The organism is Nonomuraea sp. B19D2 (assembly GCF_040137845.1).
GTDB lineage: Bacteria > Actinomycetota > Actinomycetes > Streptosporangiales > Streptosporangiaceae > Nonomuraea.
The window spans coordinates 113,418-157,842 of the sequence record NZ_JBEFAK010000025.1 but is presented as its reverse complement, the minus strand read 5'-3'; the positions used below and the strand labels follow the sequence as shown (position 1 = coordinate 157,842).

Here is a 44,425-nt window from a genome sequence, read left to right as displayed (position 1 = left end):
TGAGCAAGACCCACCGACGCACGTCGGGGCGGGGACTAATCTCGAACACTGATCAGGAACTACGCATCCGGCATGACCGGCCTCCAATCTGCGAGTTCACTCGATATGCGCGACTTCGTGTCGCACCCCTCAGAACGAGCTACACCCAAACCAGATCCTGCCCACCGGCATGTCGGCCGGCACGCCCCAAGAAGTCCTCGACTGCGCCTGCAATCTCTACCTCAGCCACTGACCCTCGAAGGACTTACGCGGAGGACCACTTAGGGAGAAGGCGGATCTGTGCGGCCGTGAGTTCGTGGTTCTCCCCGGAGCGGACGACGACGCGGACGGGCTTCCCATCCGGCCCGACGGCTTCGATATCCTGCTGGGTCGTGTCGAGGTGCTTACTGCCCCAGGAGAAAAGCCCCAGCACGACGGGCAGGAGTTTCTCGGTGGGTACGGATGTGCGCATGTCAACCCTAGACTTCGCTGCGTCGCGTTTCGCTTTTAGGGGGGCTCATGACGGAAGATGTGCGCATTTCGCTGCCGGACGGCAGTTCGCTAACGGCGGCGTTGGCGCTGCCTGAAGGGGTCGCGCCCGCGGGCGGATGGCCGGGGATGGTGGTGGTGCACGAAATTTACGGCATCGAACCGGACATGCTGGATGTGGTGGACCTCTTCGCCGAACGTGGCTACGCGGCGGTGCTGCCGGATCTGTACAGCCATGGCACCAGGATCGGGTGCCTGTCGCGGGCCATGCACCAGTTCGTGACCGGTAAGCCGGGCCGGCCGGCCGCCGACATCGACGCGACCCGGCAATGGCTGGCCGGCCGTGGAGACGTCGACGGCGAGCGGCTCGGGGTGATCGGATTCTGCATGGGCGGCGGGTTCGCCCTCGCGTACGCGGCGAGCGCGCCGCCCGGCGTGCGGGCCGCGTCGGTGAACTACGGCGCGGTTCCCCGTGACCGGGAAGAGCTGCGGCCGGTGTGCCCGGTCGTGGGCTCCTTCGGCGGCCGTGACCAAGGCTTCGGGCCGCACGGCAGGCGGCTGCAGGAGCATATGCGGGCACTCGGCATCGAGCACGATGTCGAGATCTATCCGGGCGCTGGGCATTCCTTCATGACCGACGGCCACCACCCCGTCGCGAAACTCGCGCTGTTCCCGCTGCGTCACGGCCTCGTCCGCACCGCGGCGGACGACGCATGGCAGCGCACGTTCGACTTCTTCGACAAGCACGTCGCGAACCACGCCTAGCGCCGGGCGGCCATCGTCGTGTCACAGACCCGCACGGCGACGCCCGCTGGCCGTCACGCCTCTCGCGCGACGCCGCCGATGACCGAGGTCACCGTCTTGTGAACGGTTTCGGCCTCCGGCGGCGGCCCCTTGCGATCGGCGAACAGCAGGTGCGCGGCCCCGATCAGCATGGGAGCGAGCATGTCGACCTCGGCGTCGGCCGCGATGCGGCCCAGCTCCTGCTCGGCGGTGAGGTAGGAGGCGATCATGACGCAGGCGTCCGTCAGGACCGGGACGCCGGCCGGCCACGTCTCACGCAGCCGGTCGCGCAGCTCGTCCCGGAAGGTGACCAGCGGGACGATCGCCACGGCGACCGACCCGAACAGGGCGATCAGCGCGTCGGTGAGGTTGCCGGCGACGGTGCCGGTCCCCGCGGATTCGCGCAGGGCGGCGGCTTGCGGGTCCATCCGGTGGATGCGGTCCAGCACGAAGTCGGCGAGAAAGGCGTCGAAGTCGGCGAAGTGCCGGTGCAGGACGCCCTTGGCGCAGCCTGCCTCCGTGGTGACAGCCCGGCTCGTCAGCGCGTTCGGCCCGTCGCGGAGCAGGATGCGCTCGGCGGCGTCGAACAGCTGCTCGCGTACGTCACGGATGGCTATCCCGGTCGGCACCCGGTGTCCTCCTGGCTTGCTGAGTGGGCAAGTGCCCACTATGGTGGGCGCATGCCCACTATACCCGAGGCGGGAAAGCCTTCTCCTGCGCAGCCATCCCATCAAGCTCGGCAGATAGCGGAGTCGTTCGGCGTGGACGCCGAACGCTACGACCGGGCCCGGCCCCGCTACCCCGACGACCTGATAGACCAGATCGTCTCGGCCAGCCCTGGGCCCGACGTCCTCGACGTCGGCTGCGGCACCGGGATCGCGGCCCGCCAGTTCCAGGCGGCCGGCTGTACGGTGCTGGGCGTCGAGCCCGACGCGCGGATGGCGGACTTCGCGCGGCGCGCCGGAGTGGAGATGGAGGTGGCGACGTTCGAGGCATGGGAGCCGGCCGGCCGGACATTCGACGCCGTCGTCGCCGGAACGGCCTGGCACTGGGTGGACCCGGCCGTCGGCGCGGCCAAGGCGGCACAGGTGCTGCGGCCCGGCGGCCTGCTGGCGGTGTTCGCGCACGTCTTCGAGGCCCCGAGCGCCGTGGCGGAGGCCTTCGCCGAGGTCTACCAGCGGGTGGCGCCCGAAATGCGGTCATTGGTCCAGTCGCCGGGGCGGGCCGTGGACCTCTACCAGGCGGGATTCGCCAAGTTCGCCGACGGGATCCGCGAGGCGGGCGGTTTCGGCGACCCGGAGCAGCGGCGATACGACTGGGAACAGTCGTACACCCGCGAGACGTACCTGGAATTCCTGCCCACGACCGGTGGTCTCACCCGGCTCTCGCCCGATCGGCTGGAGGAGGTGCTGGAGGGCGTGGGGGCCGCCATTGACGCGATCGGAGGCGGCTTCACCATGCCCATCACCACACTGGCGGTCACCGCGGTGCGAACCTGACCTCGCGGGTGCGGTCATGTCAGACTGCTGATATGAGCCACACCCATGATGAGGACCCGGCGTGTGAGGTGGCCCATCGCGAGGCTCCTGGCGAGCTGGCCGGGCGGACGCTGGTCGCCGTCTTCGCCTCTCCGGTGGCCGGCTGCCTGCTGAGGTTCGGCGCCGAGCTCGGCTTCCGCCCGATCCTGCTCGAGCCGGATCCCCGGCGGCTCGTCGACGGATTCGCCGCGGTGACGGAGCTCGGCGACTATCTCGACGCCACGGCCGACGTGGTGCTCACCGACCATCACCGCGACGAGATCGGCCCGATCCTGCGCGACCTGCTCAAGTTCCCTGTCCGGTGGATCGGCATCATGGGCAGCGCCCGCCACACCGCGCCCCATGTGCGGGTGCTGACCGATCTCGGCGTGCCGCCGGAGGAGATCGCCCGGGTGCACCGGCCCATCGGGCTCAACATCGGCTCGCGCACTCCTCCCGAGATCGCCGTCGCCACCCTGGCCAGGCTGATCGCCGACCGCAACGGCCGCCCCGGCGGCTTCGCTTTCTAGCGCGTACCGCCCTGTGGCCCGGGGTCGTCGGGGTCACGTGTCGCCGCGATCACCCGCATCAACACCTGATGCAGGTCCTGCAGCTCGTCGAGGTCCATGCCGAGACGGGCCACGATGGCGGGCGGGATCTTCTCCGCCTGCGCTCTCAGCTGCCGGCCGGCGGGAGTGAGGGTCACGGCCAGGGCGCGTTCGTCCTTGCTGTTGCGTTCGCGGTGGATGTAGCCGAGGGCCTGGAGCCGCTTGAGCAGGGGTGACAGGGTGCCGGGGTCGAGCCGCAGCAGCTCGCCCAGCTCCTTGACCGACAGGGGCTCGTGCTGCCAGAGCGCGAGCATGGCCAGGTATTGCGGATGGGTCAGCCCCATGGGCTGGAGCAGCGGCCGGTAGAGGCCGATCACGCTGCGCGAGGCGATGCTGAGGGCGAAGCACACCTGCCGGTCCAGCGCCAGGAGATCTGTTGCCTCTGTCACAGGCTCCATCTGTAGGCACCTCCCCGTGTCCCCTGGTAAATTGCTTTGTGTACAAACTAATAGCCTACAAACAGTTGCCAGGCAAATCACCTGGGAGCCGGGCCTGGGAGGACGTCCCCGTGTTTCACCGCAAGCCGTTGGAGGAGCGCATCGCCGAGCGCCAGGCCAAGCTGCCTCCGTTGAAGGAGGGCAAGCACTTCGAGCACGGCCCGGCCAAGTTCGTGTTCATCTCGCTGATCGTTGTGGTGGTGCTCACGCACGTGGTCGGGCTGGCCGTCGTCATGCACTTCTACTCCTGACCGCGGGCGCGTACGGACGTCAGAAGGCGTTGACGAGGACGACGTAGGCTGCGGTGCCGATCCCGACGCTCAGGATCGTGCGGCGGCCGAACGCGAGATGGACGCCCGCGGTGACGGCGACGGCGAGCAGCGCGTACAGCGTCGCGCGCGGTTCGGCGGCGATGGTGCCGTGCAGGGCGGTCACGGCCAGGATCGCCAGAATGCCCACCGGCATCCACACCGACAGTTGCCGCACGATCGCCGAGGTGCGCAGCGTACGCAGCACCGCGAAGGGAAGGGCGCGCAGGGCGATCGTGATGGTGAAGACGATCGCGAGGACGGCGATCAGGTAGGCGGTGCTAGGCATCGGCGGTCTCCGCGGCGGGTCGCCGGGCGGCGAGCGCGTGGCGGGCCAGCAGCAGGGCCACGAACAGCAGCAGCGCGGTGAACATGGCGATGCCCGGGGTGAGAACGAGGGCGACGGCCACACTCGCCCCGGCCAGCAGCGCCGAGGGGATCTCCCGGCGGGAGCGGAACGCGTCCAGGGTGAGCACGGTGAACAGGGCGCACAGGGCGAACTCCAGGCCCTTGACCGGCGCGGGCAGGGCTACGCCGATGGCGACGCCGACCAGGCCGCCGCCGACCCAGTAGGTGTGGCAGGCGATCTGCATCGCCAGCAGCCGGGGCGCCGAGCGCTCCGCCGCCGGCAGCGAGGCGTTGACGGCGTACGCCTCGTCGATCATCGCGTAGACGGCGTACGCCTTCGCCAGCGGGTTCTTGACCAGGTGGAGCGGGAACGAGAAGGCGTAGAAGACGTGCCGGAAGTTGACCACCAGGACGGTCAGCGCGACCGCGGCGAGCGGTGTGACGGTGGCGATCATGCTCACCAGCAGCAGCTCCAGGGAGCCGGCGAACGTGGCCAGGGACAGGGCCGGAGTGAGCCACCAGGGCAGGCCGGCCTGGAGCATCAGCAGGCCGAGGGCGATGCCCAGCGGGAAGATCCCCAGCCCCGCGGAGAAGGAGTCGCGCACTCCCGCGGCGATCTGCGGGCGCCGGGTGGCCGGGACCGGCGCGGGCGCCGGTGCGGTCATCAGGGTTGGAACGTCTTGTCGCACCCCTCCATGTTCTCGCAGAACACGCGCCATGTGGTTGCGAATATTGCGCACCCAGCAGCCTGTGGTGCAATCTTATTTCATGGACGCGATCGACAGAGCAATCATCTCCGAGTTGCAGCGGGACGGGCGGCTGACCAACGTCGAGCTGGCCAATCGGGTCGGGCTCACCACCGGGCCCTGCCTGCGGCGCGTCCAGCGGCTGGAGGCCGAGGGCGTCATCCGCGGCTACCGGGCTGTCATCGATCCCGCCGCCGTGGGCCGGTCCTTCGAGGTCCTGGTCGACCTCACCCTCGACGCCCAGGACGCGGAGACGGTCGAGCGTTTCGAGCAGAGTCTGGCGCGGGCCGAGGAGGTCATCGAGCTGCGCCGGCTGTTCGGCAGCCCCGACTACTTCGTGCGCGTGGCCGTCGCCGACCTGGCCGCCTACGAGACCTTCCTCAGCCAGCACGTCATGACCATCCCGCGGGTCAGGAGCATCAGCTCGCGCTTCACGATGAAGAACCTCAAGCCGGCCCCGTAGCTTCGGCGCCTTCAGATGGGGTCAAGGCTGGGGGATGAGCTGGATGCGGATGCTGTTGTCGTACGGGACCACGATCGTCTGGTCGCGGCCGAGCTGCCACTTCGGGCTCACCAGGAAGAGCCGGCCGCCGGAGGCGAGGAGCAGCCGGAAGCCGCGGTAGCGGTGCGCGAAGCTCGGGTCCTTGCCGGTGGTGTTCAGCGGGGCGTGGGTGACGCCGGTGGGGACGCCCTGGAGCGGCTCCTTCACGTCGAGGATGACCTCGGCCCGCTTCTGCAGTCTCTGCGCGTCCTCCTCGCCGAGGCCGTTGCCGTAGGCCCAGGCGATCTGGGTCGAGGCCCAGAACAGGCCGGCGACGGCCAGGCCCAGCGCGCCCAGCGCGCCGTTCCTGGCCAGGCGTGGTGACATGAGCGGGCGGCCGCGGTTCTTGCCGTGGACGTGGATGCCGTACGCCACGGTGGCCGGGCCGAACGCCAGCGCGAACGGGGTTGGGTTGATGACGATGCTGGTGCTGGAGTCATGGAGGAACATGCCGATCATCGCGCGGCCGACCAGCAGCACACCGGCGAGCACGAGGCCGGCGGCCAGGAAGGTGTTGGTCACGTCGCCGGGGCGGCGGGCGAGCTGCCAGGACACGACGGCGTGGAGGCCGACGACCAGCAGCGTGCCGAGGCCGATCAGCGCTGCCGGGACGTACACGACCTCGAGGCCGTCGAGGAGCAGGCTCTGGTTGGACAGGCCGGTCATCTCCAGGGAGATGCCGAAGTAGTCGTAGCGGGCGCGGGTCGCCACGTAGCCGAAGTAGATCAGCAGCGCGGTCGCCAGCGTGGTGGGGCCCATGGCCTCGGCGAGCTTCCTGACCCGTGCCGAAACCGCCTCCTGCCCACTCGCCGCCGCCTCCCCGTCGGCAGCCTCCTGCCCGGCCTCCGTCTCCTCCTGCCCGGCTGCGGTTTCGGCCGCGGGCTGCGGCGCGCGCGCCGGCGTGGCCGGAGGCGCGCTCGCCCTTGGCCGGTCGGGTGGTCCGGGGGACAGTCGGGTCTCGCCGGTCATCAGCCCTCCGGAGTAGTGGCCGTGTCTCCGCTGGTCGTGCCGTCATCCGACGTGCCGGACCCGTCGTTCTCCGTGCCTGAGTCCTCATCCGAGGTGCCCGGGTCCGCTGTGGCGGAACCGGCGTCGTCCGGCGTCGGCTCGGGGGAGGTGCTCGATTCGTTCTCGCCGTCCGGTGTGCCGGAACCGCCGATGTAGAACTCGAACTGCGGAACGTTGTTGGCAGTCGTGCCGGTCACCTCCACCGGTGCCTGCGCCGTCGGCGGCGGGCCGCCCCAGTCGCGGACCTCGTCGCAGGGCGAGTCCTCGACGTTGACGCACATGTACCGGAAGCGCACCACCGCCTGGATGACGTACGGGCTGTCAGAGGCGTCGCCCGTGATGACCGCTCCCGCGAGGCACTGGGAGCCGGCCCTCAACCGGACCCCCTGGCACAGCGGGTCGCCGGTGGGTTCGCAGTGCCCGGGGGCCGTCCGGGCGGTGGCACGGCCGGGGCCCGACCGCACGGTGAAGGAGACGGACTCGATCGTCCCGACGGTGGAGGTCTTGTTGATGATGGTGACGCACCCGTCGTCGCCGGGAGAGCCGTCGAGGCGCACGCCGTTCCAGTGGATGCTGCGGCGGTTGTTGCGCGACTCCTGCGGCGTGGATCCACCGCCCGGCGGCTGCCCGTCGTCAGTGGTCGTGCCCCGGCCGGGCGCGTCGCCGGTCGAGCCTTCGGGCGCGCCGGTCGAGCCGTCGGGGGCGTCCGTCGAGCCGTCCGGGGCGTGCGCACCGTCCGCAGGGACGTTCGTACCGCTGCCGGCCAGCGGCTCCACTCCGTTGCTCGTGGCGACGCCAACCAGCCAGGCGATACCGAGGATCGCCACGAGAGCGAGGACGCCGGCCATGATGAGGACGCGCGACCGCGATGACGCCATGGAATCCCCCCGGGCTGGTAGCTTTCCGGAGCCTCAGAATCAGCTCCCCCGGCGGGGAGCACAAGAGTACCCCCCTACTCAGTGCCGTTCCGGACGAGGACGCTTGAGGCCCGCGGGGACGCGTCGGGCGGAGGACGATACATTACGCGCATGCCCTCCGCCCCACGCCCGGACGACCGCGTCGCGTCCGCGTTCCGGTTCGCCACCGAATTGCTCGCCTGGGTCGCGACCCCGTGGGCCCTCGCCCAGCATTCCGTGCTGCTCGCCGTGCTGTCGGTCGTGGTGCTGATCGGGCTGCCGACGCTGTTGTCCACCCCGGGCGACAAGCGGAACGTGATCGTCGCGGTGCCGGGACCGGTGACGATCGCGCTGGTTCTGTTGCAGCTCGTGGCCGCGGTGGCGGCGGCGTGGGTGGCCTGGCACGTGTTCGCCGCCGCGCTGGTGTCCGTGCTGGCCCTGGTCACCCTGGTCCTGGAGCTGCCCCGCTGGCGGTGGCTGGTCTCCCGGTGAGGGACAAGGCCGTCACAATGACCGCGAGAAAGCCGGCTTGAACACCTCCTCGCACCATTGGCGGAAGCTGGTGGGGGTGGCGGACCGCGGAGTGCCTGGCTGGGTGGTGTAGATGCCCCGATCGACCTCGGCGTGCATGTCGATCAGGCCTTGGGCCCAGGCCTCGCTCATCCCGTACCGCATCTGGGTGGCCTTGTAGGCCTCGCCGGGCACCTGCTGGAAGCGGACCGGCCGCTCCAGCACCTCCGACATGATCTGCGCCATGTCGTCGGCGGACAGGTCCTCAGGCCCGAGGACCGGGACGCCGTCCTGCCCGCTCCAGGAATCATCGAGCAGCAGCCCGGCCGCGACGGCCGCGATGTCGCGGGTGGCGCAGCCCGGGAGCTTTCGATCCCCGGAGATCGGGAGGAAGAACGCGCCTTGGCTCTTGATCGGCTCGATCTGCCAGAGCAGGTTCTCCATGAATCCCGGCATCTCTAGGGGCCGGTAGCTCACGCCGGTCTGCTCGATCAGCTCGTCCATGGCCAGCGCCGCCGATATCTGCCCGGCGTTCTTCGCCGCCCCGCGGCCCAGGGTCGAGACGCCGACGACTCGCTGGACGCGCCGGTCCACGATGGCCTCGCACGCCGGCCGGGTGAAGCTCAGGAAGTGACCCTCGACGCTCGTGGCGCCGGGGTCGGGGGGCACGACCCAGAACACGCAGTCGGCGCCGGCGAACGCCTCGGTGAGCACGTCGAGGTCGTGGTGCGAGCCCGGCACGACCTCGACGCGTTCGCGCACGCGCGGGGCAAGGCGGGAGGGATCGCGTGCGATCACGCGGATCGGCTGTTCGCTGTCCAGAATGTGGTCGAGGACCTGCCGGCCGATCTGGCCGGTGGGAGTGGTGATGACGATCATGTGGCCCAGTCAACCGAGCCCGGCGGCGAACCTGAAGGACCGATCTGATCATCATTGATACCCTGCCGGTATGAATGATCTGGAGGTGCGGCAGCTCCGGTACTTCGTCGCAGTCGCGGAAGAGCTCCACTTCGGCCGCGCCGCCGAGCGCCTGGGCATGGCACAGCCACCGCTCTCCCGGGCGATCCGCGAGCTGGAACGCCGGCTGGGCGTGCAATTGCTCGAGCGCACCACGCGTCAGGTCACGCTCACGGCGGCCGGGGAGGTCTTCTTGCGGGACGCCCGGACCGCGCTCGACGCGATCATCGCGGCCGGCCGGCGAGCCCGGCACGCCGGCCAGGCCACACCGCGGCTGCGGCTCGCGCTCAAGGCCGACAGCGACGCCGGACTGCTGCCGCAGATTCTCTCCGCCTACCAGCACGAGGAGGCAGCGCTCCCGGTGGAGCTGGTGCTGGGTGGACGGGGAGAGCAGGCACAGGCGCTGCGTGACGGGCGAGCCGACGTCGCGCTGCTGTTCAGCCCGTTCAATGACCGTGGCCTGGACGTCGAGCCGCTGCTGACCGAGCCTCGCCTGGCCGCCCTGGCGGCGACCGATCCGCTGGCCGCCCGGCGCTGCCTGCGGCTGGCCGATCTGGCCGGCAGAAGGCTCCCCGACGGAGCCCCCGCCGATCAGGACCCATCCGCCGCCGTGATCGACAGTGGCCCCGAGTCGCCACACCGCGGGCTCGTGTCCGGGACCCGGAAGACAGCCACGGATCTGGCACAGGTCTTCAAGCTGATCGAGCTGGGCGACATCGTCTGCTTTCTCCCCGCCTGGGTGACGCGGCGTTACCCGTGGCCCGAGATCGCCTACCGGCCGGTCAGCGACCTCGAGCCGGCCACGCTGGCCGTCGCCTGGCCGCGGGACGCGCGCTCGACCGCGGTCGCCGCCTTCGTCCGGGTAGCCGGATCAGTCGGGGCGACCGCAGGGACAGCCGCCCGGGGGTGAGGCCCCCTCGGGCGGCCCGGATTCTCCGCCGGTACGGGATGCGGCCGTCACTTGCCGAAACCGGCGGTCAGGCCGGCCAGCAGCTGGCGGCGGCCCACCACGTACAGGATCAGGATGGGCAGCGTGGTCAGGACGACGGAGGCGAGCACCGCGGGCACGTTGATGCTGTACTGGCCCTGGAAGGTCCACAGCGCCAGCGGCAGTGTGCGCTGCTCGGGGCTCTGCGTGAGGATCAGCGGCAGCAGGAAGCCGTTCCAGATCGTCAGCGCGTTGTAGATGGTCACCGTCACCACGGCCGGCCTGGTCAGAGGCAGCGCCAGATTCCAGAGCGTGCCCATCTCGCTCGCGCCGTCCAGCCGCATCGACTCGAACAGCTCCTTGGGTACGTCCCTGATGAAGTTCGACAGGACCAGCACCGACAGCGGGATCGCGAACGCGATCGACGGCAGGATCAGCGCCAGCAGCGAGTCGTAGAGGTGCAGCTTGATGATGATCAGGTAGATCGGGATGATCGTGGCCTGGTGCGGGATGGCCAGGCCCATGAGGAACGCCGAGTTCGTCCAGCGCAGGAACCGGCCCCTGCCGCTGCGGACGATCGCGTACGCCGCCATGAACGACACCGCCACGGCGGGCACGACCGCGCCGAGCGTGACGACGACGCTGTTCATGAAATATCGGATGAAGTCCGACTCGATGACCATCTGGTAGTTGGCCAGCGTGGGCTCGGACGGCGGCACGAGAGGGTTCTCGGCGTAGTAGTTGCTCTGCGACTTGAAGCTGGTGATGACGATCCAGTAGATCGGCACGACCACGACCGCCAGCCAGAGCCAGGCGACCGTGCCGCCCAGCCAGTTGGGGCGGCGGGTCACTCCCTTGGGGCGGGTGGTGGCGTGCTCCGCCGCGGCCTGTGCGGAGTCCTTCGCGAGGGTCGTCGCCATGTCAGGCCCCTTCCAGCTGGCTGCTGCTCGAGTCCCGGCCGCCGAGCCGGCGCAGCAGCAATGCCAGCACCAGGCCCACCAGGACGAGGATGACGGCGATCGCGCTGGCCGGGCCCATCAGGTTGGCCTGGAATCCCTTCTTGTACATCTCCAGCGCCAGCACCCGGGTGGCGTCCCCGGGACCGCCCGCGGTGAGCACGAAGATCAGGTCGAAGAAGACCAGCGAGCCCACGACCATCAGGGTCGAGGAGGTGATGATCGTGTACTTGAGCTGGGGCAGCGTGATGCTGAAGAACATGCGGACCCGGCCGGCGCCGTCGATCTCGGCGGCCTCGTACATCGAGCGCGGGATCTGGCGCACGCCGCCCTGGTAGATCAGCGAGTGGAACGGGATGAACTGCCACGACACCACGAAGATCACGACGCCGAAGGCGAGGACCGGTTCGCCGAGCCAGTCCTGCACGAGGACCGGGATCCCCAGCCCGGCGCCGAGCCCGAAGTTCGGGTCGAGCAGCGCCTTGTACGTGATCGCGATGGCGGCCGAGCTGAGCAGCAGCGGGATGAAGTACAGCACCGCGAGCAGGGCGCGGTAGCGCTGGAACCCGGCCAGGAACGTGCCGAGCAGGATGCTCGCCGGCGTCTGCACCGCCCACGACAGCGCGATGACCAGGAACGTCACCCACAGCGCGTGCGGGAGCCCGGGGTCGGTGAGCACGGCGCGCCAGCTGTCGAAGCCGGTCATGCGGATCTCGCCGAGCCCGTCCCAGGAGGAGAAGCTGAGTACGAAGACCCCGATGAGCGGGATGACGGCGAAGGCGACGAAGAACAGCAGGGCCGGCACGGCCAGCCAGGCCAGGCCGCGTCCCTGGCCGCCCGGCGCGGCGGTCAGGGACGCGCTCCCCCCGGCGGGGGTGGGCGGGACGGTCACTTGCCGATGACCTCGTTGAGGTTCGTGGCGAACTGCTGCGGCGAGATCGACAGCTGGAACAGCTTGGCGATGTTGTCCAGCAGGACCTCGGCCGCGGTCGGGCTGAGCGCCTGGTCCCAGGACTGCTGGAAGGACTTGGCGTTGCTGGCGGTGTCGTAGACGAACTTCTGCCACGGCGCGTCCGCGCCGGAGCCGAACTGCGCGTCCACGCCCTTGACGATCGGCACCTGGGTGATGCCGACCCAGTCCTTGGACTGCGCGTCGGAGTTCATCTCGGTGAGGAAGAACTTCTTGGCGATCTCCTTCTGCTCCGCCGTCGCCTTGGCGGAGATCGACATGTACTGGGCCGGGTTGCCCACGGTGTCGCTGGGGTCGCCCTTGCCGCCCCCCACCGGCGGGAAGTTCATGTAGCCCAGGCTGCCGCCGGTGACGAAGTCGCCGCCGTCGGTCTTCATCGACCCGTACGTCCAGCCGCCGTGCAGCATCATCGCGGCCTTGCCGGTGTAGAGCAGCGCCTGGTCGGCGTTGGAGTCGGCGGTGATCGACGAGAAGCCCTTGACGAAGCCGTTCGCCTTGATCAGCTCCTGCATCTTGGTCAGGCCGTCGATGGCGGCCGGGTTGTTCCAGGCGTTCTTCTCGCCGTCGTACACCGCCTGGAACACCTCGGGGCCGCCGATGCGGTCGAAGAGGAACTCCAGCCACATCATGTTCGTCCAGCGTGACTGGCCGCCGAGCGAGAACGGGGCGATGCCCGCGGCGTTGAACTTCTTGACCAGGTCCATGATGTCGCCCCACTCCTGCGGGGGCTGCGCGCCGACCTTCTCGAACAGCTTCTTGTTGTAGTAGAAGACGATCGGCGTCACGGCCTCGACCGGCACCGCGTAGATCTTGCCGTCGACCGTGGCCGCGCCGAAGGCGGACGGGAAGAGCCGGTCCTTGTAGGCCGCGTTCTGGTCGAACCAGGAGGTGAGGTCGTCGACCTGGCCCGCTTGCACGTAGCTGCGCAGGCCGCCGCCGCCCCAGCCCCAGATGATGGTGGGGGCCTCGCCCGCGCCGATCGCCGTCTTGATCTTGGTCTTGAAGGCGTCGTTCTGGAAGGTCGTCGTCGCGAGCTGGGCGCTCGGGTTGGCCTTGTTGAAGCGCTCGACCGCGTGGGTGCGCACGCCTTCGTTCGGCTGCCCGGTGAGATACCAGTAGGTGGCCTTGCCCGCGCCGCCGCCGCCACTGGTGCTGCCACTGCCGCCACCGGCGCCCGCCTGGGTGGGCCCGGAGCTGCCGCAGGCAGCCAGGGCGGCTCCCAGGGGAAGGCCCATGGAGAGGGTGAGGAAGGTGCGGCGAGAGGTTGTCCTGTCCACGCTGATCTCCGTAGTTGAACGCCGGGGGGTTGGCCGCGCGGCTCGTTGATCGTGGGTGTGGTGGCGGGCGGCCGTGGAGGCGGCCGCTGCATTTCGCTTTGTTGAGTTAACTCGTCGAAACATTTGCGACATACCGCGTGGTCCGTCAATCTAGGTTTCGGCAATGTGCCTGTCAAGACCGCCATACGCGGGAATCTGCCCATCCGAGCAGGGCGTGTGTAAGGTACTCAGGCACGGCGCTCATCTGGTCATCTGATGCCGAGGAGGTCCCGCTCGCAGGTCGCTCGCCGCTCGCTCACGACGTCGAAACATTTCGAAAATCTCACGGTGGACATTCGCCTTGAAGGAGAGCAGCAGATGACGGCTCTAGATCGCACGCCCGCGTTCGACGGCGTGCTCCGTCCGTGGCAGGACCCGGCGCTCCCCGTGTCCGACCGCGTCGACGCCCTCCTTGCGGAGATGACCCTGGAGGAGAAGGCCGGCCAGCTCGGCAGCCGGTGGATCGGCAACGACATGCAGCACGAGCCGCTCGAGGACGCCGAGACGCTGAACGTGGCGCCGATGCAGGACGTGTTCGCGGCCTCTGGCACGGTCCCCTTCGACGAGGCGATCAGACACGGGCTCGGGCACCTGACCCGGGTGCACGGCAGCGGTCCCGTGACCGCGGTGGAGGGCGCCGCCGAGGTCGTCAGGCTGCAGCGGGCGGTGGTCGAGCAGTCCAGGTTCGGGATCCCGGCCATCGTGCACGAGGAGTGCCTGACCGGGTTCACGACGTACGGGGCGACCGTCTACCCGGCGGCCATCGCGTGGGGGGCGACGTTCGACCCCGAGCTGGTGGAGCGGATGGCGGCCGCGATCGGGCGCGACATGGCCGCCGTGGGCGTGCACCAGGGCCTGTCACCGGTCCTGGACGTGGTGCGCGACTACCGGTGGGGGCGGGTCGAGGAGACGATGGGCGAGGACCCGTACCTCGTCTCGATGCTCGGCGCCGCCTACGTGCGCGGCCTGGAGAGCGCCGGGATCATCGCCACGCTCAAGCACTTCGCCGGATACTCCGCCTCGCGGGCGGCCCGCAACCACGGTCCCGTCCCGATGGGGCGGCGCGAGCTGCTGGACATGATCCTGCCGACGTTCGAGACGGCCATCGCGCTGGGCGGGGCACGCTCGGTGATGAACTCCTACTCCGACGTGGACGGCGTGCCCGCCGGCGCGGACCCCTGGCTGCTGACCGAGGTGCTGCGCGAGGACTGGGGCTTCACCGGGACGGTCGTGTCGGACTACTGGTCCGTCCCGTTCCTGGCGACCATGCACCGCGTCGCCGCCGGCACCGGCGAGGCCGGCGTGCTGGCGCTGGGCGCGGGGATCGACGTCGAGCTGCCCGACACGCTCGGCTTCGGCCGGCACCTGGTCGAGCGGGTACGCAGCGGCGAGATCCCCGAGTCGCTGATCGACCGCGCGGCGCGCCGCCTGCTCACCCAGAAGGTCCAGCTGGGGCTGCTCGACGCGGACTGGACGCCCGAGAAGTCCGTTTCCAGGGCCGCCGCCGTGGACCTCGACTCGCCGGGCAACCGGGCGCTGGCGCGCGAGCTGGCCGAGCGGTCGATCGTCCTGCTCGACGCCGGTGACGCGCTGCCGCTGCGGCCGGGGCTGCGACGGGTCGCGGTCGTCGGGCCGTGTGCGGACGACCCCCGTACCTTCATGGGCTGCTACGCCTTCCCCAACCACGTGCTGCCCCGCCACCCCGGGCTCGGGCTCGGCGTCGAGGCGCCCAGCCTCCTCGACGCGCTGCGGGCCGAGCTGCCGGACACCGAGATCGTCCACGAGCGGGGCTGCGAGGTGCAGGGCGACGACCGCTCCGGCTTCGCGGCCGCGGCCGCCGCGGCGCGCGAGGCGGACCTGTGCGTGGTCGCCGTGGGCGACCTCGCCGGGCTGTTCGGGCACGGGACCTCGGGGGAGGGCTGCGACGCCGACGACCTGCGGCTGCCCGGCGTGCAGGACGACCTGCTGGCCGAGCTCGCCGCCACGGGCACGCCGGTCGTCGTGGTCGTGGTCTCCGGCCGCCCGTACGCGCTGGGCGCGGCCCACGCCGGGGCCGCCGCGCTCGTCCAGGCGTTCATGCCCGGCGAGGAGGGCGGCGCGGCCATCGCCGGCGTGCTGTCCGGGCGGGTCCAGCCATCGGGCAAGCTGCCGGTGCAGATCCCGCGCGGGCACGGCGGACAGCCGGGCACCTATCTGCAGCCGCCGCTGGGCGCCGACAGCCAGGGCATCAGCAACCTCGACCCGACCCCGCTGTTCCCGTTCGGTCACGGCAGCTCCTACACCACGTTCGAGGTCGGCGAACTGCACATCAGCGCCGCCGAGTTGCACACGGACGGCGAGTTCGCCGTGTCGGTCCGCGTGCGCAACACCGGCGGGCGGGCCGGCGAGGAGGTCGTCCAGCTCTACCTGCACGACGTCGTCGCGCAGGTCACCCGGCCGGTCCGGCAGCTGACCGGGTTCGCCAGGGTGCGGCTTGAGCCCGGGACGAGCGCCCGCGTCACCTTCCGGGTGCACGCCGACCGGACGGCCTTCACCGGACGCGATCTGAGGCGCATCGTGGAGCCCGGGGACATCGAGGTGCTCGTCGGCACGTCGGCGGCCGACCTGCCGTGCCAGGGCATGGTGCGGCTGACCGGCCCGGCCCGGGTCGTCGGCCACGACCGGCGCCTCGTCACCCCCGTATCGGTCGACCAGCAGGAGGGAAGCGATGCCGGTCAGTTCTAGACGTGCCACGCTGGCCACGGTCGCGGCCTCGGCGGGCGTGTCGGTGGCGACCGTGTCGAAGGTGCTCAACGGCCGCAGCGACGTGGCGCCGGCCACGCGCTCCCTGGTGGAGTCGCTGCTGCGGGAGCACGACTACATCGCGCCGTCGCCGCGCAGGGGCGAGCCCGTCGCGACGGACACGGTCGAGGTGCAGTTCGACAACGACTTCAACGGCTACTCCACGGAGATCATCCAGGGTGTGGTCACGGCCGGGGCCGAGCTCGGTGCCGGGGTGGTCGTCAGCGTCAGGAAGAAGATCGACCACCCGGCCGCGTGGGCCCGCGACCTGGTCGCCGCCGGGCGGCGGGCGCTGATCGCCGTCACGTGCGAGCGGCTGAACGCCAGGCAGCTGAACGCTCTGTCCCGCGTCCAGCTGCCGCTGGTCGTGATCGACCCGCTCAACCTGCCGTACGCCGAGCTGACCAGCATCGGCTCGACCAACTTCGCCGGCGGGCTGGCCGCCACCCAGCACCTGCTCTCCCTCGGGCACCGGCGCATCGCCTACATCGGCGGCCCGGCCAGTGCGACCTGCAACCAGGCACGCCTGCACGGCTACCGCGCCGCCATGGAGGCCGAGGGGGCGCCGCCGCTGCCCGGTTACACGCGGTTCGGGCGCTTCCGCTACCAGGACGGCCTCGAGCACGGCGCGGCCGTGCTCGACCTGCCGGAGCCCCCGACGGCGATCTTCGCCGGCTGTGACGAGGTGGCGCTGGGAGTCATGGAGGCCGCCAGGGGACGGGGCCTGCGCATTCCGCAGGATCTGAGCATCGTGGGCTTCGACGACACCCAGATCGCCCGGATGGCCTCCCCGCCGCTGACCACCGTCCGCCAGCCGCTGCGCGAGATGGGCGGCGTGGCGCTGCGTACGGCGCTGCGCCTGGCGGCGGGCGAGAAGATCGACTCCCACCACGTCGAACTGGCCACCGAGCTGATCGTCCGCGCCTCCACGGCGGACGTGGCCTGCGCGAATCACCCCTGATCTGTTCCCGGGGCCATGTGCCCCGCCTTGCCGGGCCGGTAGGCGACGGGTCATCGTCGCCTACGCCGGGCCGCGCACACGCGGCCGTCGCCGCAGCTCTCTGCCGCGCGCCGCTGACGTGCGGGACCACCCATTGCGCGGAGCAAACCTCCGTATTACCGACTATTGACACTTAGAGGCGGCCTCAGTAGCTTCCCTCCCATCTATCGATATCACCTCCCATTCATCGAGCCGTTAGAAGGTGCTATGGCGGAGCTAGACCGTCTGGCTGGGACTCTGGAGCGCGGTTTCGCGATCCTGGAGCTGCTCGCCACGGAGCGGTCGATCACAGCAATGCAGATCGCGGAGCGGCTGGGCCTGTCGCGAAGCGCGACCTACCGGATCCTGGGGACGTTGCGGCAGCGGGGCTACGTGGACTGGGACGGGACAGAGCATGTGAGCCTCGGCCAGCGCGCGGTCACCCTCGGCATGGCGGCCCTGAGCAACTTCGACCCCTACCTGGCCGCACAGGCGCATCTGCGGGATCTGTCGAGAGAGCTGTCGGAGGCCGCTCTGATGGCGGTGCGCGACGGCGAGCAGATGGTGTACGTCGCCCACGAGGACGTCACCGACCACTCCATCGCGGTCCGGAGGCTGCTTGGCGTTCGCCGTCAGATGCACAGCACGTCACTCGGCAAGGCGTATCTCGCGGCCCTGCCGATCGACGAGGTCGACGCGCTCATCGACCGGCTCGACCTGACCCCGCACACCCCGACCACGATCACCGATCGGGCGCGGCTGCGTGCCGAGCTTGACGAGACCCGCGCCCGCGGGTATTCCATCGACAACAGCGAGAACGAGCCGGACGTGCTGTGCTTCGGCGCCGCGATCCGCGACGAGCGCGGCATGCCCATCTGCGCCATCAGCGTGGCGGGCCCGCGTGAGCGGATGCTCGGAAAGCAGGACGTGGTCCCTCATCGAGTGTCCGAAGTGGCGCTCGCCATCTCCCGCCGGCTCGGCTTCGTCGGGCCCGTCAACTTCGTGAATCTGGGAAGGTAGCCCAAAGATGCGACGGATCCTGGCCTCCTGCATCGCCATAGTGACGCTCGCCGGCTGCGCGCCGGGCGCGACCAGCGGCGGCGGGAGCGAACCGCAGGTCGATGACAAGACACTGACGTACCTGTACTTCACCGACGGGCCCGATGAGCAGGCGACCCGCAGCCTGATCGCGGACTACGAGAAGAAGTCCGGAGTGAAGGTCGATCTCCAGATCGTCCCCTTCGACAACCTGGAGCAGCGGCTCCAGGCCCGCCTGTCGGGCGGCAACGCGCCGGACGTGGCGCGGCTGACAGACATCTCGCCCTTCCGCAGCGATCTGCTCGACCTGAACAAGTTCCAGAAGGCCGCCCTGGACGACCAGTTCATCGACGGCGCGGACGCCTACACCAAGGGCCCCGACGGCGAGCTGCTCGGGGTGCCGAGCGACCTGACGATGAACGGCCCGTTGGTCAACGTGGACCAGTTCAAGAAGGCCGGGGTTTCGCTGCCGGATGTCACCAAGCCCTGGAAGTGGGATGAGATGGTGGCGGCTGCCCAGAAGGTGCAGAAGGCCAACAAGACCCAGTACGCGATCGCGATGGACGTCTCGGGGCACCGGTTCTCCACCATGCTGAGCCAGTTCGGGACCACGTTCCTCAGCGCGGACGGCACCGCCGTTGGGCTGGACACGCAGAAGGCGACCGCGGCGGTGAAGCGTTTCGCCGACCTCAACGCCTCCGGTGCGATGCCCGCCGACCTGTGGCTGCAGGCCGGTTCCAAGTACAAGGCGGCGAACGAGATCTTCCTGGCGCAGCAGACCCCGGTGTACATCAGCGGAAACTGGCAGGTCAGCGCCTTCGCCAAGGATGCGAAGTTCACCTGGGCCGTCGCGCCGAACCCGTGCCAGGAGAACTGCGGCGGGTTCCCCGGCGGGAAGTTCATGGTGTCGTTCAAGCAGAGCAAGCGGCAGCAGGCCGCGGCCGACTTCATCGCCTACATGAACTCCAAGGAGTCGCAGGAACGCCTGGCCAAGGAGGCGAACTTCCTGCCCACCAGGAAGGACCTCATCTCCTCCGGCATCGACTACACCCAGCGTGACGCCGACATGAAGGTGTTCCTCGCCGACGTGAGCCGGACCCCCGCGCAGGCGTTCGCCACGTCCTACAGCCCGGCGTTCGCCGCCACGGCGAAGGCCACCGTCGACGAGCTGAGCAAGGTCCTGGCCAAGAAGGAGTCCCCGGAGCAGGCTGTCGAAGCGATCAAGGCCGCGGCGGAGAAGGCGCTCAAGGACACCAAGTGAGCTCCTCTCATAGGCGGCAGCCAAAGCCGTGGAACCAGCGGCTCGCGCCGTACCTGTTCGTCCTGCCCAACATGCTGATCTTCGGGTTGTTCGTCGTCTATCCGGCGATCAACAACTTCAACATCAGCCTCTACGACAGCCGCAACGGCCGCGACTTCACCTACGTGGGCGGCGCGAACTACCAAGAGCTGTTCGGCTCGGAGGAGTTCTGGAGCGCCGCGCGCGCCACGGTGGTGTTCGCCCTGTGCTTCGTGGTACTCACGACCGTCCTGGCTCTGGCGCTGGCCCTGCTGCTCAACCGGCGCATCAAGGGCCGGGCGTTCTTCCGCACGGTGTTCTTCCTGCCGGTCGTCCTCTCGCCGGTCGTGGTGGGCCTCATCTGGGGCTGGATCTTCGACCGGGGCAACGGGCTCCTCAACACCGTCCTCGGGCGGCTCGGGCTGGGGCAGCCCGGCTGGCTCGTGGACAGCGGCCTGTCGATGGCTGTCGTGATCTTCGTGGGATTGTGGATGCACATCGGCTTCTACATCCTCATCATCCTGGCCGGGCTGCAGGGGATCGATCCGACGTTCTATGAGGCCGCGCGGATGGACGGTGCCACGAGCTGGCAGCAACTACGGAAGATCACGCTGCCGCTGCTGCGTCCGACCACGATGGTGGTGGTGATCCTCAGCCTCATCGCCGGTTTCCAGGCGTTCGACTACATCTGGACGCTCACCGGCGGCGGCCCCATCGGCGCGACCACGTTGATGGTCCAGTACATCTACGAGAACGCCTTCCAGTCCCCGATCCGGTACGGCATGGCCGCCGCCGCCTCTGTGGTGCTGTTCGTCACGGTGTTCGCGCTGACCCTGCTCAACTTCCTGTACGGCAGGCGGAAGGAGGCGACATGAGTGTGCATCCCGGCCAGGCGCGGTCCGTCCAGGGCCGGATCGAGCGCCCCCGGTGGACCTCGGCCGGCGGCGGCGGTGTCCCATCCGTGGGACGGGTTCTCACCTACGCGGTCCTCATCGGGCTGAGCATCGTGGTCCTCGCCCCCGTGGTCTGGGCCGTCCTGTCGTCGTTCAAGACACAAACCGAACTGGCACAGCGTCCACCGGCGCCGCTGCCGTCGTCGTTGTCGCCGGCCAACTACACCGAGGCGCTCAGCTCGTTCGACTTCGGCCTCTACCTGCAGAACAGCGTGATAGTGACGGTCGGCGCGACGCTGCTGACCGTGGTGGTCAACACGATGTGCGCCTACGGGCTGGCGAAGTACAACTTCCGCGGCCGTGACGTGCTGTTTCTGATCGTGCTCGGCACCATCATGATCCCGCTGCAGCTCATCTTCATCCCCGTCTACCAGATGGCCGCGCAGCTGGGGCTGGTGAACTCGCTGTGGGGACTGATCATACCGCCCGCGGCCACGCCGACAGGCGTGTTCCTGCTGCGCCAGTACATGCTCGGCATCCCCGACGACCTGATCGAGGCGGCCCGCATCGACGGCGCGGGCGAGTTCCGGATCTTCGCCCGGATCGTGGTCCCCCTCTGTGGCGCGGCGCTCGCGGTGGTCACGATCTTCTCGGTGATGTGGCGGTGGAACGACTTCCTCTGGCCGCTGATCATCAGCCAGGACCAGGCGAAGTACACGCTGCCGGTGGCCCTGGCCCAGTTCAACAGCCAGCTGTCCGTGCCGTTCAACTACATCCTGGCGATGTCGGTGGTCAGCATGCTCCCGGTCGTGGTGATCTTCCTCATCCTCCAGCGCCACATCGTCCGCGGCATCGCCAACACCGGATTCAAATAGAGAGTCGAGAACATGGAAGAACGGACCGTACACGCGCTCGACGGCCGCGGCACGGTGCTGGACTGGCTGGTCAGCCCCGCCTGGCGGGAACCTGCCGACGATCTGGGGAAACACCTGAGGGCTGACGGGGACCCGTGGGGACAGCAGGGCCGGTGGCGGCTGACCAACGGCCCTGACGTGACCCCGTTCAAGGAAGAGCTCTACCGGCATCGGCCGCTGCCGCGCGACCCGGTGGCGGGGCCCATCGTCGAGGGCGGCGCCATCAGCTACCTCGAGCACACGGGGGAGTGGCGCCGGGTGCACACCGGCGCCGACGGTCTGGTGGACTGGAGCGAGTTCTGCTTCACGCCGGAGTACCGGGTCGCCCTCGCGGCCACCGTCTTGGAGGTCGACCAGGCCGAATGGCGCACGCTGCGGCTGGCGTCCACCGGGCCGACGTTGCTGTTCCTCAACGGTGAACTGGTGGACGAGTCCGACGCCTTCACCTACATGGAGCCTGCTGAGCGCGCTCGGCGGGTGTGGTTGCCCTCCGGCACCTCGACCGTGATCGTCGCCTCGTGGCAGGTGGCCTTCCGCGAATGCAGGCAGGTGCTGCGCCTGCGGGTGGACGGGCTGCCCGTCCGCGTCGTGCTGCCCGGCGCCGGCGCCCGCGAGGACACCGCCGCCGTCGCCGAGCGAATCCTCGACGCCGTGGGCGTGACCCGCTGGGGCACCACTGACGGAACGGTGCCGATCGTCGGCCCGGACGGCGTCGCGCTGCGTGTGCGCTGGGCGGACCAGGAGCGTTTCGTACGGCTCGAAGGCGGACGGGCGACCCTGCGGCTCGACAAGGCGCCCGAGACGACTGGGGTCGACGGCGAGGTCGGGAACGCCTCCATGTTGTCGACAGGCGAGACGGTGCTGCGGGTCTCGGTAGACGGTACGCCGGTGTTCAGGGAGTTCCCGGTCGCGGTTCTGCCTCGGGAGTATCGCTCCGTTCCGCACGGCGATCCCGCCACCTGGCGGGCCGAATTCCTGCGCCACGCGGCAGGCATGGACGGGACCTCGGCCGCCGAGCTGGTACGCGCTGTAGAGGACCCGTCGTATGTCGTCGCGGGTCTCGAACGAGCCTTGTGGATGATCGACAACAGGGCCGACTGCGCGGACTTCGAGGCGGTCGGGCTGGCGCATCTCTGGCACCGGGCCGCCGCCTGGGAGCCCGGCCTGCGCGAGCGCGTACGGGAGGCGATGCTCGGCTTCAAGTACTGGATCGACCAGCCCGGCCTGGACGCGATGTGCTACTTCACCGAGAACCACCAGCTCGTCTGGCACACGGCGGAGCTGCTGTGGGGTACGGCGCTGAGCGAGGACACGTTCCCCAACACCGGCTGGACCGGCGCCCGGCACGCCGCGCACGGGCGCGAGATGGCGGCCGAATGGATGCGCCGCAAGCTCGCCGGCGGGTTCAGCGAGTTCGACTCCAACGCCTATCTCGCGATCGACCTGCTCGCGCTGGTCTCGCTGGTGGAGTTCGCCGACGACGCCGAGATCAGGGAGCTGGCGGCGGGGGTCGCGGATCGGGTGCTGTTCAGCCTGGCGGCGAACTCCTGGCGGGGCATCCACGGCTGCGCGCACGGCCGCTCCTACGTCTCGACGCTGCGGTCGTCGAGGCTGGAGGAGACCGCGCCCATCATGTGGCTGTGCTTCGGCACCGGCGCGCTCAACGACGCCGTCCTGCCCGCGGCGGCGATCGCCACCGCGCGCCGCTACCGGATGCCCGAGGTGATCCGCCAGGCCGCAAACGACCTGCCGGACCGCTGGCGGGGCAGGCAGAGCTACCGCGGGACTTACCGGTTCGCGCACGACCTGCTGAGCAGGCCGTACGGGTCGGACGTGACGGTGTTCAAGACCCCGGACGTGATGCTCTCGTGCGCCAACGACTACCGCCCCGGCCTGCCCGGGCTCCAGGAGCACATCTGGGGCGCCACCCTGGGCCCGGAGACCCAGGTGTTCGTCACGCACGCGCCGAACTCCTCCACCTCGCCATCGGCCCGGCCTAACGCCTGGGCGGGCAACAGGATCCTGCCGAGGGCACGCCAGCACGAGGGCACGGTGCTGGCGCTGTATCGGATCCCGGGCGACGACGTCATGGGTTACACGCACGCCTGGTTCCCCATCGGCGAGTTCGACGAGTGGACCCAGAAGGGCGCGTGGAGCATCGGGCGCAAGGGCGACGGCTACGTCGCGCTCGCCACGGAAGGCGGGGCCGATCCCGTGACCACCGGACCCGACGCCTGGCAGGAGCTGCGGCCGCGCGGAGCGGGGACCGCCTGGATCTGCACCGTCGGAAGCGGCGGGGACTTCGTCGCGTCGCTTGCCGAACCCCGCTTCACTCGCGACGGGGCCGGCTTCACCACCCCCGAGGGAGCCGAGCTGCACCTGACGTGGAGCGGCCCCTTCACCGTGAACGGACGTCCGGCCGACGTTGCCGCAGACGGCACGATCGCCCAGGCTCTGCAGCTCGACAACCCCTACGCCCGGCTCGAGTTCGGCGACCGCACGCTGTCCATCGGACCACACGTCATCGACCTCCAGAAGGGCCGGAGCACATGAACGACGGTCGTGGCCTGGACACCAGCCAGGCCAAGGGCGCGGAGCCGCCGCGGCGGCCCGCCGACCTGGCGGACCTCACCCCGGAGGTCCTCACTGAGACCGCGGGGCGCATCGCCGACCGGGCCGTGGCCATGGGACTCGCGCACTGGTTCTGGGGCGAGGGCGTCGTCCTGCAGGGCATGACGCGCCTGGCTCCCGTGCACCCGTTCGTCACCGAGTTCGTCGACCGGCATCTGCGCGACGGCATCGAGCTCGGCCACGTCAACAACCTGGCACCCGGCGCCGTCTGCGCCGACCTCTACGGCCTGACCGGCGAGCGTCGCTACGCCGACGCGTGCGAGCGCATGCTGGACTGGCTACGCGGCGCCGCGGCCGTGACCCGCGCGCCCGGTGGGGCCATCGAGCACTGGCCTGGCGGCGTCTGGGCCGACACCGTCTACATGGCCGGCACCTTCCTTATCCACTACGGGCTGCACGCCGACCGGCCGGAGCTGATCGAGGAGGCGGGCGAGCAGATCCTCGCCCATGCCGAGATTCTCCAGCACCCCGAAAGCGGGCTGTACGCGCACGGTTCCCACGAGGGACGCACGCTCTGGAACTTCTGGGGCCGCGCCAACGCCTGGACCGCGCTGGCCTCCGTCGAATACCTCGAGGCCGGAGGAGCCCTGTCGCAGCAGGTCCGCGAGGTGCTGCGCCGCCAGCTGCGCGCACTGGCCGGCCACCAGCCCGACCACGGCGTATGGGATGTGCTGGTCGACGGGCAGCCGGAGAACCGCGGCATCCTCGAGACCTCCGCCGCCGCCGGCATCGCCGCCGCGATGCTCCGCGCGGCCGCGCTCGGCGTCGAGCCCGAACGGCTCCGCCGCTCCGGATGGCGCGCGCTCGCCGGGGTCCACGCGTACGTCGCCGACGACGGGACGCTCACCCGGACCAGTGCGGGGACGGTCCTGCAATTGATCCCGTTCGGCTACTCGGTCATCCGCAACGACATGATCCAACCATGGGGCCAGGGCCTGGCGCTGCAGGCGTACGCGGCCGCCCTCCGGGAGACCACATGAAGATCAGGCACGCCACCGACCCGGGCCAGATCCCGGGGTTCGACACCGACGCGCTGCGCTCACGCTTCCTCGTCGAAGACCTCTTCGGCAGCGACATCACCATGGTCTACAGCCACGAGGACCGCATCGTCATCGGCGGCGTGCGCCCGTCGGGCGCGCCCGTGCCGCTGGAGTCGGACGAGCCGCTGGGCGCCGACCACTTCCTCGCCCGCCGTGAGGTCGGCGTTGTCAACGTCGGTACCGATCCGGGCACGGTCACCGTCGACGGCGCCGAGTACGAGCTCGGGGTGAAAGAGGTCCTCTACGTCGGCAGGGGCAGCCGGGAGGTCTCCTTCGCCGGATCCGGCGGGGCCGCCTTCTATCTCGTGTCCACGCCGGCGCACGCCACGTACCCCACGCGCAAGGGCACCCTGGCCGACGCCGCCCCGATCCACCTCGGCGAGCAGCGCAGTTCCAACGAGCGCACCATCTACAAGTTCATCCACGCCGACGGGATCCAGAGCTGCCAGCTCGTCCTCGGCATCACGGAGCTCGCCGCCGGCAGCATGTGGAACACCATGCCCGCGCACGTCCACGGCCGGCGCACCGAGGTCTACCTGTACTTCGGGCTTGACGCGAGCGATCGGGTGGTCCACCTGATGGGCCGCCCCGACCAGACGCGCAACCTCATCGTCGCCGACCGGCAGGCCGTCATCTCGCCGAGCTGGTCCATCCACTGCGGCTTCGGCACCGGCGACTACGCGTTCGTGTGGGCCATGGGTGGGGAGAACATCGACTACGCCGACGTCGAGCCGTACCCGATCACGGAGCTGCGATGATCGGGATGTTCGACCTGAGCGGCCGCACGGCGCTCGTCACGGGCTCGCGCACCGGCATCGGCCAGGCCATCGCGATCGGTCTGGCCGAGGCGGGAGCCGAACTCGTGCTCCACGGTCACCATGACGACCTGGACGAGACCCAGGCGGCGGTCGAAGCTCATGGCCGCTCGGCCCGACGGTGGATTCGCGACCTCTCCCATGTTTCCGGACTCGCCGACGACATCAATGGGCTGCTCGACGGGACTCGCGTGGACATCCTGGTGAACAATGCCGGGATCATCCGCCGCTCTCCCGCCGCCGACCTGGCGGACGAGGATTGGGACGCGGTGATGACCACCAACCTCGACGCCGTGTTCACCATCACGCGGGCCGCGGGGAGACGCATGCTGGCCCGCCGCACAGGCAAGATCATCTCGATTGCGTCGTTGCTGTCCTTCCAGGGCGGCGTCAACGTCACCGCGTACGCGGCGAGCAAGCACGCGCTCGTGGGCCTGACCCGGGCGCTGGCCAACGAGTGGTCCGGCGACGGGGTCCAGGTCAACGCCATCGCCCCCGGCTACATCGCCACGAACAACACGGCCGCGCTCCGTGCTGATCCGGCGCGGGAGCCGCAGATCAGGAGGCGCATCCCGGCCGGTCGCTGGGGCACACCCGCAGACCTGGTGGGCGCCGCCGTCTTCCTCGCCGCTCCCGCCTCCGACTATGTGTGCGGCCACGTGCTGACCGTCGACGGCGGCTGGCTCGGCCGCTGAGCTCGATGATCGCATGGATGATCGAGGGCGGCCCCAGCGTCATGGTGACCTCGGGCGGCGGCATTGTGACCGGCCTTCTGACGCGACGGGCCGGCGCTCACTCGGAAACGTCGTACTCGTCCGCCGTGGCCGGCCGCCGCGGCCCTCGCCCTGCAACGAGCGCGACCCGGCGGCGCTCGATCAGTGGTCAGGCGACACCTGGTCCTGGCCGAAGACCGGCGGCTCGCCCGCCGGCAGGGGCGTGCGGAAGGCGGTGAGCGACAGCGCCAGCGTGTCGTAGTAGCCGACCAGCACGACCAGCTCGTACAGGCGGCCCGTGCCGAGGGTGGCCTCGGCACGGGCGTAGAGGTCGTCGTCGAGGCCGCGGCGCAGGATGAGGGACCGGCATGCGGCGCGCACGGTGCGCTCCCCCTCGTCGAACGTCCCGGCGTCCGCCCCCGAGCGCAGCGCGGCCAGCTCCTCATCGGTCAGGCCCGCGTTCCGGCCCACACGCTCGTGCGCGTACCACTCGAAGTCGCTGCGGCGCGCGACCGCCACCTCCAGGATCGCGATCTCGCGCCACCGGGCCGGCAGGTCCGTCGCGTACCGGATCGCCGCGCCCAGCCGCTGTAGGGGCCCGCCGACGCCGGGGGCGGTCAGCATCGCGTTGAACGGACCCTCCAGGCGTCCCTCCGGGCCCGTCAACCGGAACGGGCCCGCGGCCCGCGGTCCGCCGGCTATCTCGTCGTAGACGGCACGCTGTTCCGCGGTCAGGGAAGGCGGGTCGTACCAGGGGATTCGTCCATGCACGGGGCTGTCACCAACTCTGCGTCGTACTCGCTCCGTCCGGCTGCGGCCCGCACCTGAAGCCCGCGAGGTGCCATGAGGCGGTGGAGCGGAACGCCTGGTGAAGCGGTGGACCGAACTTTCGTGGTCAACAGTATGGCGAGGCATGCTTTCTGCTTGGATAGACGTGACCGAAAAGGTCGCAAGCTTGACCGAAATGGGGAGCGTCACGCATGGCAGCGCCGGATCAGCCTGACTTCCTGGACCAGTTCGCCGAGATACGGGAGTCGGCCGAGGCGGCGAAGGGTCTCGTCAAGGTGGCGGTCGACGGCACCAGCGACCTGGTGGGGCTGACGATCGATCCGAGGGCGATGCGGCTGCCCTCGCACGAGCTGGCCGACGCGATCAGGGATGCGTTCGGACGGGCCCGCGCCGCCGCGCAGGAGCGGGCCACCCAAGCCATCCCCGAGGCGCTGCGGCAGGAGACGCCTGACCTGGGCGCCCTGCTGCAGGGCATGCAGGCCGACGCGCACAGCAGCATGAACGAGATCCTCGTCGTCGCGAACGAGCTCACCACGAGGCTGGACCGCCTGATGCAGCCCAGGCAGTGAGTGCGCGAAACCCTGACCTACAGATGGTGGTACGAAGATGAGCGATGTCAGCGGGGAGATCCAGACCGTTCACGGCACCCGGCTCGCCTCGGCGAGCTGGTTGTCCGACGCAGCCGACGGTCTTGAACGCGCCCTTCAGGGCTCGCTCGGCCGGGCCGGCCAAGCGGCGGGGACCGGCGGTCCCGACCGGCCGGGGGGCCAGTTCGACATCGAGTTCGCGGGATTGACGGAGCTGGTGCAGGATGCGTTCGGGGCCACGGCGCAGCGTCTGCGTGACCGTGCGGCCGGAACGACGCTGTCGGAGCGGAACTACTCGCATGCCGAACAGGCCAACGAGGAGCTGGCCAACCGCGTACGCGCCGCCTTGGAGGGGAAATGAGCTGGGCACTGCCCCCCGCGCTGCAGCAGGTGCACGGCCTCGTCGCGGCCGACGCCCCCTGGCCGCGACCGGACGAGACGCAGCGGCTCGACGGGGCGGGCTCGTGGCTGGATCTCGCGTCCGCCTCCCAGAGCGGCCGGTCGCAGGCTGATTCGGCTGTCGCGCACGTACGGGGGGCCGGCAACATCGGCGCCGACGTCGACGTCTTCGAGAACACCTACACCGGCGACGCGCAGCGGATGGACGACGGGGCCCGGGCCGGCGCGCTGGTGGCCACCGGGACGACCGTCGCCGTGGTGCTCAAGACCGTGTGGAAGTATGTCATCTCATCTGCCTCGTGGCGCTGCTGATCTCCCTCATCCGAGGATTCCGTCTGGGTCCGGTGCTGGGAGCGCTGTTCGGCAGGCAGCGCGTCCTGGGGACGGGCAAGGCGCTCAGAATCGCACTGGCCCAGGTGGAGCGGAACATCGGTACCGGCGCGGTCAACTCACTCCGGGCCGCGAAGCATCTGCTGCAGCATGTAGTGACCCTCACGGGGATGGGGACCGCCTCGGCGGTGGTCAACGCCGTTTCGCTCCAGGCCTCCGACGACAACGCGCATGCGCGTGCGGACGCCGAGAGCGTCCTGTGGAAGACCCCTGAGGGCCGGGCCGCGCTGGCGTACGCCAAGGAACACGGGATCACCACCCTGTACCAGAGCAAGATCAGCATCGGGTTGTCCTACTACAACCCGGCCGTCAACGTCATCAGCATCGGCGGCGCCAAAGTCGCGAGCCCCGAGGCCCTCGCGGGAGAGTTCGTCCGCCAGGTCCACATGGCCAAGGACCGATGGGGTCCGAGCCCGGTGACCATGGACCTCGCCGATTACGACCGCGCGCGGAACGCGGAGGAGCAGGCCGCCAACCAGGCGACGTACCGCATGGGGAGCCAGCTCGGCTACGAGCAGGAAGCTGCCTACCACTACCGCAACTACGGCTCCGGCTACATGGACCACCGCATAGAGCACGACCAATGGCTGACGCAGATGCTCCTCAACGGGCCTTTCAGACTCTTCAACGACGGCCCGCTCGACTTCACCTGACCGTGTTCCCAGCCGTCCCCCGGCACCGCGCCTGGATGACTCGCGGCTACGCGCTCGGCATGGGCGCGGGCACGCAGGCGGCGACCCGGCTCCTCCGGCTCGTGGTCATCGGGCCGCGCCCGGCGACGTCACCAGGGCGCTGTTGCACGGCGCGGGCTGGGCCGTCGGGAGAAATCCGGGATTTTCCAGAATGGTGCGACCTGCCGTCTGGGCGTCAGCCGCCCGGCCGGACCAGGCCGCTCTCGTAGGCCAGGATGACCAGCTGGACGCGGTCGCGCACCGCCACCTTGGCGATGGCCCTGGTGATGTGGGTCTTGGCGGTGAACGGGCTGATCGTGAGGCGCTCGGCGATCTCGTCGTTGGACAGGCCGAGCGCGACCAGCCGGACCACCTCCAGCTCCCTGGAGGTGAGGACGGTCAGCCGCTGCCGGGCGACGGGAGCGGGCCCCTGCCGGTGGGCGAACTGCTCCACCACCCGGCGGGTGACGCCGGGCGACAGCAGCGCTTCCCCCGCCGCGACGGCCGCGACCGCGCGCCGCAGCTCGCTCGGCTCGACCTCTTTGGTGAGGAAGCCGCTGGCTCCGGCGCGCAGCGCGTCGAAGACGTGCTCATCGGTGTCGAACGTGGTGAGGATGATCACCCGGCAGCCGGGGTCGGCGACGATGTGGCGGGTGGCGGTGATGCCGTCCATTCCGGGCATCCGGATGTCCATGAGGACGACGTCGGGATGAGCTCGGGCGGCCAGCCGTACGGCCTCGTCGCCGGTGGCCGCCTCGCCGACGACGGCGACGTCCCGGGAGCGGGCCAGCAGGCTGCGGAAGCCGGCCCGTACCAGTGCCTGGTCGTCGGCGAGGAGCACTTTGACCGTCATACGGGCGAGCCTGCCACAGGGATCTGCGCCCGCACCGAGAAGCCGCCGGACACCGGTCCCACGGTGAGCGTGCCCCCGAGAGCGCTCACCCGTTCGCGCATGCCGGCCAGCCCGTGCCTCTCGACGATCTCGCCGCCGCCCCGGCCGTCGTCCTTGACCTCGACGGTGACCGAGCTCGGCCCGCAGTCGATCGTGACCTCGGCCTGGCCTGCTCCCGAATGCTTCAGCGTGTTGGTCAGGGCCTCCTGGACGATGCGGTAGACGGCCACGGCCGGCGCGGCGGGAACGGCCGAGGGGTCGCCGCGCTCGTCGAGGACCACCTGCAGGCCGGCGGCGCGGGCGTCCGCGACGAGCGTGCCGACGGAGGCGAGATCGGGCTGAGGGGCGGCGCCGCCGGCGTTGTCGCGCAGGACGCCGATGAGCGAGGCGAGGTCGGCCATCGCGCGGTTCCTGACGTCCTTGGCCACGCGCAGCGCGGCGGCGGCCTCGGCAGGGTCCTCCTCGAGGGCGTCGGCGGCGACGTTGAGCTGGACGCCGACGACCGCCAGGGTGTGGGCGACGATGTCGTGCACCTCGCGCGAGACCTGGAGCCGTTCCTCGGCGGCGCGGGCGCGGCCGTCGGTCTCGCGCAGCTGTGCGCGCCATCTCATGACGGCGGCGCACACCAGGCCCGCGCCGATGAGCATCGCCAGCACGAGCCCCTCACCGGCGATGTGGACGACGAACCGGCCCACGCCATCTGGAAGGACCCACCGGAGATCGACGGCGGCGTAGACGAGCTGGGCGACACCGATGAGCGCCACCCACCGTACGCGTGGCGTACAGGCGGCGCTGAAGTAGGCGGCCGAGGCCGGCCAGATCCAGCCGCCCTGGAAGTGGCTGTTGAAGCGGTAGACGAAGATCGCGGCGATCGACAGGAGCAGCACGGTCATCGGCCAGCGGCGCCTGAACAGCAGGAGCCCGCCGAGGAACAGCGCGAGAGGGATCAGGCCCGCCCACGGAGACTCGCGGACCTCGGCGGCCATGACACCGGTGACGACGCCGACGACGGTGATGACGGCGAGTGCCAGATCGAGCAGCCTGGCGGAGTGACGGACCGGCGCGGGCGCGCGCTGCGGGGACGGAACGGCCATACGGGACCTTTTCTTCGGGGGCACGGCCCCTGTCTGCGGGGCGATGGCGCAAGAGTAGACGCGGGGGCACGGGCACCACGTCGTCCGTCGCTCGTCACCTGCTCCTGCACCGTTCGCGCTACGCGCTACTCCAATCGGTGTAGCGCGCAGCGCGAACGGGCCGGATCAGACGTGGGTGACCAGGAGGGTCACCCCCATTTCGCCACCGCAGTCGACGAAAACAGGGCCGACACCGTTGCCGATCCTGGAGTCGAGCCTCGCCTTGGCGACGAATCTCTCGGGGTTGTCGTCGATGATGCGGATGTTCTTCAGCACCGGCTTTCCGGTCACTCCGGCGAACACGGCCTTGAGCTTCTCACCGCCGCCGCAGTTGCCGGTGATCGTCACCTCCTGGCCTCGCTCGGTGGTGGGGTTCGGGCCGACCTGGACCACGGCCCTGGCACCCTTCGGCGGCTTCGGCGCGGCCGTCACGACGGCCGTGGTGCCGGCCTGGTCGCTGGCGGACGCGCCGCCCGCGCCCAGCCCGAACATCCCGGCCGTCAAGCTCACGCCGGCGATCGCAGTGATCAACCTCTTGTTCATGCGGACTCCCTTTCGAGTGGTCGTGGTGCGACGCTAGGCCGCGCCACGTCGGGTCCGCGTCGTCCGTGGCTCGTCACTTGCGCCTGCACCACGCGTGCCACGCCCTACATCGAAAGCAGTACGCCTAAAGGCAGAGGCCGATCGCCTCCGACGACTCCCGGTCCAGGAGGGCGGGGAGGATCGGGGGGTCCACCGCTCGCATCGGCCTGAGGCGCAGGACGATGTTCGCCGGTGATTCTGGCCGGGTGGTGACCGGGCCGTGCACCGCGATCGACTCGGCGCCGTTGCGCGGGAAGGACCGGGCCAGCACATAGCAGACCTCGGGCGCGACGCCGCTGAGTTCGAACGGCCCGGCCTGCGGGACCAACGTGGGCAGCGCGGGCAGCCCCTTGGGAACCTGGTGCGGGAAGACCCCGACGAACGTGGGGTCATTCCGCGCATCGGGCGGAACCGTGATGACGCCCCGGATGACCGCCGGTCCGCTGCGCATCAGCGGCGCCGGCCGGAAGCCCCCGCTCCGGCGATACTCAATGGGCGCCATGCCTACCATGCTCTTGAACCTCGAGCTGAACGTCCCCACCGCGGAATAACCCACGATGTGGCAAATCTCCGTCACGCTGTACGACGTTTCCAGTAGGAGCCGCTTCGCTTCGTGCAGCCGGAGAGCTGAAAGGAAGCGCCCTGGCGAAACCCCGGTGACCCGTTGAAAGATACGAGAGAAATGGAACTTGCTGAACATGGCGACGCGCGCCATGTCGTCGATCGTTACCTCTTCACTCAGATTTTCATGGAGCATTGCGATGACGGCCTTAATGGATTCCTCAATCGCTTTGTCCATCTCAGCCCCCGTCCTGCTGTGTTCACGGGCGGATGATCGTGAAAATGGAGTGTAGTATCTCCTTTTGTCCCGATATATAGAACCGAGCACGACCCTGGTGTGAAATATTCATATACGCATTAGTGAATCGGTAACTTTCCCCGCCGTGCCGGCTACCCCACAATCCTGGATGACACGGTCGATCGAATCCGAGGAGACTGACATGGCCGCGGTCAACACACAGGCGGAGAAGATCAAGGAAGAGGACTGGCGGTTCGCCGAGCTGGTCATGCGCACCTGGGTCGAGCCGCAGCTCGCCGACCGCTACGTCCAGGACCCGGTGGGCACGCTGGCCGGGTTCGGCATCGTCATCAGCAGCGAGGAAGAGGCGCCGGAGCTCCGGATGGGTTTACTGAACGAGGTCTGTCTCGAGGTCGAAGACCTTGACCGCCCGAGCGACCACGTCCCGGCCATGCCGTCGTTCGGGTGAACGCGGCCACCCGATGAAATCCACCCGCCTCGGAGCCCCGCGCATCAGCTTCAAACGCCACGTGCGTGTCGAGCTGATTCCCGGGGGATCCGTCTACCTTGTCTCGCCCAACGGGACGTTCGCCCTGTCGGGCACGCATGCGCGGGCGGTCGCGACGCTGCTCGACGGCAGCAGGACGCTGGCCGAGGTGCGGGAGGCGCTCGCGCCCACCTGCTCTTCGGAAGAGCTCGGTCAGATGCTCGGCCGGCTTTCGAAGGCGAACCTCGTCGGATTCCGTAACTCCTCGCAAACGCGGGACACGGAGGCCGCGGCGTACTGGGACCTGGCCGGGTTCGACGCGGACCGCGTCGATCTCAGCCGGGCGTCCGTGGACATCGTGCCGGTCGGCGAGGTCGACGCGGAGCAGGTCGAGGAAGCGTGCCGGGCCATGGGGCTGAGCAGGGGAGACGGCGCGGGCAGGGTGGATCTTTCGCTGGTCTTCTGCGACGACTACCTCGACCAGAAGCTGGACGGGATCGACCGGCGGCACCGGGCTCTGGGGCGAGCCTGGCTGCCCGCCATCACGTCGGGCGCCGTTCACTGGATCGGCCCGGTCTTCGACCCGAAGGCGGGACCGTGCTGGTCCTGCCTGGCCGGCCGGCTGCGCGAGCACCGGCAGGGCGAGAGCTGCGTGCGCCGCGAGCTGGGCGGGAGGGAGTCCACCCGCCCTCCGCTGGCCTCGCTCCCCGCGACGCGCGCGATCGGGATCCAGCTGGCGATCCTGCAGGCGGCCAAGTGGCTGGCGGGGAACCGCGGCGACGCGTCCAGTGTCCTGTGGACCATGGACACCACCACGCTGGAGGTCCGGCGGCACGTGGTGGAGCGCCGGCCGCAGTGTCCTTCGTGCGGGGATCCGGAGATGGTGGCCGCTCGGGCCAGGGCGCCGATCGTCGTACGGTCCCGGCCCAAGGCCACCTCGTCGGGCAACGGTCACCGGTCGCTGTCCGCGGAGCAGGTGTGGCAGCGCTACGGCCACCTGGCGGATCCCGTCACCGGCATCACAGGGGAGCTCCGGCGCGACCCGCGTGCGCCTTCTTTCCTGCACTGTTACCTCGCGGGGCACAACCGGGCGCTGCGATCGGACCGCCTCGACGTGGCCAGGGCGGGGCTGCGGGCGCGCAGCGGCGGAAAAGGAGCCAGCGACATCGAGGCCAAGGTGGGCGCACTCGGCGAAGCGGTGGAGCGGTATTGCGCCTCCCGTTTCGGGGACGAGGAAACGGTGCTCGACACCTTTCGCGGTCTCGGCCCGCAGGCCCTGCATCCCAATGACTGCCAGCTCTTCCACCCTCGCCAGTTCGACGGGCGCGAGCGTTGGAACGCTGCACAGATGGTGTTCCACCATGTGCCGGCGCCCTTCGACGAGACGGCGGTCATGGAATGGACGCCGGTGTGGTCCCTCACGACGGAACGGCACCGATTCCTCCCCACCGACCTGCTCTATTTCAGCGCCGACGCGGCTCGCGCACCGGTGCGGGCCGACTCCAACGGCAACGCCGCGGGCTCGAGCCTGGAGGACGCGATCGTCCAGGGGTTCCTGGAGCTCGTGGAGCGGGACGCGGTGGCCCTGTGGTGGTACAACCGCACGCGCCAGCCGGAGGTCGACCTGGCCTCGTTCGACGACGCGTGGATCATGGATCTCCGCGAAAGGTATGCCGGGACGGGCCGGCGTCTGTGGGTGCTCGATCTCACCAGCGACCTGGGGATCCCGGCGATGGCGGCGATCTCCAAGCGCACGGACAAACCGGCCGAGGACATCATGCTCGGGTTCGGAGCTCACTTCGATCCGCATGTCGCGCTCCGGCGGGCACTCACCGAGCTCGGCCAGCTCCTGCCCGCCGTGGCCGGCGTCAGGGCCGACGGCACCGGCTACGGCCTGGCCGATCCGCATCTCCTCAGCTGGTGGCGGACGGCGACCACGGCGGCGCACCCCTACCTGCTGCCCGATTCCCTGCGGCCGCCACGGCGCAGGGACGGCTACGGCTACGTGCCACGCGCCGATCTGCGCGACGACATCGGCCATATCCGCGGCCTGGTCAGCCGGATGGGCTCCGAGCTCCTCGTGCTGGACCAGACGCGGCCCGACATCGGCATGCCTGTCGTTAAGATCATCGTTCCGGGTCTCCGGCACTTCTGGGCCAGATTCGCCGAAGGCCGGCTCTATGACGTGCCGGTCCGGCTGGGGCGGCTGGAGCAGGCGACCTCGTACGAGGAGCTCAACCCGATCCCGCTGTTTCTTTGACGACATTGTCGCGAGGAGAAGATAGACATGTCCGGGCCCGTGGAGGCGGCGTGGTTCGCGCTGTGGTCCTTCAGAGAAGACGTCTACCTGGAGTTTCAGGAAGACGGGCTGATTCTGCGCAGCCGGTGGGAGGACGTCACCATGCCCGTGCCGGGGCCGCAGGTGGCCGAGGCGCTGCGGCGCATGTGCCTGGGGCCGATATCCCTGGAAAACGTGATCACACGGGAAGCCGACGGCGAGGAGCTGAGCCGGATCCTCGAGGTGGTCCACCACCTCGTGGTCCGGTCTTTCGGCCCGGACCCGGAGCAGGCGTTGATCTCGGTGGTTCCGGTCTCCCCGCGAGCTGTCTTCCACCGGACTCCGCTGCCGGCGGAAACGCCGTTGCGGTTGTCCCGGTTCGTGTCGATCTTCCCGGGCAAGCGCGCCTGGCGGATGGAATCCCCGCTCTCCCTGCACCGGGTGCTCCTGCACCAGGCCGGAGCCATGGCGCTGGTCGGCGCCCTGGGCCGGCCGGTGCCTGCGTCCGCGTTGTCCCCGGGCGCGCGCCATCTCGCCGCGTGCCTGGTCGCGACCGGCATGGCCGTCCCGGCGTCGAACGCGTCAGGGCAGCCGGAGTTCGAAGAGGATCACGATCCCGTCCTGGTCGGCTGGAACCCGCTCGACCTCATGTTCCACAGCAGGACCACGCTCGGGCGTCACGACCATGACTTCGGCGCGACCTATCGGCTGGGCAGCCGGGCGGTCGAGCCGGTCGTCAAGCCGGCCGCCGGCGACAAGCGCATCGATCTGCCGAAACCCCGATGGCAGGAGATGATCGCGAACGACCCGCCGCTCAGCGCCGTTCTGGAGGCGGCCAATGGCGGGGTCCCCGAGACCGGGCGCGTGCCGTCCGTCAAGGATCTCGGCGAACTGCTCTACCGGACAGTCCGGGTGCGATCCCTGACCGGCGCGGCGGACGGGACGACTGCCGTCGCAACCAGCGATCGGCCCTATCGAAGTGCCGGCGACTGTTACGGCATCGAGGTCTACGTCACGGTGGACGACTGCACGGGGCTCCCCAGCGGGGTCTACCACTACGATCCACTGGGCCACCGGTTGGACCGGATCGCGGACAGTGGCGACGAGCTCCTCGAGAACGGCCGCCTGGCCGCCAATCTGGCCGAGGTCCCGCCGGTTCTCCTCACGTTGACCGCGCGATTCCGCCGGTTGTCGTGGAAATACAATGGCCTGAGCTACGCCCTTGTGCTCAAGGACGTCGGAGCGCTCACCCAGACTCTGTCGCTGGTGAGCACGGCGATGGGGCTGCCCACGTGCGCGCTGGACTGCGACGACGTGGACGCGTCATCCCGCGTTCTGGGCCTGGACTGGAAGATCGAGTCAGGCGTGGCCGGGCTGGTGGTGGGCAGGTCCGGCGGCGCCCGCCCGGAGTGCGAGGAGGCAAGGCATCCGATGAATGATGCGGGATGGACAGAGGATGCCAATGGTTTGATTCGCTGAGCTCTCGGCCCTAAATCAGGCTACTCGAGTTGATTGACCTGATATAGCCTGTCTGGCGACTAGGGGGGATAGTTCGCCGGGGGGCGGAGGGGTGGATGGCGAAGAATCTCGTGACGTGGGCGCGGGATGTGCGATTGCCGCAGATCTTCTCTTTGGTCTCCTGGGCGCGGCGAAATGGCGGCGCCACGCTGCCGGCGCCGCGCCTGGCCCTGATGGTCACCGCCGGAGTTCTCCTCGGGGCCGCCCTGAATGCGATCTTGAATACGCTCAATGGCGTTGGCCGGGAATCGGCGGAGATTCCGGGCGTTGTGGCTTTCGGCGCCTGCATGGCGGTGGCGTTCGGGCTGCAGATCGCCCATTCTTTCGGGCGGCCGTGGCGCTGGCCGCTGATCTCCCGGATCACCTCGATGACGGCGCTGGCGGCCGTTGTGCTCGCCCCGGCCCTGTGGATCGGCCCGCAGGCCGCCGCCATAGTCCCGCTCCTGGCGGCGTCCATTCTGCTTGTTGTCCCCGTCCCTTACAGGTGGCTGCTGTACGGCCTGGCGTGCGTCGTCAATCCCGTACTGTACTTTGCACAGGGGCTGGGCACAGTCAATATCATCTTCGTTTTCGTGTTCACCCTGGTGCAGGGTCTTGTTTTCTACGGACTCAGTTTCCTGGCCGAACTCGCGGAGGAGCTGGAAGGCGGTCGCAGCTCATTAGGCCGGATAGCGGCGGCCGGCGAGCGGGTGCGCATCGCCAGAGACCTGCATGACGTGGTCGGACACGATTTGCTGGCGTTCACACTGAAGAGCGAATTGGCGCACCGCCTGTTACCGGCCTCGCCGGAGCGGGCCGAGGGGGTCATGTCGGAGGCCCTGTGGATCGCCCGCCGGGCGACCGCGGCACTGCGGACGATCCCGATGGGCTGCCAGAAGCTGTCGTTGGCCGGAGAGGTCAGGTCGATCGAGTCCACGCTGTCGGTGGCGCAGATCGAGGTCCGCATGAGCGTCTCGTGCCGCGACCTTCCGGAAATAGTCGATTCGGTGCTGGCCATTGTGCTGCGCGAGGCGATCACCAATGTGTTACGCCACAGCAAGGCGCGGCAGTGCGAGGTCGACGGCGGCGTGCGCGACGGTCTCGCGTGGCTGAGCGTGGCAAATGACGGGGTCAATTCCGACGCGGTCTCGTCGGACGGCAGCGGACTGGAGAACCTGTCGTCGCGGCTGGCCGCGGTCGGCGGACGGCTCACCGTGACCCGGGAGGACGGCTGGTTCCGCCTTCTCGCCGAGATCCGGTTGTCCGACGTGCCGGTCGGGGCGCCGGCTCCGCCATCTGACGCCGGGGGCGGGAAACCCGCCGATCTCCTCCGCCAGAGCTCGGTCCGCTGGGCGCCTGGAACGGTAAATCTCCTGACATTAGCGGTTTTGCTGGGCTATATCCCTATTCTGATCACGAACATTCTCTGGCGTAATCCCGCGGGCTTCACCTGGGGCGTCGGAATCTGCCTCGCCGTTCTTCTGATCACCCAGTTGGCGCACACGTTCTTCGGCCCAAGGGTATGGCCGACGCCCGTCCGCATGACGACGCTCTCGATCCAGGCGGTGGCCTCGTTCCTGCCCATGGTGTGGGTCGGCACGCTGTGGGGCGCGATGGGCGGCTTCCTCGCCGGGTCGATCCCGCTGGTCGTGCGGGGACGCCGGCGATGGGCGCTGTACGCGGCAGTCGGGGGAGTCGTCCTGGCCCTCGCCGTGGCCAGCGGGGACGAGACGACGCTGCTGGGCTACCTGGTGATCTCGACCCTGCAGACCGGGCTGGTGATCTACGGGCTGACGTCGCTTTCGGCGCTGGTCGCCGAGCTGCACGCGACCAGGAAGGAGATCGTGCGCCTCGCCGTGGAGCAGGAACGGCTGGGCGTGGCGCGCAAGGTGAACGAGCTGCTGGACCGCGACCTGTCCACGATCATGTGGAACTGCGGCGTGGCCCGCGGTCTCACGCTGACCGAGCCGGAACGCGCCCAGGAGCACATCATGGAGGTCCTGGTGGCGGCGCGCCGCCTGGTGGCCGAGGTGCGCTCCACGGCGAGCGGATACCGGCACGTGTCGCTGGCGGCGGAGGTCGATTCGACCCGCGCGGCGCTGTCGGCGGCGGGCATCGAGGCTCAGGTGGACATCGCCTGCGCCCGGCTCGCGGAGGAGGCCGACGTGGTGCTGGCCATGGTGCTCCGTGACGCGATCACCGGCATGGTGCGGCGCAGCGGCGTGCGCCGCTGCGTCGTCACCGTCACCCGCGAGAACGGCTACGTACGGCTGCGCGTCTCGCACGACCGGGCCACGGCCACCCCCCGCGAGGAGGGCCGTCTGAGACTGCGCCTCTCGCGCGATCGCACTAGTCTGTCGGAGAGCGACGAGGACAGGCTGGAGCATGTCCGGGCGCGCTTGGCTGCCGTCAACGGCGACCTGCGGATGGAGACGACGGGGGAGTGGTTCCACCTCACTGCTGAGCTGCCTTCGGATGTCATGGCGGACCGGCGCCCGGTGGGTGAAGGGGCCACATGAGCTGTCACCAGTCGCGGCGAGAGGTGACATCCCAGATGGAGGGCGACGGGCACGAGAGCGAGCCGGCCCACGGATGATTGGTGGTTGCACATGCTGAAGCTGCTTCTCGCCGAAGACGTTCGGATCGTGCGGGGAGCTCTCGTGGCGCTCCTGGAGATCGAACACGACCTCACCGTTGTGGCGGAGGTGGAAAGCGGCGATCGGATCGTGCCCGTCGCGCTCGAGAAACGTCCCGATGTGGCGATCATCGACATCGACCTGCCGGTGATGGACGGTCTCACCGCGGCGCAGGAGCTCCATCAGCGCCTGCCGACCTGCCGCAGCCTGATCCTGACCGGGCTCGGCCGGCCGGGCACCCTCCGGCGGGCGCTGGCCGCATCGGTGTCCGGTTTCCTCCTCAAGGACACGCCGGCCGACCGGCTGGCCACGGCGGTCAGAGAGGTCGCCGCCGGTGGACGGGTCATCGACCCGCAACTGGCCCTGACCGCCTGGGACGTGGGCGAGAACCCGCTGACACAACGCGAGATCCAGGTCTTACGCCTCGCCGCGAAAGGCGCGGAGCCGCCGGAGATAGCGGCCAGCCTGCACGTGTCCCCCGGGACCGTACGGAACTACCTTTCGAAGATCGTGGTCAAGCTCAACGCCCGCAACCGGGTGGACGCCATCCGCATCGCCACCGAAGCCGGCTGGTGCTGACCGGGCTCGCAAGGAGATGCGCGCCGATCCTGGTGCTCGGACCATGGAGGCATGGATTCGGACCGAGCTCATGAGCGCACGCTCACCTTGGAGGCGTTCGCCGACACGATCGTTCCCGGCGAGAAGCGGTTTCCCGGCGATGTCGCCGTCGCGGGGGCCTCGCAGGGCGGCGGCGCCGTCGCGGCGGGCGCGCTGCCGCTGCTGCAGTGGGACGCGACCGGGCTGAGCAGCGCGCTCGACGACTACGTCAGGGACCTCAACGCGCACACGCGGCGGTACGCCGCCGAACACCGGCTATCGCTGGATCCGGCCCTTCCCCCGTTCGCCGCCCTGCCGTTCGGGCGGCGCACCGAGCTGGTGACGCTCTTGACGTCGCCCGGCCATCCCGAGCAGGAGCTGTGGATCCTGCTCGCGCTCTTCTGCTACATGTCCTACGACGCGGCCCCGCACCTGCACACGGCCGAGGCGATCGCGGGCGGCCATCCCGGGCTCACCTCGATGGGCATCACACCCCCTGATCCCGACGGTCTGTGGCGTTACCCCAGGAACTCCTACGGCCGGCAGCTGGCCCGCCTGCACCCGGACACGACCGCGTCAGGGAGCCTGCGATGACCAGCGTGGAACGCACCGACGTGCTCGTCGTCGGCAGCGGCTTCGGCGGCGCCATCGCCGCCTACCACCTCGCGGCCGGCGGCGCCGGAGTGGTCATCCTCGAACGCGGGCCGTGGCTGGAGACAGCCGAGTTCGAGCACGACTACAAGCTCGGTTCGTCGTACACGAGGATCTTCGACTTCACCGTGGGCGACGGCATGAACGTGCTCGGCGGCAACTGCGTCGGCGGCGGCAGCGTCATCTACTTCGCCGCCATGCCGCGCGCGCCCCGGTTCGTCTTCGAACGGCAGGGCGGGATCGGCAGGAGAATGTGGCCGGCGAGCATCAGCCGGGACACGCTGGACCCGTGGTACGACCGCGTCGCTGAGTCGATCCCCGTCAGCACGCAGGGGTGGGAGGACGTCTCCTATCCCGGCGGCCTGTGGGCCGCGGCCTGCGACCACTCCGGCCGCACCGCGAACCCGGTGCCGGTCGCGATCGACAACGACACGTGCGTCAAGTGCAACTGGATGATGGCCGGGTGCAGGTTCGGGGCCAAACGCTCCCTGCTGACCAACTACCTTCCCGCGGCCGTCGCGCACGGGGCGAGCGTACGGCCGCTGCACGAGGTGCAGCGCATCACGCGGAACGACGACGGCGGCTACCGCGTGCACTACGACGTCATCGACGGCGAGGACTACCGCGTTCGCGGCGAGCCGGGCGCGATCGACGCCAAGATCGTCGTCCTCGGGGCCGGCGCCGCTGCCACCCCGGTCATCCTGCAGCGCAGCGAACCGGGGCTCGGCCCGATGCCCCACGCGGTCGGGCGGTACTTCTCGGGCAACGGGGAGCGGCTGGTCACCGCCGTCATGAACGAGGATCGGGTGCGCGACGTGCTCGGGCTGGAGCGCGAGGACGGGACGGCGTACGAGGCGTTCCACATCGGCAAGGGGCCCTGCGTGGCCAACTGGGATCGGCTGGACGGCTCTCTGCCCGAGTTCAGCCGCTATTCGCTGGAACAGCTCTACTTCCCCCCGGGCCTCGGCACGATCCTGGCTCAGGTGCCCGGCGGCCTGGCGCCGGCCCCGGGACCGTCGTGGTTCGGGGTGTCGAAGAAGGAGATGCTCAAGCGCTGGAAGTCCTGGCTGATCATCTTCGAGATGATCGAGGACAACAACGAGGGCGTCTTCGGGCCGCCTCCGCCCACCGGCAACGCGGTGCGGATCAGCCAGCAGATGCTGGGGCGCGGAACGTTGCGCTACGACCCGTCGCCCAGCACGCTGCGGGCCTGGGCGCAGGCGGACGCCGAGGTCAAGGAGATCCTCGGACGCGACGGGCTCGGCCATGCCGAGGCGTGGTCCAACGACGTGGTCGGCGCGTACACGGTGCATCCGCTGGCGTCGTGCCGGATCGGGGACGACCCGGCCACGTCGGCTCTCGACGACCGCCACGAGCTGCGCGGCCACCCGGGGATCTTCGTCACCGACGGTTCCGCGGTGCCCGGCGCGCTGACGGTCAACCCGGCGATGACGATCGCGGCGCTCGCCGAGCGGGCGGTCCCCGGCATCGTCGAGGCCGCGCGAGAGCGGGGCGTCCAGGTGCGTTACGGCGCGCCCGCCCCCGACGGCGGCACCAGCGGGCGACGCGGCGTCATGCACCTCACGGGCAGACCATGACGGGACTGCTCGCACGCGTTGCCCGGCGCAGGGCGCTGGAGCGGGTGAACCACGTCGCCCCCGTCCCGCCGGGCGCCGCGCGCGGGCTGGTTGCGGACGTCTACGCCCAGGTCGAGCGCGACTTCGGGATGCTCGCGCCGCCGATCGCGCTGCACTCGCCCGCACCAGACGTGCTGGCGGCCGCCTGGGCGATCCTGCGTGAGTCCCTGGTGGCCTCCGGAGCCGTGAACCGCACGGTCAAGGAGGCGGTGGCGGCCGCGGTGTCGAGGCGGAACGCCTGCCCCTACTGCCTCGATGTGCACGCCACGATGGCGTACGGGCTCATGACCGAGCGCGACGCCGCCGCCGTGGCGGCGGGCAGGACCGGAGAGATCGCCGACGCCGGGATCCGCCGTGCCGTGGCGTGGGCCGTGGGCGGGCTCGACGACGTGCCGGTGCCGGTCGAGCAGGCCCCGGAACTCTGGGGCACGGCCGTGACCTTTCACTATCTCAACCGGATGGTCAACGTGTTCCTGCCGGGAGGTCTGTTCCCTTCCGCGGCCGTGCCGCGCCGGTTGCTCGGTCTGCTCACGCGGTCGCTCGTACGGGGAGTACGGGAGCCGGGAGCCTCGGCCCGCCTGCTCGCCCCCGCCGCGCTCCCGGACGACCTGGGCTGGGCCTCGGGGAACGCCGCCGTGCGGCAGGCGTTCGCGAGCGCGTCCGCCGTGCTGGAGGCGGCCGGGGCCACGGCGGTCCCCGATGACGTGCGCGAGCTGGTGCGCGGCGAGCTCGCGGCGCGCGGGGGACGGCCGCCGGGCCCGAGCCGCGGCTGGGCGCAGGAGGCCGCCGCGCGGTTGCGTCCCGCCGAGCGGGCCGCCGGCCGGCTGGCACTGCTGACGGCGATCGCCGCGTACCAGGTGGACGCGAGGGTGATCGACGATTTCCGCCGGGACCCGGCGGACGACCGCAAGCTCATCGAGCTCACCGCATGGGCGAGTTTCACGGCCGCCCGGCATTGGGCGAACGCGGCAGCACAACAAGCACACAGGTAGCCAGAGCAGAGAGGACTGACTGACGCATGAGCGAATTGCCGAACGTGATCGAGGACCTCACCGCGGAGAGCGCGGCGCTGGATCGCATCCTGGCCGGCCTGGCCGCCCCACAATGGGCGGAACAGACCCCCGCGCCCGGCTGGACGGTCGCCCATCAGGTGGGGCACCTGGCGTTCATGTTCCGGATCGCGGGGCTGGCGGCGTCCGACCCCGACGCGTTCCGGGCGATGACGGCGTCCATCAAGGGCGGTTTCAACCAGGCCGTCAACGCCGCGCTGGCGGAGTACGTCGTGCTGTCGCCCGCGGAACTGCTGGCGCGCTGGCGGGAGGAGCGCGCCGCCGGGATCCGCGCCCTGTCCGCGGTGCCGGCGGGACAGGTGGTCCCCTGGCTGGTGCGGCCGCTGCCGCCCGAGATCCTCGCCTCGGCCGGCATCATGGAGACGTTCGCCCACGGCCAGGACATCCTCGACGCGCTCGAGATCCCGCGCGAGTCTGCGGACCGCCTCAAGTATCTCGTCCTGTTCGCGGTGCTGACCTGGGACTTCGGTTACCAGGCGCGCGGGCTGACGCCGCCGGACGTGCAGTTCAGGTACGAGCTGACCGCGCCGTCGGGCGAGCTGTGGGCGTACGGCCCGGAGAGCGCCGACCAGCGGATCACCGGCGCGGCGCTCGACTTCTGCCTGCTGGTGACGCGGCGCCGGCACCGCGACGACTGCGACGTCACCGCGGTGGGACCCGACGCCGACGCGTGGCTGGACATCGCTCAGGCCTACCGCGGGCCCGCCGGCCCGGGCCGCCGCCCCGGCCAGTTCGCGGGGGTTCCGGCGTGATGACCCGCAGTGGGAAATCACCGGCGCCCGCCGCCCGTGACGGTCGGCGGGCGCCGGTTTCATTCCATCGCGGCCGGCCCGGGTCAGACGGGCAACCGCCGCTTGACGTCTTCCCGCAGGGCCGTCTTGTCGAGCTTGCCGACGTTGGTCACCGGCAAGGAATCGACGAGGACCACCTTCTCGGGGAACTTGAACCGG

At 69.9% G+C, this 44,425-nt stretch carries 47 protein-coding genes (1 of these 47 running past the window's edge); 30 read left to right on the top strand and 17 right to left on the bottom strand.

What is annotated here, in order from left to right:
* Positions 1 to 244 precede the first annotated feature (244 nt).
* A complete protein-coding gene (locus tag ABN273_RS36660) occupies positions 245 to 451 on the bottom strand; it encodes a hypothetical protein (RefSeq protein WP_349453702.1) in 207 nt (68 codons plus the stop codon).
* Positions 452 to 498: 47 nt separating this feature from the next.
* Here ABN273_RS36660 and ABN273_RS36655 point away from each other — a divergent pair, with 47 nt between their 5' ends.
* Positions 499 to 1,233, top strand: a complete 735-nt coding sequence (locus ABN273_RS36655; RefSeq protein WP_349453701.1) for a dienelactone hydrolase family protein — start codon at positions 499 to 501, stop codon at positions 1,231 to 1,233.
* A 53-nt stretch (positions 1,234 to 1,286) separates the two neighbouring features.
* Here the strand turns inward: ABN273_RS36655 and ABN273_RS36650 are convergent, their stop codons facing one another.
* A complete protein-coding gene (locus tag ABN273_RS36650; RefSeq protein ID WP_349453700.1) occupies positions 1,287 to 1,880 on the bottom strand; it encodes a TetR/AcrR family transcriptional regulator in 594 nt (197 codons plus the stop codon).
* Positions 1,881 to 1,931: 51 nt separating this feature from the next.
* On the opposite strand from ABN273_RS36650, the gene ABN273_RS36645 reads away from it, so the two are divergent.
* Positions 1,932 to 2,750: a class I SAM-dependent methyltransferase gene (locus tag ABN273_RS36645; protein WP_349453699.1), complete on the top strand. Its 819-nt coding sequence runs from the start codon at positions 1,932 to 1,934 to the stop codon at positions 2,748 to 2,750.
* A gap of 32 nt (positions 2,751 to 2,782) precedes the next feature.
* On the top strand, positions 2,783 to 3,298 hold the full coding sequence (locus tag ABN273_RS36640; protein ID WP_349453698.1) for an XdhC family protein: 516 nt from the start codon (positions 2,783 to 2,785) through the stop codon (positions 3,296 to 3,298).
* On the opposite strand, the gene ABN273_RS36635 is transcribed toward ABN273_RS36640, so the two are convergent.
* Positions 3,295 to 3,774: a MarR family winged helix-turn-helix transcriptional regulator gene (locus tag ABN273_RS36635; RefSeq protein ID WP_502911183.1), complete on the bottom strand. Its 480-nt coding sequence runs from the start codon at positions 3,772 to 3,774 to the stop codon at positions 3,295 to 3,297. The genes ABN273_RS36640 and ABN273_RS36635 overlap by 4 nt on opposite strands.
* Positions 3,775 to 3,884: 110 nt before the next feature.
* Between ABN273_RS36635 and ABN273_RS36630 the strand changes: the two genes are divergently transcribed.
* Positions 3,885 to 4,064, top strand: coding sequence for a hypothetical protein (locus ABN273_RS36630; protein ID WP_349453696.1), 180 nt, complete (start codon positions 3,885 to 3,887; stop codon positions 4,062 to 4,064).
* A 19-nt stretch (positions 4,065 to 4,083) separates the two neighbouring features.
* Here ABN273_RS36630 and ABN273_RS36625 read toward each other — a convergent pair whose 3' ends face one another.
* Together ABN273_RS36625 and ABN273_RS36620 are read right to left on the bottom strand one after the other, a co-directional pair.
* The gene (locus tag ABN273_RS36625) at positions 4,084 to 4,410 is read right to left on the bottom strand and encodes a branched-chain amino acid transporter permease (RefSeq protein ID WP_349453695.1); all 327 of its coding nucleotides are present in this window, start codon (positions 4,408 to 4,410) and stop codon (positions 4,084 to 4,086) included.
* Positions 4,403 to 5,134 (bottom strand): AzlC family ABC transporter permease, encoded by a 732-nt coding sequence (locus ABN273_RS36620; RefSeq protein ID WP_349453694.1) that lies wholly within the window; start codon positions 5,132 to 5,134, stop codon positions 4,403 to 4,405. The genes ABN273_RS36625 and ABN273_RS36620 overlap by 8 nt, the downstream gene beginning before the upstream one ends.
* A gap of 103 nt (positions 5,135 to 5,237) precedes the next feature.
* Here ABN273_RS36620 and ABN273_RS36615 point away from each other — a divergent pair, with 103 nt between their 5' ends.
* The gene (locus ABN273_RS36615) at positions 5,238 to 5,678 is read left to right on the top strand and encodes an Lrp/AsnC family transcriptional regulator (RefSeq protein ID WP_349453693.1); all 441 of its coding nucleotides are present in this window, start codon (positions 5,238 to 5,240) and stop codon (positions 5,676 to 5,678) included.
* 21 nt (positions 5,679 to 5,699) lie between these two features.
* Here ABN273_RS36615 and ABN273_RS36610 read toward each other — a convergent pair whose 3' ends face one another.
* Complete coding sequence (locus ABN273_RS36610; RefSeq protein WP_349453692.1) at positions 5,700 to 6,725, bottom strand: hypothetical protein; 1,026 nt, start codon at positions 6,723 to 6,725, stop codon at positions 5,700 to 5,702.
* Positions 6,725 to 7,642 (bottom strand): hypothetical protein, encoded by a 918-nt coding sequence (locus ABN273_RS36605; RefSeq protein ID WP_349453691.1) that lies wholly within the window; start codon positions 7,640 to 7,642, stop codon positions 6,725 to 6,727. Before ABN273_RS36605 ends, ABN273_RS36610 begins: the two co-directional genes overlap by 1 nt.
* A gap of 150 nt (positions 7,643 to 7,792) precedes the next feature.
* On the opposite strand from ABN273_RS36605, the gene ABN273_RS36600 reads away from it, so the two are divergent.
* Positions 7,793 to 8,152, top strand: coding sequence for a hypothetical protein (locus ABN273_RS36600; RefSeq protein ID WP_349453690.1), 360 nt, complete (start codon positions 7,793 to 7,795; stop codon positions 8,150 to 8,152).
* A gap of 12 nt (positions 8,153 to 8,164) precedes the next feature.
* Here the strand turns inward: ABN273_RS36600 and ABN273_RS36595 are convergent, their stop codons facing one another.
* Positions 8,165 to 9,049, bottom strand: coding sequence for an NmrA family NAD(P)-binding protein (locus ABN273_RS36595; RefSeq protein WP_349453689.1), 885 nt, complete (start codon positions 9,047 to 9,049; stop codon positions 8,165 to 8,167).
* A 70-nt stretch (positions 9,050 to 9,119) separates the two neighbouring features.
* Between ABN273_RS36595 and ABN273_RS36590 the strand changes: the two genes are divergently transcribed.
* Positions 9,120 to 10,037 carry a LysR family transcriptional regulator gene (locus ABN273_RS36590; protein WP_349453688.1) on the top strand — a complete coding sequence of 306 codons (918 nt, stop codon included), beginning with the start codon at positions 9,120 to 9,122 and terminating at the stop codon, positions 10,035 to 10,037.
* 47 nt (positions 10,038 to 10,084) lie between these two features.
* Here ABN273_RS36590 and ABN273_RS36585 read toward each other — a convergent pair whose 3' ends face one another.
* The 3 genes from ABN273_RS36585 to ABN273_RS36575 are packed head-to-tail and all read right to left on the bottom strand — an operon-like array spanning position 10,085 to position 13,258.
* Positions 10,085 to 10,975 carry a carbohydrate ABC transporter permease gene (locus tag ABN273_RS36585; RefSeq protein WP_349453687.1) on the bottom strand — a complete coding sequence of 297 codons (891 nt, stop codon included), beginning with the start codon at positions 10,973 to 10,975 and terminating at the stop codon, positions 10,085 to 10,087.
* A gap of 1 nt (position 10,976) precedes the next feature.
* Positions 10,977 to 11,903, bottom strand: a complete 927-nt coding sequence (locus ABN273_RS36580) for a carbohydrate ABC transporter permease (RefSeq protein ID WP_349453686.1) — start codon at positions 11,901 to 11,903, stop codon at positions 10,977 to 10,979.
* Positions 11,900 to 13,258, bottom strand: coding sequence for an extracellular solute-binding protein (locus tag ABN273_RS36575; protein WP_349453685.1), 1,359 nt, complete (start codon positions 13,256 to 13,258; stop codon positions 11,900 to 11,902). The genes ABN273_RS36580 and ABN273_RS36575 overlap by 4 nt, the downstream gene beginning before the upstream one ends.
* 357 nt (positions 13,259 to 13,615) lie before the next feature.
* Between ABN273_RS36575 and ABN273_RS36570 the strand changes: the two genes are divergently transcribed.
* The 10 genes from ABN273_RS36570 to ABN273_RS36525 all read left to right on the top strand — a co-directional run bounded on the left by ABN273_RS36570 (position 13,616) and on the right by ABN273_RS36525 (position 26,362).
* Entirely contained in the window at positions 13,616 to 16,021 is a 2,406-nt protein-coding gene (locus tag ABN273_RS36570) for a beta-xylosidase/alpha-l-arabinosidase (RefSeq protein WP_349453684.1), read from the top strand.
* Complete coding sequence (locus ABN273_RS36565) at positions 16,005 to 17,039, top strand: LacI family DNA-binding transcriptional regulator (protein WP_349453683.1); 1,035 nt, start codon at positions 16,005 to 16,007, stop codon at positions 17,037 to 17,039. The genes ABN273_RS36570 and ABN273_RS36565 overlap by 17 nt, the downstream gene beginning before the upstream one ends.
* Positions 17,040 to 17,285: 246 nt before the next feature.
* Positions 17,286 to 18,077: an IclR family transcriptional regulator gene (locus ABN273_RS36560; RefSeq protein WP_349453682.1), complete on the top strand. Its 792-nt coding sequence runs from the start codon at positions 17,286 to 17,288 to the stop codon at positions 18,075 to 18,077.
* Between the two features lie 7 nt (positions 18,078 to 18,084).
* On the top strand, positions 18,085 to 19,356 hold the full coding sequence (locus ABN273_RS36555) for an ABC transporter substrate-binding protein (RefSeq protein WP_349453681.1): 1,272 nt from the start codon (positions 18,085 to 18,087) through the stop codon (positions 19,354 to 19,356).
* Positions 19,353 to 20,249, top strand: coding sequence for a carbohydrate ABC transporter permease (locus ABN273_RS36550; protein WP_349453680.1), 897 nt, complete (start codon positions 19,353 to 19,355; stop codon positions 20,247 to 20,249). Before ABN273_RS36555 ends, ABN273_RS36550 begins: the two co-directional genes overlap by 4 nt.
* Positions 20,246 to 21,142 carry a carbohydrate ABC transporter permease gene (locus ABN273_RS36545; protein ID WP_349453679.1) on the top strand — a complete coding sequence of 299 codons (897 nt, stop codon included), beginning with the start codon at positions 20,246 to 20,248 and terminating at the stop codon, positions 21,140 to 21,142. Before ABN273_RS36550 ends, ABN273_RS36545 begins: the two co-directional genes overlap by 4 nt.
* Positions 21,143 to 21,154: 12 nt before the next feature.
* Complete coding sequence (locus tag ABN273_RS36540; protein ID WP_349453678.1) at positions 21,155 to 23,734, top strand: hypothetical protein; 2,580 nt, start codon at positions 21,155 to 21,157, stop codon at positions 23,732 to 23,734.
* Positions 23,731 to 24,792, top strand: a complete 1,062-nt coding sequence (locus tag ABN273_RS36535) for a glycoside hydrolase family 88 protein (RefSeq protein ID WP_349453677.1) — start codon at positions 23,731 to 23,733, stop codon at positions 24,790 to 24,792. Before ABN273_RS36540 ends, ABN273_RS36535 begins: the two co-directional genes overlap by 4 nt.
* Positions 24,789 to 25,610, top strand: coding sequence for a 5-dehydro-4-deoxy-D-glucuronate isomerase (gene kduI / locus ABN273_RS36530; RefSeq protein ID WP_349453676.1), 822 nt, complete (start codon positions 24,789 to 24,791; stop codon positions 25,608 to 25,610). Before ABN273_RS36535 ends, kduI begins: the two co-directional genes overlap by 4 nt.
* On the top strand, positions 25,607 to 26,362 hold the full coding sequence (locus ABN273_RS36525) for an SDR family oxidoreductase (RefSeq protein WP_349453675.1): 756 nt from the start codon (positions 25,607 to 25,609) through the stop codon (positions 26,360 to 26,362). Before kduI ends, ABN273_RS36525 begins: the two co-directional genes overlap by 4 nt.
* 180 nt (positions 26,363 to 26,542) lie before the next feature.
* On the opposite strand, the gene ABN273_RS36520 is transcribed toward ABN273_RS36525, so the two are convergent.
* Positions 26,543 to 27,151, bottom strand: a complete 609-nt coding sequence (locus ABN273_RS36520; RefSeq protein WP_349453674.1) for a carboxymuconolactone decarboxylase family protein — start codon at positions 27,149 to 27,151, stop codon at positions 26,543 to 26,545.
* Positions 27,152 to 27,360: 209 nt separating this feature from the next.
* Here ABN273_RS36520 and ABN273_RS36515 point away from each other — a divergent pair, with 209 nt between their 5' ends.
* From ABN273_RS36515 to ABN273_RS36500, 4 genes are read left to right on the top strand one after another with little or no spacing between them, the layout of a single operon-like run.
* Positions 27,361 to 27,738, top strand: a complete 378-nt coding sequence (locus tag ABN273_RS36515) for a YbaB/EbfC family nucleoid-associated protein (protein ID WP_349453673.1) — start codon at positions 27,361 to 27,363, stop codon at positions 27,736 to 27,738.
* 37 nt (positions 27,739 to 27,775) lie between these two features.
* Positions 27,776 to 28,117 carry a hypothetical protein gene (locus tag ABN273_RS36510; RefSeq protein WP_349453672.1) on the top strand — a complete coding sequence of 114 codons (342 nt, stop codon included), beginning with the start codon at positions 27,776 to 27,778 and terminating at the stop codon, positions 28,115 to 28,117.
* Positions 28,114 to 28,467: a hypothetical protein gene (locus tag ABN273_RS36505; RefSeq protein ID WP_349453671.1), complete on the top strand. Its 354-nt coding sequence runs from the start codon at positions 28,114 to 28,116 to the stop codon at positions 28,465 to 28,467. Before ABN273_RS36510 ends, ABN273_RS36505 begins: the two co-directional genes overlap by 4 nt.
* Positions 28,455 to 29,198 carry a hypothetical protein gene (locus tag ABN273_RS36500; protein ID WP_349453670.1) on the top strand — a complete coding sequence of 248 codons (744 nt, stop codon included), beginning with the start codon at positions 28,455 to 28,457 and terminating at the stop codon, positions 29,196 to 29,198. Before ABN273_RS36505 ends, ABN273_RS36500 begins: the two co-directional genes overlap by 13 nt.
* A gap of 214 nt (positions 29,199 to 29,412) precedes the next feature.
* On the opposite strand, the gene ABN273_RS36495 is transcribed toward ABN273_RS36500, so the two are convergent.
* The 4 genes from ABN273_RS36495 to ABN273_RS36480 all read right to left on the bottom strand — a co-directional run bounded on the left by ABN273_RS36495 (position 29,413) and on the right by ABN273_RS36480 (position 32,622).
* Positions 29,413 to 30,069, bottom strand: coding sequence for a response regulator (locus tag ABN273_RS36495; RefSeq protein ID WP_349453669.1), 657 nt, complete (start codon positions 30,067 to 30,069; stop codon positions 29,413 to 29,415).
* Positions 30,066 to 31,202, bottom strand: a complete 1,137-nt coding sequence (locus tag ABN273_RS36490) for a sensor histidine kinase (RefSeq protein ID WP_349453668.1) — start codon at positions 31,200 to 31,202, stop codon at positions 30,066 to 30,068. The genes ABN273_RS36495 and ABN273_RS36490 overlap by 4 nt, the downstream gene beginning before the upstream one ends.
* A 165-nt stretch (positions 31,203 to 31,367) precedes the next feature.
* The gene (locus tag ABN273_RS36485; RefSeq protein ID WP_349453667.1) at positions 31,368 to 31,784 is read right to left on the bottom strand and encodes a hypothetical protein; all 417 of its coding nucleotides are present in this window, start codon (positions 31,782 to 31,784) and stop codon (positions 31,368 to 31,370) included.
* Between the two features lie 124 nt (positions 31,785 to 31,908).
* Positions 31,909 to 32,622 carry a helix-turn-helix domain-containing protein gene (locus tag ABN273_RS36480; RefSeq protein ID WP_349453666.1) on the bottom strand — a complete coding sequence of 238 codons (714 nt, stop codon included), beginning with the start codon at positions 32,620 to 32,622 and terminating at the stop codon, positions 31,909 to 31,911.
* A gap of 202 nt (positions 32,623 to 32,824) precedes the next feature.
* On the opposite strand from ABN273_RS36480, the gene ABN273_RS36475 reads away from it, so the two are divergent.
* The 9 genes from ABN273_RS36475 (at position 32,825) to ABN273_RS36435 (ending at position 44,227) form a co-directional block, all read left to right on the top strand.
* Positions 32,825 to 33,091, top strand: coding sequence for a hypothetical protein (locus tag ABN273_RS36475; RefSeq protein ID WP_349453665.1), 267 nt, complete (start codon positions 32,825 to 32,827; stop codon positions 33,089 to 33,091).
* A 13-nt stretch (positions 33,092 to 33,104) separates the two neighbouring features.
* Positions 33,105 to 35,369, top strand: a complete 2,265-nt coding sequence (locus ABN273_RS36470) for a TOMM precursor leader peptide-binding protein (protein WP_349453664.1) — start codon at positions 33,105 to 33,107, stop codon at positions 35,367 to 35,369.
* Positions 35,370 to 35,396: 27 nt separating this feature from the next.
* A complete protein-coding gene (locus tag ABN273_RS36465) occupies positions 35,397 to 36,866 on the top strand; it encodes a SagB/ThcOx family dehydrogenase (RefSeq protein ID WP_349453663.1) in 1,470 nt (489 codons plus the stop codon).
* Between the two features lie 95 nt (positions 36,867 to 36,961).
* Entirely contained in the window at positions 36,962 to 39,403 is a 2,442-nt protein-coding gene (locus ABN273_RS36460) for a sensor histidine kinase (RefSeq protein ID WP_349453662.1), read from the top strand.
* 90 nt (positions 39,404 to 39,493) lie between these two features.
* On the top strand, positions 39,494 to 40,099 hold the full coding sequence (locus tag ABN273_RS36455; RefSeq protein ID WP_349453661.1) for a response regulator transcription factor: 606 nt from the start codon (positions 39,494 to 39,496) through the stop codon (positions 40,097 to 40,099).
* Between the two features lie 51 nt (positions 40,100 to 40,150).
* Positions 40,151 to 40,711, top strand: a complete 561-nt coding sequence (locus ABN273_RS36450; RefSeq protein WP_349453660.1) for a DUF5987 family protein — start codon at positions 40,151 to 40,153, stop codon at positions 40,709 to 40,711.
* Complete coding sequence (locus tag ABN273_RS36445) at positions 40,708 to 42,366, top strand: GMC family oxidoreductase N-terminal domain-containing protein (RefSeq protein ID WP_349453659.1); 1,659 nt, start codon at positions 40,708 to 40,710, stop codon at positions 42,364 to 42,366. Before ABN273_RS36450 ends, ABN273_RS36445 begins: the two co-directional genes overlap by 4 nt.
* Positions 42,363 to 43,397, top strand: coding sequence for a carboxymuconolactone decarboxylase family protein (locus tag ABN273_RS36440; protein WP_349453658.1), 1,035 nt, complete (start codon positions 42,363 to 42,365; stop codon positions 43,395 to 43,397). Before ABN273_RS36445 ends, ABN273_RS36440 begins: the two co-directional genes overlap by 4 nt.
* A 26-nt stretch (positions 43,398 to 43,423) precedes the next feature.
* Positions 43,424 to 44,227, top strand: a complete 804-nt coding sequence (locus tag ABN273_RS36435; protein ID WP_349453657.1) for a TIGR03084 family metal-binding protein — start codon at positions 43,424 to 43,426, stop codon at positions 44,225 to 44,227.
* 83 nt (positions 44,228 to 44,310) lie between these two features.
* Here the strand turns inward: ABN273_RS36435 and ABN273_RS36430 are convergent, their stop codons facing one another.
* Positions 44,311 to 44,425: the 3' end of a (2,3-dihydroxybenzoyl)adenylate synthase gene (locus ABN273_RS36430; RefSeq protein WP_349453656.1), read on the bottom strand. The gene runs 1,553 nt beyond the window's last position; only the last 115 of its 1,668 coding nucleotides appear in the window; its start codon lies off the right edge, out of view; it ends in the stop codon at positions 44,311 to 44,313.

Coding starts and splice junctions, on each gene's coding strand:
- ABN273_RS36555 (WP_349453681.1), top strand. CDS start 18,085: ATGCGACGGATCCTGGCCTCCTGCATCGCCATAGTGACGCTCGCCGGC.
- ABN273_RS36490 (WP_349453668.1), bottom strand. CDS start 31,202: ATGGCCGTTCCGTCCCCGCAGCGCGCGCCCGCGCCGGTCCGTCACTCC.
- ABN273_RS36480 (WP_349453666.1), bottom strand. CDS start 32,622: ATGGACAAAGCGATTGAGGAATCCATTAAGGCCGTCATCGCAATGCTC.
- ABN273_RS36505 (WP_349453671.1), top strand. CDS start 28,114: ATGAGCTGGGCACTGCCCCCCGCGCTGCAGCAGGTGCACGGCCTCGTC.
- ABN273_RS36610 (WP_349453692.1), bottom strand. CDS start 6,725: ATGACCGGCGAGACCCGACTGTCCCCCGGACCACCCGACCGGCCAAGG.
- ABN273_RS36595 (WP_349453689.1), bottom strand. CDS start 9,049: ATGATCGTCATCACCACTCCCACCGGCCAGATCGGCCGGCAGGTCCTC.
- ABN273_RS36625 (WP_349453695.1), bottom strand. CDS start 4,410: ATGCCTAGCACCGCCTACCTGATCGCCGTCCTCGCGATCGTCTTCACC.
- ABN273_RS36485 (WP_349453667.1), bottom strand. CDS start 31,784: ATGAACAAGAGGTTGATCACTGCGATCGCCGGCGTGAGCTTGACGGCC.
- ABN273_RS36640 (WP_349453698.1), top strand. CDS start 2,783: ATGAGCCACACCCATGATGAGGACCCGGCGTGTGAGGTGGCCCATCGC.
- ABN273_RS36510 (WP_349453672.1), top strand. CDS start 27,776: ATGAGCGATGTCAGCGGGGAGATCCAGACCGTTCACGGCACCCGGCTC.
- ABN273_RS36450 (WP_349453660.1), top strand. CDS start 40,151: ATGGATTCGGACCGAGCTCATGAGCGCACGCTCACCTTGGAGGCGTTC.
- ABN273_RS36600 (WP_349453690.1), top strand. CDS start 7,793: ATGCCCTCCGCCCCACGCCCGGACGACCGCGTCGCGTCCGCGTTCCGG.
- ABN273_RS36445 (WP_349453659.1), top strand. CDS start 40,708: ATGACCAGCGTGGAACGCACCGACGTGCTCGTCGTCGGCAGCGGCTTC.
- ABN273_RS36495 (WP_349453669.1), bottom strand. CDS start 30,069: ATGACGGTCAAAGTGCTCCTCGCCGACGACCAGGCACTGGTACGGGCC.
- ABN273_RS36660 (WP_349453702.1), bottom strand. CDS start 451: ATGCGCACATCCGTACCCACCGAGAAACTCCTGCCCGTCGTGCTGGGG.
- ABN273_RS36435 (WP_349453657.1), top strand. CDS start 43,424: ATGAGCGAATTGCCGAACGTGATCGAGGACCTCACCGCGGAGAGCGCG.
- ABN273_RS36570 (WP_349453684.1), top strand. CDS start 13,616: ATGACGGCTCTAGATCGCACGCCCGCGTTCGACGGCGTGCTCCGTCCG.
- ABN273_RS36615 (WP_349453693.1), top strand. CDS start 5,238: ATGGACGCGATCGACAGAGCAATCATCTCCGAGTTGCAGCGGGACGGG.
- ABN273_RS36585 (WP_349453687.1), bottom strand. CDS start 10,975: ATGGCGACGACCCTCGCGAAGGACTCCGCACAGGCCGCGGCGGAGCAC.
- ABN273_RS36620 (WP_349453694.1), bottom strand. CDS start 5,134: ATGACCGCACCGGCGCCCGCGCCGGTCCCGGCCACCCGGCGCCCGCAG.
- ABN273_RS36645 (WP_349453699.1), top strand. CDS start 1,932: ATGCCCACTATACCCGAGGCGGGAAAGCCTTCTCCTGCGCAGCCATCC.
- ABN273_RS36440 (WP_349453658.1), top strand. CDS start 42,363: ATGACGGGACTGCTCGCACGCGTTGCCCGGCGCAGGGCGCTGGAGCGG.
- ABN273_RS36590 (WP_349453688.1), top strand. CDS start 9,120: ATGAATGATCTGGAGGTGCGGCAGCTCCGGTACTTCGTCGCAGTCGCG.
- ABN273_RS36540 (WP_349453678.1), top strand. CDS start 21,155: ATGGAAGAACGGACCGTACACGCGCTCGACGGCCGCGGCACGGTGCTG.
- ABN273_RS36535 (WP_349453677.1), top strand. CDS start 23,731: ATGAACGACGGTCGTGGCCTGGACACCAGCCAGGCCAAGGGCGCGGAG.
- ABN273_RS36525 (WP_349453675.1), top strand. CDS start 25,607: ATGATCGGGATGTTCGACCTGAGCGGCCGCACGGCGCTCGTCACGGGC.
- kduI (WP_349453676.1), top strand. CDS start 24,789: ATGAAGATCAGGCACGCCACCGACCCGGGCCAGATCCCGGGGTTCGAC.
- ABN273_RS36565 (WP_349453683.1), top strand. CDS start 16,005: ATGCCGGTCAGTTCTAGACGTGCCACGCTGGCCACGGTCGCGGCCTCG.
- ABN273_RS36455 (WP_349453661.1), top strand. CDS start 39,494: ATGCTGAAGCTGCTTCTCGCCGAAGACGTTCGGATCGTGCGGGGAGCT.
- ABN273_RS36465 (WP_349453663.1), top strand. CDS start 35,397: ATGTCCGGGCCCGTGGAGGCGGCGTGGTTCGCGCTGTGGTCCTTCAGA.
- ABN273_RS36470 (WP_349453664.1), top strand. CDS start 33,105: ATGAAATCCACCCGCCTCGGAGCCCCGCGCATCAGCTTCAAACGCCAC.
- ABN273_RS36475 (WP_349453665.1), top strand. CDS start 32,825: ATGGCCGCGGTCAACACACAGGCGGAGAAGATCAAGGAAGAGGACTGG.
- ABN273_RS36515 (WP_349453673.1), top strand. CDS start 27,361: ATGGCAGCGCCGGATCAGCCTGACTTCCTGGACCAGTTCGCCGAGATA.
- ABN273_RS36655 (WP_349453701.1), top strand. CDS start 499: ATGACGGAAGATGTGCGCATTTCGCTGCCGGACGGCAGTTCGCTAACG.
- ABN273_RS36635 (WP_502911183.1), bottom strand. CDS start 3,774: ATGGAGCCTGTGACAGAGGCAACAGATCTCCTGGCGCTGGACCGGCAG.
- ABN273_RS36545 (WP_349453679.1), top strand. CDS start 20,246: ATGAGTGTGCATCCCGGCCAGGCGCGGTCCGTCCAGGGCCGGATCGAG.
- ABN273_RS36560 (WP_349453682.1), top strand. CDS start 17,286: ATGGCGGAGCTAGACCGTCTGGCTGGGACTCTGGAGCGCGGTTTCGCG.
- ABN273_RS36460 (WP_349453662.1), top strand. CDS start 36,962: ATGGCGAAGAATCTCGTGACGTGGGCGCGGGATGTGCGATTGCCGCAG.
- ABN273_RS36605 (WP_349453691.1), bottom strand. CDS start 7,642: ATGGCGTCATCGCGGTCGCGCGTCCTCATCATGGCCGGCGTCCTCGCT.